Genomic DNA, 57,671 nt, shown 5'->3' with positions numbered 1-57,671 from the left:
GGCAGGGTCTGGATGGCGCCCAGCGGATTGATCCCCGGCAGCAGCTTCTGCATTTCCGTCGCGCCCAGCGTCACGGCCGAACGCGTGGTCTTGGTCATGGTGACCACCAGGCCTTCGACGGCCATGCTGTCGCCGTCGGCCGGCGCGGCGGCGGCGTCGACGCCGGGGGCGGGTTCGGCGGGCGTCGCGAAGGCCGGCGCGGCGATCGTCAAGGCGGCGAACGCGCAGGCCGCCAGAAGCGCCTGGCGATGAGATTTGATGGACATGCGATTTCCCCTGGGCGCAGCCCAAGCGGGCTCTCGGTTTCGGCGTCGTAGGGCAAGCCTGCGACGCTTCGGCGAGGGTTCCGCGAAGGGTTTGTGACGCCTCGGCGGCCTTTACGGACAAGGCCGCAGCGGCTTTGATCCGGTCGGGCGAAACGCGGGCCTACGGAGGGACGGGATGGTCGGCGCCGAGGACTTCAGCGACCCCCTGGTCGCCCGCATCGTGGCCTTCCTGCGCGGCGTCGGCTTCACGGTCGAGCCGGCCGTCCTGGATCAGGCGACCCTTCTGCCCGGGGTGACGGTGGCGGGCGGTGTGCTGCAGGTCGACGCGGCGCGCCTGGCCTGGCCGGGCGACCTGCTGCACGAGGCGGGTCACCTGGCCCTCGGCGAGCCCGGCGCGGACGGGGTCTCCGACGATCCCGGCGAGGAGATGGGCGCGATCGCCTGGTCGTTCGCCGCCGCTCTGGCCATGGACCTGGATGCGGCCGTGCTGTTCCACGCCGGCGGCTACAAGGGCGAGGCGCGGGCCCTGATCGAGAACTTCACCCAAGGCGGCTATGTTGGCGCGCCGATCCTGGCCTGGCGCGGCCTGACCCACGAACCCGGCCGCGCTCCGCCGGACGGCCCCCCGGCCTATCCGCACATGCTGGCGTGGCGGCGGGTTTAAACGGGGTCCCTCGCCATATCCCAAACCCCGTCTCCCCGGCGTAGGCCGGGGTCCAGGTGAAACCCACGAGTCGCTCAGAATGAATCTGGACCCCGGCCTTCGCCGGGGAGACGGAGGAAGGAAAGCACAGCTCTTTGTTCAACTCACGGAAATTCGTCGCGCAGCCTGTTGACCATGGCGAGCGTGACCGGGCGGGTGTCCGATCGGCGTGGAAGTCGAGGCACGCCATTCCGTGTGGCGACGGACGGCGGCGAGGCCTCAAGGGCCTGGCGCACCAGATCTGAAAGCGCGCGACCGATCGTGACGCCGCGCTCGGCGGCGATGGCCTTGGCGGCTGCCAAGACATCGTCGTCAAGGGTCAAGGTCGTGCGCATGGCAAGAGCGTCAGACCCTAATCGTGCCGCGTCAAGCTGCCGCTTCACCCCGCCCCTACGCCGCCGCGAAGTCGCGCAGGGCCGGCAGACTCTGGCGGACGGGGAGGATGAAGCTGACGGTGGTGCCGTCGCCGGGGGTGCTGGACATCTCCAGGGCGCCGTCGTGCATCTCGACCAGCGACTTGGTCAGGGCCAGGCCCAGGCCCGTGCCCTGGGTGGTCTTGGCGTGCTGGCTCTCGACCTGTTCGAACGGCCGGGCCAGGCGGGCCAGGTCCTCGGCGGCGATGCCGATGCCGGTGTCGGTGACCGAGACCCGCACCCGTTCGCCCAGCGGGTCGCGGCGGGTCTCGGCCCGCACGGTGACGCGGCCGGCCCGGGGGGTGAACTTGATGGCGTTGGACAGCAGGTTCAGCAGCACCTGCTTGACGGCGCGATAGTCGGCCTCGACCTCCGGCAGGACCGGGAAATCGATCTCCAGCTTCAGGCCGGCGGCCTCGGCCCGGTTGCGCACCAGGCGCACGGCGTCCTCGGTGACGTCCTGCAGGTTCAGCGGCTCGAACTTCAGGTTCATCTTGCCGGCCTCGATCTTCGACATGTCGAGGATGTCGTTGATCAAAGCCAGCAAGTGCTGACCAGAGTTGTGGATGTCCAGGCAATAGCCCTTGTAGCGCTGGTCGCCGAGCGGGCCGAACATCTCGTTCATCATGATCTCGGAGAAGCCGTTGATGGCGTTCAGCGGCGTGCGCAGCTCGTGCGACATGTTGGCCAGGAACTCGCTCTTGGCCTTGTTGGCGCCCTCGGCCTTGACCTTCTCCATCTCGTACTTGCGGGCCAGCTCGGCCAGCTGTTCCTGGCTGCGCTCCAGGCCGGCGACGGCGTGCTGCAGCTGTTCCTCGTTGAGGCGGCGGGCCTCTTCCTGGTTCTTGATGGCGGTGATGTCGGCGGCGGTCATCACCAGCCCGCCCTCGGCGGTGCGGCGCTCGCTGATCTGGATCCAGCGGCCGTCGTTCAGCTCGGCCTCGCGCACGCCCTTGGCGCCGTCGGGGGCCGGCTGGTCGTGCTTGATCGCCAGGGCCGCGAAGCGGTTGACCTCGGCCCGCGGGGCGCCGGGCTTGAGCAGCTTGGGCTCGAGATTGAAGACGTTGCGGTAGTTGCGGTTGCACATCAGCAGCCGGCCCTGGCGGTCCCACAGCACGAAGGCCTCGGACACGCTCTCGATGGCGTCGCGCAGGCGGTTCTCGGCGGCCTGGGCGCGGGCCTGGGCCAGGCGCTCCTCGGTGACGTCCAGGGCCACGCCGATGATCCGGGAATAGCCGTCCTCGCCCGGCTTGCCGAAGCCCTGGCCGCGGGCGTCGATCCAGATCGAGCGGCCGCCGTCGCGCCCCGGCACCCGGAACGAGACGTCGAAGGCCCCGTACATGGCGGCGTTGGCCAGGGCCTGGCGGACCTTGTCGCGATGGTCGACCGAGACCCGCTCCAGCAGCTCCTGGCCGCCGACCACGCCGCCGCCGCCCCACCCGAACATCGCCCCGGTGACGTCGGACATGAACACCTGGTCGACGCCCAGCTCCCATTCCCAGATGCCGCAGCGGGCGGCCTCGACGGCCAGGCGGAAGCGCTGCTCGCTGTCGACGAATTCGCGCTGGGCGGTCTCGACGCCGCGGCTCTGCAGCAGCAGCATCAGGGCCAGGGCCATGCCGACGGCCAGCGGGGCCAGCAGCGAGAAGGCCCCCTCCATCACCTGGCGATCGATGTTGGCCACGGTGTGAGACGGCGCGGCGGCGGCGGTCAGCAGGGCGCCCTGGGCGACCGGCTGGAGGGCGACGTCGAGGATGCGGCCGTCGGCGGCCTGGCCGCGCAGGGCGGTCGCCCCGTCGCCGACGTCGCCGACCGACAGGGAGAAGGCCTCGCGCAGGCTGGTCGCGCCCTGGATAGGATGGCCGGCCGAAGCCAGCATCTGGCCGTCGGCCAGCATCAGGGCTCCGGCCGCGCCCTTGGCGGGTTCGGCGACCAGGCGGGAGGGATCGCTGGCGGCGATGACGAAGTCGCGGGTCCCGCCGGCCGGAGCGGCCATGGCGACATAGAGCCGGCCGGTCTCGCCGACTGCGCCGATCCAGACGCTTCGGCCCGAGGCGGCGGCGGCGCGGGCGGCGGCCTTCCAGTCGGCGGCGGTGTCGCGGCCGGCCACGGCCAGGACGTCGGACGGGCCGACCACGGCGACGGCCATGGCCTCGCCGCCGGCGGCGCGCAGGGCGGTCTCGGCGGCGTCGATCGGGGCGCCGGGATCGCGCTGCAGCAGGTCGGCGGCGGCCGACAGCCCGGCCCGCTGGGCGGCCAGGTTGGTCTCGACCCCCCCGGCCATGATCCGCGCCTGGGCGCTCAGCGGCGCGCCGCCGGGCGGGGCGTCGGCCTCGTGCTTGAGGCGGTTGACGGCGAAGGCGGTGTAGACGGCCAGCAGCAGCAGGGCGGCCAGGATGGCCACGCGCACATAGGCCTGGGAAGGCGACCGCGCGGCGCGCGCGCGGGCTGCGCCCGCCGCCGAAAGGCCAGCGTCAGCCAGCCTCCCGGTCCTCGCCCCGCCACGCTCCAACGCCAGATGCTCCCGAGATTCCTGGCGAGTCACTTCGCCGACATGGTGAATCTACCGCAGGCGGCGCCGGCGCGTCACCGCAGAACGAAGACTTTCATCCCAGATGGGCCCTTTAGTCGCAACCCAGGCGCCGACGAATCGCCGCAAACTGGCGTCCAAGCGCGGCTGTACGGCGATCAGTCCAGGGCCCGCGACACCAGCTCCAGCACGTTCTTCGACAGGCCGGCGTGACCGGCGATGCGCTGCAGCTGCTCGCGCATCCGCTCGCCAAGCGCCGGGATATAGCGCCGCCAGCCCCCCAGCGGCTCGACCAGCCGGGCCGCGGTCATCGGGTTGAAGCCGTCGACGGCCAGGATCTGGTCGGCCAGGAAACGGTAGCCGGCCCCGCTCTCGTCGTGGAACTGGGCCGGATTGCCGCTGGAAAAGCCCTGGACCAGGGCCCGCAGGCGGTTGGGATTGCCGGCGTCGAAATCGGGATGGGCGGTCAGGGCCAGGATACGGCCGATCGCCCCTTCGCCCGGGTCGCGGGCCTGGACCGCGAACCACTTGTCCAGCACCAGCGGCTCCTCGCGCCAGCGGGCGTGGAAGGCGGCCAGGGCCTCTTCGGCCGGCGGGCCGCCGATCTGCACCAGGGCCGACAGCCCGCCCATGGCGTCGGTCATGTTGGCCGCGCTCTGGAAGTGGCCGACGACGCGGTCGACGTTTACGGCGTGAGGGTCGGCCGCCAGCAGGTCGCAGCAGCCGTTGCGCAGGGCCCGCCTGCCGGCCGCCCGGGCGTCGGGCGAGAATTCGCCGTCGCCCTGCAGGTCGCCGTGCAGGCGGCGCAGCAGGTCGCCCAGGTGGACGGCGATCCGGGCTTTCAGGTGGTCGCGGGCCGCGTGGATCGCGGCCGGATCGACCGGATCGACGGCCAGGCTGAGGTCGCCCTCGCTGGGCAGGGGCAGCAGCAGGGCCTTGAACGCGGGGTCGGAGGCGTCGTCGACCAGGGCCCGACCCAGGGCGTCGGCGTAGCGCTCCTCGCCGACCTCGTCGGGAACGCCGGCGGTGCGGCCGAGGATCAGGGCCCGGGCCAGGGTCTGGCCGGCTTCCCAGCGGTTGAACAGGTCGGCGTCGGCGGCGAACTGGATGTAGCGGTCGGCCGGCCGGGCGTCGGTGCTCAGATTGACCGGGGCCGAGAAGCCGCGCAGGGCCGAGATCACCGGCGTCTTGGCCACGCCGTCCCAGCGCACGGTCTTGCTCGGGCCGTCCAGCAGCACGACCTCACTGTCGCGCAGGGCCTGGCCCTCGACGTCGAGCAGGCCGATGGTCACCGGGATCGGCAGGGCCTGCTTGTTGGACTGGCCGGGGGTCGGGGCGGTCGACTGGGCCAGGGTGATCTCCAGCGCCTGGGCGGCCTCGTCATAGGCGTGGGCCAGCGACACCGTCGGCGTGCCGGCCTGTTCGTACCAGGTGAAGAAATCGCCCATGTCGCGGCCCGAGGCGTCGGCGAAACAGGCGATGAAGGCCTCGACCGTGGTCGCCTCGCCGTCGTGGCGCGCGAAATAGAGGTCCAGGCTCTGGCGGAAGATCTCGGCGCCCAGGAGGGTCTTGAGCATCCGGATCAGCTCGGCGCCCTTCTCGTAGATCGTCGCGGTGTAGAAGTTGTCGATCTTCAGATAGCTCGACGGCCGCACCGGGTGGGCCAGGGGGCCGGCGTCCTCGGCGAACTGGCGGGCGCGCAGGGCCTTGACGTCCTTGATCCGCTGCACCGCCTCGCCGCGCATGTCTGCGGAAAAGCTCTGGTCGCGGAACACCGTCAGGCCTTCCTTCAGGCACAGCTGGAACCAGTCGCGGCAGGTGATGCGGTTGCCGGTCCAGTTGTGGAAATATTCGTGGGCGACGACGCTCTCGATGCGCTCGTAGTCCTGGTCGGTGGCGGTTTCGGGCGCGGCCAGCAGCAGGGAGCTGTTGAAGATGTTCAGCCCCTTGTTCTCCATGGCCCCGAAGTTGAAGTCGCGCACGGCGACGATCATGAACAGGTCCAGGTCGTATTCGCGGCCGAACGCCTCCTCGTCCCACTTCATCGCCCGCTTGAGGCTGTCCAGGGCGTAGGCGGCGCGCGGGGCTTGGCCGGGATCGACGAACACCTTCAGCGCCACCTCGCGGCCGCTCATCGTCGTGAAGCGGTCCTCCAGTACGTCCAGCTCGCCGGCGACCAGGGCGAACAGATAGGCGGGCTTGGGGAAGGGGTCGTTCCACACCGCGAAGTGACGGCCGTCGTCGAGTTCGCCGGACTCTACCAGGTTGCCGTTGCTGAGCAGGTGGGCGAACCGCTGGTCGGCCTCGATCCGCACCGTGTAGCGGCTCAGCACGTCGGGGCGGTCGGGGAAGAAGGTGATGGTGCGGAAGCCCTCGGCCTCGCACTGGGTGCAGAACCGGCCGCCGGAAATGTACAGGCCCATCAGCGCCTTGTTGGCCGACGGGTCGATCTCGACCTCGGTGGTCAGGGTGAAGGCGTCGGGAACCTGGTGGATCGTCAGGCCTTCGCCGTCCAGGCTGTACTGGTTGGCGCCGAGGACCTCGCCGTCGATCGCCGCCGAGATCAGCTTCAGCCGCTCGCCGTGCAGGAACAGCGGCTCGGCGGCCGCGCCGCTGCGCCGGATGGCCAGGGTCGCCCGGACCCGCGTCGCCGCGGGCTCCAGCTGGAACGCCAGGGCGGTGGTCTCGATCTGGAACGGGAACGGGCGGTAGTCCGAAAGCCGGACCGGCTGGGGCGTGTCTGTGCGCATCCGGGCAATGTAGGCAAGGCGGCGCGGCAGGGCGAGGGCGCACTTGACCCGATCGGCGTTTTGTCTGCGACTGCCGCCATCGATCTGGGGACGGTTCATGGCCGGACGGGAATGCGGCGCGTGCGGCCAGTGCTGCAAGCTGATCGGCGTGCGCGAACTGGAGAAGGCGCCGCACGTCTGGTGCCGCTATTTCAAGCGCGACAGGGGCTGCGGGGTCTACGAGGCCCGGCCCCGCGGCTGCGCCGACTTCGCCTGCGACTGGCTGCTGGACGCGCGCCTGGACGAGACCTGGCGTCCCGATCGCAGCGGCTTCGTGCTGCACGCCAGCGACGGCGGCCGGGTGATCAATGTCGAGCTCGATCCGACCCAGCCCGCCGCCTGGCGCAGGCCCCCGTTCGAGGCCACCCTGCGGGGCTGGGCCGCGGCTGGGGCAGCCGACGGGCTGGAGGTGCGGATCTGGGTGGGGCGGCGCTGCTGGCGCCTGGCCCCGAGCGGCGGCGAGATCGACCTGGGCGTCGTGCGGCCGGCGGTGGCCTTCGCCGCCCACGGCCGTCTGCGGCGTCCAGGTTCGGGCCGGGACTGGCCGCCTGGCGCGACGTCTGTCTGAACAGTTCGTCACTTGAACCCCGGCCTGATCCCGCCAAAGGTCGCCTTCAGTTTCATGGGACCTGAGTGATGTCGCTTACGCGTGTTTCGTCGCCGGCCGTCGGCCTTGATGTCGGTTCGCGGCGGTTCCTGCATCCAGGACCGCTGCGGTGGCTGCGCGCCCTGGGCTGGGCGGTGGCGTTGTTCCTGGTGTTCGGCCTGGCGATCGCCGTCGTGCAGCTCTGGCCGGGGATGCTGTTCAGGGGCGAGGGACCGGCGCAGGCCGTCGTCACCCTGGCGCTCTGCACGGCCGCCTACGGCCTCTATGCCGGCCTGACGCGGCTGGCCGAGGGGCGGTGGCCGTCGGAACTGGCCCTGCGCCCCGCGGCGGCCGAACTGCTGGGCGGCCTGGCGATCGGGGCGGTGATGCTGAGCGTCGTGGTCGGGCTTCTGGTGGTTCTCGGCCTCTACCAGGTCAGCGGCCCGCGCGCCGCCTCGCCCTGGGGCATGATCACGGTCGGCGTCTCCTCGGGCTTGATGGAGGAGCTGGTGGTGCGGGCCATCGTCCTGCGGCTGCTGATGCGGGCCTTCGGCGCCTGGCCGGCCCTGGCTCTATCGGCGGCGCTGTTCGGGGCCCTGCACCTGACCAATCCGCACGCCACCCCGGTCGCGGCCGTCGCCATCGCCGTCGAGGCCGGGCTGATGCTGGCGGCCTTCTACCTGCTGACCGGCCGGATCTGGATGTCGGTGGGCGTCCATGCGGCCTGGAACTTCACCCAGGGCTGGGTCTGGGGCGCGCGGGTCTCGGGCTTTCCGGTCCGGGACAGTTTCTATCTCAGCGTCCCCAGGCCCGGCGCCCCCGACTGGCTGAGCGGCGGCGCCTTCGGCCCCGAGGCCTCGGTCCCGGCCATGGCGGTCGGTACGGCGACGGCGATCGTGGTGCTGGCCTGGGCGTGGCGGAAGGGGAACTTCCGGGCGCGGGCGGACGCGGCTTGAAGCCAGCAAGGATTTTCCTTACCTTGACCCCATGATCACCAGCCGACTGACCACCAAGGCCCAGACCACGATCCCGCAGCCCGTGCGCGCCGCCCTGGGCCTGCGCGCCGGCGACGAGGTGCTCTACGAGATCGACGGCGCGCGGGTGGTGCTGACCAAGGTTCGGGTCTCGTCGCCGGGCTTGGCGATCGACGATCCCTTCGCGACCTTCGAGGAATGGAATTCCGAGGCCGACCGGCGCGCCTATGGCGAGCTTTGAAGCCGGCGACCTGATCAAGGTCCCATTCCCCTACACCGACCGTTCCACGCGCCAGCGACGGCCGGCCCTGGTCGTGGCCGCCGACGCCCTGGCGCGGGACCATGGGTTGCTGTGGGTGCTGATGGTCACCAGCGCGGAAAACCGCGTCTGGCCCGGCGACGTCGTGGTCGACGATCACCTCGCCTGCGGCCTGCCCGCCGCCTCGGTGGTGCGCACCGCCAAGATCGCCACCATCGACCTGCGCGACGCCGAGGCGCTGGGCAAGGTCACGCCCGAGGTGCTGGCGGCCGTACGGGACCGCGTCGGCGAGCGCCTGAACGGCGGCTAGGATCTGCGGACAGTTGACGATCTTGGGCCGAATTCCTCGTCCTTCGACAGGCTCAGGATGAGGCTACTGAACCGCCCTATGAAGTAGCCCTCATCCTGAGCCTGTCGAAGGACGAGGGCGGCCCACCGCCGCCAAACGCCTAACTGTCAACAGCGCCTAGAGCAGCTGAATCGCTATTTTCCTCCGTCTCCCCGGCGAAGGCCGGGGCCCAGATTCAGCCGTCGCATTGGACGACGATCCGAAACACCCCGCTCTATGATCTGGATCCCGGCCTTCGCCGGGAAAACGGATCAGGGGATGGGCGCATCAGTCCAGGATCCTCGGGCTCTAGCCCGCCTCGACGATGCTGACGCCCTGTTCGGCGGCGGGGACCTCGTGCAGGGCCCGCTCGATGGCGGCGGCGCGCTGGGCCAGGGCGACCACGGCCGGCGGGGCGTCGTCGGGACTGTCGGCGGCCAGCTCGACCAGCTGCCGGGCCAAGGCGTGCAGCTGCGGGGCGGCGGCGATCAGCCGGGCCTGGAACTCGATCTTGCGCGGGTCGCGGTCGTATTCGGCCCCCGGCGTGCGCCAGCCGCCCCAGTCGTTGGGATCGGTGACCACCACCGGATAGGTGCCCGGATAGGGATGGTGCAGGCAGTCGCTTTCCTGCTGCCACTTGTTGCGGGCCCGCAGGATGCGCCAGTGGGCGACCGCGACGCCGCCGTCGTCGGCGATGCGGTCCTCGGCCTTCAGCTCATGGGCCAGGAACTCGCGGCCGAGGCCCACGTCGTAAGTGACCCGCACCGGCTCGTCGAAGCCTTTGGCCCAGATCGGCACGATGCGCTCGATCGTCGCCCAGGCGCCGACGCTCTCGACCCAAACCTTCTGGTTCCGCTGGAAGACGGTCTTGGCCACGCATGCGCTCTCATGGTTCTCGAAGCCGCCATAAGACCCTGAAAACCTTGACGGCAGGTCAATCCCAGGGCGCGCCGGCGACCCAGATCTTGTCAAACAAGGTTCATCGAACCGTGACTCGTCTCCAAGCTGCGAAAGGCGCATGCTCGCGCTTCACAGGGGCGAGCGGGGGCAAGGTCATGCGGGCGAGAGCTTCGAAGGACGGTCTGACGGTGCGGGTGATCGCCGGGACGCACGCGACGCTGCTGGCCTTCGACCTGGCCGAGGGCCGGCGGCAGGACTGCCTGGGCTTCTCGATCGAGCGCACCGATGTCGAGACCGGCGACCGCCGCTGGCTGCCTAATTCCCTGCGCTTCAAGACGGATCCCGACGCCCAATGGGTGACCACCGCCCGGGCCCCGCTGCAGAAGTTCCGCTGGGGCGACTACACCACCGAGCCGGGCCGGCTGTACCGCTATCGGGTGGTCGCCCGCTACGGAACGCCGGCGCAGGTGCTGGCGACCGGCAAGGACGCCGAGCGGCCGGGAGCCTTCGACCTGATCGGCGGCGGGGTGACCCTGGAGATCCGCACCGAGGACAACCGCCGCCCCGACACCCAGGTGTTCTTCAACCGCGGCGCGGCGGCCAGCCAGGCCTATGTCCGCAAGTTCGGCGACAACGATCCCGAAGCCATCCCCGAGGCCCTGACCTGGCTGTCGCGTGGCCTGGAGGAGGCGCTGGTCGCCTTCATCGCCCGGGCCGACGGCCCCGGCTTCGCCCTGCACGGCTGCGTCTACGAGTTCGAGAAGAAGACGCCGATCCGGGCCCTGGTCCAGGCCCAGGCGCGCGGGGCGGAGGTCGAGATCGTCTATCACGCCCGCCCCCTGGGCAATACGCGGGCCGACAACGAGAAGGCCATCGCCGACAACGGCGTCGACTTCGCCAGCCCGCGGGCCGGCAAGCCCGACGGCGCGATCATGCACAACAAGTACCTGGTGCTGCTGCGCAAGACCGCCGCCGGCCTTGAGCCGGTGGCGGTGTGGACCGGGGGGACCAACTGGACGGACGGCGGGGTCTACGGCCAGCTCAATGTCGGCCACGCGGTGTTCGATCCGCAGGTCGCCCTGCGCTACGAGGCCGGCTTCCAGCTGCTCAAGACCGATCCCGACGCCGCGACCAGTCGGGCCCGCAACGCCCAGATCACCCCCGTGCCGCAACCGCCGCAGCGGGCCTCGCTGCAGCACGGGATCACGCCGCTGTTCTCGCCGCAGGCGGGCGACGACATGCTGGAGCTCTATGCCGACATCTGCGCCTCGGCCAAGGTGCTGATGGTCAGCGCGCCATTCTCGCTGCACAAGCGCATCCGCGACGTGCTGGTCAGCCCCACCAATGACGCCATGCGCTTCCTGCTGGCCGACAAGGCCGGCAGCTTCGGCGGCGAGATCGACGTCATCAACGCCGACCCCGGCAACGCCGCAGCCGTGGCGGTCGTGTTCAAGAACAGCAAGCTCAACGCCTTCCAGGAGCGCAAGCTGGCCCGCGACCGCGGCCTGGCCGACGAGTCGTTCCACCACGCCGGCATCCACATCCATTCCAAGATCATCCTGGCCGATCCGTTCGGAGCCGACCCGGTGCTGGTCACCGGCTCGGCCAACTTCTCCAGCAACTCGACCAACACCAACGACTCCAACGTCCTGGTCTTCCGCGGCGACACCGCGGTGGCCGACATCTACGCCGCCGACTTCATGCGGATGTTCGAGCACTACTGGTTCCGCTCCAAGGAGGCGGCCAAGACCAAGGAGGCCGACGCCAAGGGCGTGGCCCTGGACCAGGTCTTCGCCCTGGCCGACACCGACGCCTGGTCAGCCCGCTATTTCGTGGCCGGCAGCCGCGAGGAACGCGACCGGCTGTCGTTCCTGGGCTTGCAGGCTTAGGGCGCCACGGTCGGCAGGAACTTCGGTTCGAATCGCCGCATCGTCGCCTGTTCGTAGGCGTAGCCCAGGCTCAGCAGCCGCGCCTCGCTCCAGGCCGGGCCGATGAAGCTCAGCCCGACCGGCAGGCCGTGGACCGCGCCCATCGGTACGGTCAGGTGCGGATAGCCGGCCACGGCGGGCAGGGTGGTCGCCGAACCGCCGTAATGGTCGCCGTTCAGCGGGTCGATGGTCCAGGCCGGGCCGGTGGTCGGGGCGACGATGGCGACCGCGCCGGCGTCCTTGAGGATCTTGTCGATGCCTTCGGGACCGGCCAGGCGCTTGGCGTCGGCGGCGGCCTTGATATAGGCTGGGTCATCATAGCCCTTGGTCGCTTCCGCCTTCTCGAAGCTGTCCTGGCCGAACCATGCCAGTTCCTGGGGCGAGGCCTTGTTGAAGGCGATCAGGTCGGCCAGGGTGCGGGTCTTGACCTGCTTGGGGTCGGTCGAGGCCAGGTAGGCGTTCAGGTCGACCTTCAGCTCGGTATAGAGCACCACCCCCTCGGCCTTGCCGATCGGCTCTTCATTGAACGCCTTGACCTCGACCAGGGTCGCGCCCTGGGCCTTGAGGTCGTTCAGCGCCTGTTCGAACACCGCGTCCGTCCCCGGCGAAGAACCGGTGTAGAACCGGGCCACGGCCAGGGTCGCGCCCTTCAGGGCGTCCTTGCTCAGGCCCTTGGCGTAGTCGGCCTTGTGGGCGTCGGCGTCCTTGGTGGCCGGATCGGCGGGATCTGATCCGGCGATGACGGTCAGGATCTGGGCCGCGTCGGTGACCGTGCGGGTCATCGGGCCGGCGGTGTCCTGGCTGTGGCTGATCGGCACGATGTGGGTGCGCGACACCAGGCCGACCGTGGGCTTGAGGCCGACCAGGCCGTTGATCGCCGCCGGGCAGGTGATCGAGCCGTCGGTCTCGGTGCCGATCGCCGCCGGGGCTAGACCCGCCGCCACCGCCGCCCCCGAACCGGCGGACGAGCCGCAGGCGCTGCGGTCCAACACATAGGGATTGCGCACCGTGCCGCCGACCGCGCTCCAGCCGCTGATCGAGTGGTTGGAGCGAATATTGGCCCATTCCGACAGGTTGGCCTTGCCGAGGATCACCATGCCGGCGTCGGTCAGGCGCTTAACCAGCGGGGCGTCGCGGCCGGTGACGTTGTCCTTCAGGGCCAGGGAGCCGGCGGTGGTGGCGGTGTCGTCGGCGCTCTCGATATTGTCCTTCAGCAGGATCGGCACGCCGTGCAGCGGCCCGCGGACCTTGCCGGCCCGGCGTTCGGCGTCCAGGGCCCGGGCGTCGGCCAGGGCGTGGGGATTGAGGGCGATGACGGCGTGGAGCTGGTCGTTGCGGGCCTTGACGGCGGCCAGCGAAGCCTCGGTCGCGGCGACCGCGGACGGCGGGGCGGCCTCCCGGGCGGCGGCGGTCGTCGCCAGCGCCGCGACGAACGCGCCGCCGACCAGCAAGGTTTTGTGGATCACGCGCTCGCCCCCGAATGCCGCGTCGACGATCCGACGGCTTCCGGCTCGAGCCTATCCTTGAGCGCGCCCTGAAACCAAGCGCGATAACGCGCTAACCGCCGATCAGCACGGTGGGCAGGCCCACCACGATCGAGCCGCCGTGGACGGTCAGGTCGCCGACGCGGGCGGCCGGCAGCTTGCAGACGAACACCGTCATCGAGCCCTTGGCGATCATGTCCGGCGGGCCGACGCAGGTGCAGGTGTCGGTGGCGCGCGACTGCGGCATCTTGCCGGTCAGCACCGTCGGGGCGCCCAGGATGATCGGGCCGCCGACATGCGGGATCGGCGGCACCCCGGGGGTGACCATAGGGCAGACATGCATGTCGCCGATACGGGCGGCGGGCGTTCCCATCAGGGTCTCCTCGCGCGGTTCATCGGGGGCGCTTCATCTGGGCCGAGGCCTGTTCATAGGCTTCCTTGAAGGCCTTGGCGAACACATCCATGAACGCCTCGTCGCTGCCGCGGGCCACGCCTTCGAATTCGCGTTCATAGGCCTGCCACAGGGCCGCGTCTCGGGCTCCCGGCAGGATGCGGGCCAGCAGGCCGCGGGTCTCGGCCCGTTCGCGGATGGCGGTGGGGGAGAAGCGGTCGAGCGTCGAGCGCAGCGCGCCCTGCATCGCCGCCAGGGTGGCCATCTGGTGGGCCTGCAGGTCCTGCAGGGCGTCCTCGACGGCGCGGTCGGCGTCCATGAAGCCGCGCTCGGGCGCGTTCAGCAGCTGGGCCAGGACCTTGTCGGCCGAGCGGGCGAACTTCAGCGGATTGTTGCCGTCGAAGTTCAGAGCCGTCGACTGGGCGCCCAGCTGGGCCTTGGCCCGGGCGCGGGCGTCCAGCATCAGCACCAGTCCGGCCACCAGCCGCTTGACTAGGCCGCCCGAGGCGGCGGCGGCGGTGGCGGGAGATACCTTGATGTCGGCCGGGTTCAGGCCGGCGGCCGCCAGGAACGCCGTCCAGGTTTCCTGGCCGCCGGCCTGCGCGGGGTAGGTGGGGGCGGTCGCGGCCGCCGCGACGGGGATGGGCGCGGGGGCGGGCGGAGCCGCGAAGGTCTCGGTTCCCCAGTCGACGGTGTTGACCGAGACGAACTTGCCCCAGACGTCGTCGGCCGCGGGGGTCTCAGCTATCGGCGCAGGTGGAGGCGGCGGAGGCGATTGCAACTGCGGCGCGGCCCAGCTGTGGGCCATGGCCCCGCGTCCCGACATGGCGCTGGCCGACTCGGCCGGCGGCGGGGCGGGGGCCGTTTCGCCGGGCGTCGGCAGCGAGCCCCAGGCGTCGACCACCGACCGCTCGCTGGGCGTGGGCGGACCCCAGGCCGGCGGCGGGCCGGAACCGGAGGACGGCGCGGGCGCCGGCGGCGGGGCGGCGGCCCACGGATCGGCGGCCGCGGGCGGCGGCGTGGCGGGCGCCCAGGCGGCGGACGGGGCGGCCGGCGCCGGCGCCCATCCGCCGGCGCTCGCTGCGGGGGCGGGGACGGGGGCGGGGCGCACGGGCGGCGCGCCGAGACTGGGCGCGGCCGGCGGCGGCGTGTCCCACCCCGGCGAGGCCGGGGGCGAGCCCGAAGCGGCGGGCGCCTCCCAGCCCCAGCCTTCGGCCGGGGCCTTGTTGACGGTCGAGGCCGGGGCGGCGACGCCGCTGACCTCGGCGACGACGCGGTAGTGGCCGATCGTGATCTCGTCCTGGGTCGTCAGCGGATGCGGCGCGGTCAGCCGTTCCGTCGAGCCGTTGACGAAGGTGCCGTTGGTGCTCTTGTCGATCAGCAGATAGGCGCCGTCGCGAAAATCGATCTCGCAATGGGTCGAGGAGATGTAGCTCTTCGGATCGGGCAGGCTCCAGTCGGCGTGCGGCGAGCGCCCGATCACCGCGCCGTGGCGGTCGAGCACCAGCCGGGTCGGCTCGCCGTTGTCCAGTTGCGCGACGTTCTTGATGGTCAGGATCAAGGTCACGCGGCCGCGCCTCGCAGGCCCTGGACGGCCAGGGTCGCGCCCTCGACCAGGCAGTTGCGCAGCGCGCTCGCCCCCTGGGCCCCGCCGCCGGCCGCGACCAGGATCGCGCCGGCGGCGAAGCGCCCGGCCGCGTCCCGCGGCGCCACCACCGGCTGGCAGTCGGGCGGGGCGATGCTGCCGCCCGAGAAGAACGCCGCCATCGCCGCCAGCCGCTCGCCGCTGTTGTCGCCGCAGAGCTCCGCCGCCGCGAACGCCTTGCGCCGGCGCGGCTCGGACGGGTCCTGGACCCACAGCAGGGCCGCCTTCAGGGCGTCGGCGTTCTCCACCGCCCGCGCCGAGGCCGAAGAGCCCGCCTGGCCCCTCAAGCTGTTCACCGACCGGGCCGCCCAGGCGACCGCCTCATGGCGCGGCAGGGCCTGGGCCAGGAACTGCACCGCCTCATGCAGGCGGCCGGCCTCGACCAGGGTGTCGAAATAGGCCTTGGGCGGCGCGCCGACGTCGTCGCCCGGCTCGCCCTCGTGTCCCAGCACGGTCAGCACCTGTTGGGCCTGGGACCATTTCACGCGTGACCACTCGGCCATTGTTTCGGACTCCAGCCGCTAGTTGATCATCACCACGCCGCCGGTGATCGTCGTCATGGCGCTGCCCTTGACGTCGGTCTTCAGGCTTTCGGCGCTGAGCATGGTCTCGCCCTTGATCTTGACCGTCATGCCCTTGATCTCGATCCCCTCTGGGCTGATCTTCACGGTGCTGGTCCCGACCTTCAGCAGGATCTCCAGCGCCGCCTCGATCTTGACCTTGCCGGCCGAGACGTCGACCGAATAGTTGCCGGTGCTGACCGTGGTCGCCGAATTGCCGGTCTCGATCGTGGCGGTTTCGTCGACATGGATGACGGTGGTGCGCGAGCCCTTCTTGACCGTGTGCTTTTCGTCGCCTTCCTCGATCGTCGTGGTCTCGTGGCGCTTGATGTCGGTCTTGCGGTCCAGGCCGATCCGCGCGGTGAGATTACGGCCGGTCTTGTGCTTCTCGTCGCGCCGGATATTGCCCTCGAAGTCGCGCTGGCCGTGAAGATAGATGTGCTCGCTGCCGCCCTTGTCCTCGAAGCGCAGTTCGTTGGAACCGCGTTCGCCCGACTTGGGCGGGTTTTCGGTGTCGCTGTAGTCCTGGCCGACATCGCCGACCGTGCGGCTCTTCCAGGTGGAGCGGGTCTTCTCGGCGACCGGCGGCATCGGCGCCTTGGTGTCGGGATTGTAGACCCGGCCGGTGATGATCGGCCGGTCCGGATCGCCGTCCAGGAAGTCGACGATCACCTCCTGGCCGATGCGCGGGTGCATGACCACGCCCAGCTCGTCGCCCGCCCAGGCCTGCGAGACCCGGATCCAGCAGGAATAGAGGTCGGGATTGTCGCCGGTGGTCTCGCGGTCCCAGTGGAAGCGGACGCGGACGCGGCCGTGGTCGTCCACATAGATCGTCTCGCCCTTGGGCCCGACGATCAGCCCGGTCTGCGGGCCGTGGGCGCGGGGCTTGGGCGTATGCCGCTGCACCGCCCAGCGCAGGGTCGAGGGGACGCCCTCGATCGACACCTGGAAGTGCGCCTCGCCGTCGACGATGGAATATTGGTGCGCGGCGCCGGTGACCAGGAAGGTGTTGGTCTCCTTGCGAGGCGGGTCGGAGCCGGGGATCTCGTTGGTGATCTTCAGCACGGTTCCGGTGGCGACGGCGAAGATCGTGCCCGAGCCCGTCCACAGCTCGCGCTCGGCCTGGTGCTCGGCCAGCCGGGTCTCGGCGTACGGGGTTCCGCTGGCCAGCGGCGGCTTGTCCAGCAAGGCGCCGTGGCCGGCGAACAGCTGGTAGGTCTCGCGTGCGGCCATCTTCGAGGCCCCCGCGGTGGTGGCCGCCTCGGCCGCCATCGGGTTCTTCGGCGCGGTGAAATGGTTGTCGCGCAGCGAGACCTTGTTGACCGCCGGGCGGACGCGCCGGCTCCAGCTCTGCAGCTCGGCCCCGGCGACATTGACCGAGGCCGAGGCGCGCACCACCGCCTCCTTCAGATTGGCCCCGGGGGTGTGGTGGCCGGGATTGTCGCAGATCACCAGCTTGTGGCCGCCGGCCGTGTGCTGATGATAATAGTAGAGGCCTTCCTCCTCCATCAGCCGCGAGATGAAGTCGAAGTCGGACTCGTCGTACTGCACGCAGTAGTTCCGGACCGTCTTGCCGCCCTTCTGGTTGGCCAGGGTGTAGTCGTTGACGCCGCCGAGCTTCAGGATCTCCTTGATGATGTCGATCGCGCTCTTGTCCTGGAAGAAGCGCGTCGCGCCCCCCAGGTCCAGCACCGCTAGGCGCGGCCGCGCTTGCAGCACATAGGTGACGCCGCGGTCCATGACGCTGGTCCCGGCGAGCGTGGCTTCGAAAAGCACGCCATGGAATTCGCGGCTGATGCCCGGCTCCTGCTCCATGGTGATCGACACGTCGCTGCCCAGCAGCCCGGCGAACTCGACCGCGTCGTCGGCCAGCACCATGATTTCGATCAGGAACGGCGCGCCGAGACGCTCGTGCGCACTCAACGATAGGACGTCCAGCGGCGGCGCGCCGGCAACCTTGATGTGAACCGGAACCTTCTCGCCCTGTCCTGCCATGCCCCTCGAACCCCAATGCGCCGCGGTCGACCTTAGCATCACTGCCGCTTGGCGTCATAGGCGCCTGGACCGCAATCTAACGTCCAGCAAAAGTGTCGCCCAGCTTGCATTTTATTGCTGAAGGTTTAACGTAGAACAACGGTATCAGGCTGGTAGGGGAAGTTTTTATGTTCGCGCAACGCTTGGCGCTGTGCGCCTTGTTGACGTTGGGCGCCAGTGGCGGAATCGCCATGGCCCAGCAGGCCAAGCCGCAATACAGCGCCGACGACATCGTCGGCAGCTTTGCGAAACCCAAGGCGGATCAATGCGTTAGCCGCGGCATGGTGGCCGGTGACGACGGCGTCTGCGAGCCCGCCAAGGATGCGCGCGGCTTCAGCCTGCCGACCCGCGCCACGTCCACGCCTTCGGCCTCAACCCCGGGTCGCTCGACCCAGGCGCGCGCCGCTCGCCAGATGGCCAGCATTTCGCAACCGGCCGCCGCGCCGGCGCCGCATCGCGACCTGCTGATCACCTTCAAGCTGGGTTCGGCCGAGCTGACGCCGCAGGCCAAGGCCAACGCCCAGGTCTTCGCCCAGGCGCTCAACAATCCCAAGCTCGCCGGCATGAACTTCGAGATCGACGGCCATACCGACGCGACCGGCGCCCCCGACAAGAACCGGGTGCTGTCGCAGCAGCGGGCCGAGGCGGTGAAGTCGTTCCTGGTCGCCCAAGGCGTGTCGCCGGCGCGCCTGGACGCCAAGGGCTATGGCGAGGACCGGCTGGCGGTGCCGTCGCAACCCTATTCCGCCGAGAACCGTCGGGTCGAGGCGCGACGGTCCGAATAAGCGGCTGCTTGAGGGAGCGGCCGGGGCGCTTTAGGGGGCGTCACGCGACATAACGGTCAGGAACGGGACGGCTTCGCGGGACGCGGGCAGAGCGGGGGATGCCGGAAATGCCTGTTACGGACGCCCACGGGCGATCCCTGAATTCCGCGCGTGCGGGAGCGGCCCGTCGCTGGGGCGTGGCCGCTTCGGCCCTGCTGGCCGCCGCGGCCCTGGCCGCCCCCGCCGCCCGCGCGCAGCAGACCACGCCGCCGCCGGGGGCCGTGCCCAGCGCCCAGGAATTGGATCCGGCTAGGCTCGCGGCCCAGCGCAAGGCCGCTCGTGCCCGCCCGGACGACCTCTTCAGCCGGCCGTCGGCGGGCGCTTGTCCGCTGCGCGACAGCCCGCTGACCTTCACGCTGAAGTCGGTGACCTTCGACGGCGCCACGGCCCTGTCGCCGGCCGACATGGCCGGCCTCTATAGCGCCCAGGTCGGCCAGACCGTCCGGGTCGGCGTCATCTGCGACATCCGCGACCGGGCGGCGGCCCTGCTGTTCAGCCGCGGCATCCTGGCCCGCGTGGAAATTCCCGAACAGCGGATCGCCGGCGGCGAGGTCCGCCTGAGCGTGATCGAGGCCCGCATCGCCTCGGTGCATGTCAGCGGCGACGCCGGCCCGGCCCAGGCCCAGGTGGAAGCCTATCTGGAACGCCTGCGCGGCATGGCCCCGTTCGACCTGAACCAGGCCCAGCGCTACCTGCTGCTGGCCGCCGACATTCCGGGCGTCCGCATCAGCTCGGCCCTGCGGCCGTCGGCTGACGGCCGCGGCGCGGTCGACCTGGAGGTCATGGTCTCGCGCGATCCCGTCGACGTCCTGTTCAACGCCCAGGACTTCGGCTCCAAGGCCATCGGCCGGGGCGGGGCCCTGGTGCGCGGCGACTTCAACGGCTTCACCCCCTGGGGCGAGCGCACCTCGATCGTGGTCTATTCGACCTTCGACAAGAAGGAGCAGCAGCTCGTCCAGCTGTCCGAGGAAGGCCGTATCGGCGACCGCGGCCTGCTGGCCCGCGGGTCTCTGGCCTACGCCGTCAGCCATCCGGGCGACACCCTCAAGCCGCTGGACCTCAAGGGCGAGTCGGTGGTCGGCGCGCTGGAGCTGGCCTATCCGATCATCCGCAAGCGCCGCAGCTCGCTCAACGTCGCCGGCGGCCTCGACTATGTCGACCAGAAGACCGACTTCGGCGGCGGCGGCCTGCTGGTCGACGACCACCTGCGCATCGCCTATGCGCGGGTCGAGGCCGGGGCGCGCCAGGTCTTCGGCCTGCCGGTCGAGGTGTCGAGCGGCCTGGAGGTTCGGCGCGGCCTGAACATCTTCGGCGCCTCCTCGAAAGGCGAGACGGCGCTGTCGCGCTCCGAGGGCGACCCCGAGGCGTGGGTGTACCGGGCCGACGCCCAGCTCGACGTGCAGCCGCTGTCCTGGATCGGCGCCCACTTCGTCGCCCAGGGACAATATAGCGACAAGGTGCTGCTGAGCTACGAGCAGCTGTCGCTGGGCAACCTGACCATCGGCCGCGGCTATGACCCGTCCTCGGCCTCCGGCGACCGCGGCGTCGCCGGTTCGGCGGAACTGCGGGTGGGGCCGTTCTCGCCGTTCTCATGGCTGCAGGTCTCGACCTACGGCTTCTATGACGCCGGCTACCTGCAGGACCTGACGGTCGGCGGCGAGAACCGGACGATCACCTCGGCCGGCGGCGGTTTCCGTTTCCGCTTCGCCAACCGCGTCAGCCTCGACGTCGCCTACGCCAAGCCGTTCGACAAGCCGTTCGAGGGGGCGATCCACCGCCCGCCCGCGCGCCTGCTGCTCAATCTCACCGCCACGCTCTACTGATCGCCTGGGATTAGAACCATGGTCGCCCCAAGATCTTCCCGCACCCGGCGCCGCCAGAACGAACTGCTGCTGCAGACGGCGCTCACCGGCGCCGTGGCCGGGGCGCTGCTGGCCGCGGCGACGCCGGCGGCGGCGCAGTTCACGGGCCCCACGGGCCTGCAGCCCGGAACGGTCACGGCGGTCACGGGAAGCGAAGGCAATTCCACCACCCTCGCGGACGCCGCCACCACCTCCAAAGTCACCCTGACCAATTCGCGCACGCTGATCGATTGGAACAGCTTCAATCTCCCCCACAACAAGACGCTGGAGTTCATCTTTGCGAACAAAAGCGACATCGTTCTGAACCGAACCACGGCCGCCGCGGCCACGGTGGACGGGATCCTGACCTCACGGCTGGGGGCTGCTGGCGCAGCGGGAACCGGCGGGGCGGTCTGGATCTATTCGCCCCAGGGCGTGGTGTTCGGCAACAATGCGGTGGTCAATGTCGCCGGCCTGCTGGCCACGACCGGCGCGATCGCCGACGCCGACTTCCTGACCGCGACCGTGGGGACCACGCCGGTCAGCTATGACTTCGCCGCCTCGGTCGGGACGTCGAAGGTCCAGGTGGTCAACGGCGCGTCGATCACCGTCACCGGCAAGACCCTGGCGCTGCTGGCGCCGATCGTGGAGGTCCAGACCGGAACCACCCTCCAGGGGGCGGAGGGCACCACGGCGGTGTTCGGCGCCGCCAAGAATTTCCGTCTCCGGCTGCAACCTTCGGCGACAGACGATTTCGAACTGCTCGACTTCATCGTGCCCGACAGCGCCGTCGACGGCACCGACTCCCTCGCCCCGATCACCATCGCCGGTTCGGTCGACTCCGGGCGGATCTTCATCGCCGCCATCAACAAGCCGAGCATCGCCGGGGCCCTGATATCGCTGGGCGGCGACATCTCGGCGACCCAGGCGGCGGTCGGCGCCGACGGCGAAATCGTCCTCAGCGGCGACGGCGGCGGGATCGTCGACCAGGCGGTCGGCGCGGCCCCGGCCACCCTGTCCCAGACCGCGGTGCTGGGGACCGGCACCTCGCTGTTGACCGACGGCGACCTGAGCATCACGGCCGGCGGCCTGGTGACGCTCGCCAAGACCAACGCCGACGGGCTGCACCTGCGCACGCCCGGCGCGGTCATCCAGACCGGCAAGATCACCGCCAACCTGGTCGACGGTTCGGCCGATTCCCTCACCCTGCTCAACGTCACCAACGCCATCGGGGGCCTGGGGACCTTCGACGCCGCGGGCGCCGTGACGCTGGCGACGGCCTCGGCCTTTTCCCTGACCGGAAATTTGACGGCGGGCGCCGCGTCGTCGCTGACCAGCACCGCGGCCCTGACCGTTACCTCGACCGGCGGCGCCGACGTCTCCGGCCTGCTGGCCCTGAAGGGTTCCAGCCTGTCGCTGAGCGGCGGCGGCCTGACCACCGCCGCGGCCGGATCGGCGATCAAGTTCGACGGCCCCGTGACCCTGGCCGCCGACACCGCCGTCAGCGTGGCGGGGACCGTGAACTTCGTTTCGACCGTGAACGGCGGCCATACCCTGACGGCGGCCGGATCGACGTTGGCGTTCGGCGGCGCCGTCGGCGGTACCGCGGCCCTGACCGGCCTGGGCCTGGACGCCGGGTCGGTGACGTTCGCCTCGACCAACAACCGGGTCGGGACCCTGGCGGCGAACCTGACGGATCCGGGCTTTGACCTTGAGTTCACCAATGTCGCCGGGCTGACGATCGGCTCGATCGGCGGCGTCGACGGCGTGACCACCTCGGCCGGCGACCTGACGCTGCATGTCACCGGCGCCCTGGGCGTCACCAAGACCGTCAACCTCGGTGCGGGCCTGACCGTGTTCGACGCCAGCGGGGCGATCAGCCAGTCGGCGAGCGGGGCGGGGATCACCGCCGGCTCGCTGACCGCCAACGCTGCGGGCGGGCTGGCGGTCGATGGGGCCGGCAACCAGATCAGCACCTTCGGGACCCTGACCAACACCGGGGCCGGCGGCGTGCAGGCCCGGTCCGACGCGGCCGGAACCGTCGCCTTCGGGGCGGTCTCGGGCGGGACCGGGGCGATCAGCCTGGACGCCCACCAGGGGGGCCTGAGCCTGACCGGGGCGGTGGCGACCACCGGTGGGGTCACCCTGCTGGCCAATACGTCCATCGCCCAGACGGCGGCGGGCACGATCGACGCCGCCTCGGTGGGCGGCTCGGCGACCACCGGCGTCGACCTGACCCTGGCGGCCAACCATGTTGCGGCCCTGCAGGCCTTCACCAACACCACCAGCGGAACCCTGGCCTTCACCAACGCCCAGGCGTTGGACGTCACCGGCGCGGTGGTCAACGGAACCGGGGTCAATCCCGGCGGCGACGTCTTCCTGAAGACCACGGCCGGGGCCCTGAACGTCAAGGCCGACGTCAGCGCCGGGACCAGCGGCGGGCCGGCCTTCTCGATCGACCTGGACAGCGCCAGCGGCGGCCTGGGCCTGGGCCCGACCACCCTGACGGCGACCGGCACGGTGGTCGCCCACCAGCCGATCACCCTGCTGGCCGACGCCAGCATCCTGGCCGGCGGGGCGCTGAGCCTCAGCGGCGCGATCGACGGCGGCCACGCCCTGACCCTGAGCGGCTCGTCGGTGACCCTGGACGGCGCGGTCGGCGGCGGGACGGCCCTGGCCAGCCTGGACGTCACCGGCCCGACCGCCCTGAACGGCGGCGTGGTCAAGACCACCGGCGCCCAGACCTATCATGACGCCGTGACCCTCGGCGCCGACACCGCCTTGACCAGCAGCGGCGGGGCGCTGGACTTCGCCGGGACGATCGACGGTGTCCACGCCCTGACCCTGAGCGGTTCGTCGGTGATGCTGGGCGGCGCGGTCGGCGGGGGTCTCAACCTGAACAGCCTGGACGTGACCGGGACGACGGCCCTGAACGGCGGCGCGGTGACCACGACCGGCGCCCAGACCTATCACAGCGCCGCGACGCTCGGCGCCGACACCACCCTGATCGGCGGGGCCCTGAGCCTGGCGGCGGTGGACGGCGGCAAGATCCTGATTCTCAACGGTTCGTCGGTGAACCTGAACGGCGTCGTCGGCGGCGCGACGGCCCTGGCCAGCCTGGACGTCACCGGCGCGACCACGCTGGGCGGCAATGTCACCACCGCCGGCGGCCAGACCTATAACAACGCCGTAACCCTTGGCGCCGACGTCGTCGCCCGCTCGACAGGGGCGGGGGTCCTGGACTTTGTTTCCACGGTCGACTCCAACAGCGGTGGCCATTCCCTGACGGCGGCCACCGCCAGCATCGTGACCTTCGGTGACGCAATCGGCGCCGGCACGGCCCTGACCGGCCTGGGCCTGGACGCCGGGTCGGTGACGTTCGCCTCGACCAACAACCGGGTCGGGACCCTGGCGGCGAACCTGACGGATCCGGGCTTTGACCTTGAGTTCACCAATGTCGCCGGGCTGACGATCGGCTCGATCGGCGGCGTCGACGGCGTGACCACCTCGGCCGGCGACCTGACGCTGCATGTCACCGGCGCCCTGGGCGTCACCAAGACCGTCAACCTCGGTGCGGGCCTGACCGTGTTCGACGCCAGCGGGGCGATCAGCCAGTCGGCGAGCGGGGCGGGGATCACCGCCGGCTCGCTGACCGCCAACGCTGCGGGCGGGCTGGCGGTCGATGGGGCCGGCAACCAGATCAGCACCTTCGGGACCCTGACCAACACCGGGGCCGGCGGCGTGCAGGCCCGGTCCGACGCGGCCGGAACCGTCGCCTTCGGGGCGGTCTCGGGCGGGACCGGGGCGATCAGCCTGGACGCCCACCAGGGGGGCCTGAGCCTGACCGGGGCGGTGGCGACCACCGGTGGGGTCACCCTGCTGGCCAATACGTCCATCGCCCAGACGGCGGCGGGCACGATCGACGCCGCCTCGGTGGGCGGCTCGGCGACCACCGGCGTCGACCTGACCCTGGCGGCCAACCATGTTGCGGCCCTGCAGGCCTTCACCAACACCACCAGCGGAACCCTGGCCTTCACCAACGCCCAGGCGTTGGACGTCACCGGCGCGGTGGTCAACGGAACCGGGGTCAATCCCGGCGGCGACGTCTTCCTGAAGACCACGGCCGGGGCCCTGAACGTCAAGGCCGACGTCAGCGCCGGGACCAGCGGCGGGCCGGCCTTCTCGATCGACCTGGACAGCGCCAGCGGCGGCCTGGGCCTGGGCCCGACCACCCTGACGGCGACCGGCACGGTGGTCGCCCACCAGCCGATCACCCTGCTGGCCGACGCCAGCATCCTGGCCGGCGGGGCGCTGAGCCTGGCCGGCGCGATCGACGGCGGCCACGCCCTGACCCTGAGCGGCTCGTCGGTGACCCTGGACGGGATCATCGGCGGCGGCGTGGCCCTGGCCAGCCTGGACGTCACCGGCGCGACCGCCCTGAACGGCGGCGCGGTGACCACCTCCGGCGCCCAGACCTATCATGGCGCCGTGACGCTGGGGGCCGACACCGCCCTGACCAGCGGCGCCCTGAGCCTGGCGGCCGTGAACGGCGCCCATGACCTGACGCTGTCGGGAAGTTCGGTGGCCTTGAGCGGCGTGGTCGGCGGCTCGACCGCCCTGACCCGCCTGGACGTGACCGGCGCGACGACGCTGGGCGCCAATGTCACCACGACGATCGGCCAGACCTACCACAGCGCCGTGACCCTGGGCGCCAATGCGGCCCTGGCCGGCGGGGCGCTGGACTTCGCCAGCACGATCGACGGCGGCCACGGGCTGACTCTGAACGGCGCTTCGGTGGCCCTGAACGGCGCGGTCGGCGGCGCGACCGCCCTGGCCAGCCTGGACGTGACCGGCGCCACCGCCCTGGACGGCGGCGCGGTGACCACGACCGGCGCCCAGGCCTACCACGGCGCCGTGACCCTCGGCGCCGACACCGCCCTGACCGGCGGCGGCGCCCTGAGCCTGACGGCGGTGGACGGCGCCCACGCCCTGACGCTGTCGGGCGGCGCGGTGACGCTCGGCGGCGTCGTTGGGGGTTCGACGGCCCTGGCCAGCCTGGACGTGAGCGGGCTGACCACCCTGAGCGGCGGCGCGGTGACCACCACCGGCGCCCAGACCTATCATGGGGCCATGACGCTGGGGGCCAACGCCGCCCTGACCAGCGGGGCCCTGAGCCTGGCGGCCGTGAACGGCGCCAGGACGCTGACCCTGAACGGCTCGTCGGTGGCCTTGAACGGCGCGATCGGCGGCGGGACCGCCCTGACCAGCCTGGACGTCACCGGCGCGACGACGCTGGGCGCCAATGTCACCACCACCACCGGCCAGACCTACCACAGCGCCGTGACCCTGGGGGCCGACGTGGCCCTGGCCGGCGGGGCGCTGGGCTTCGTCAGCACGATCGACGGCGGCCACGGCCTGACCCTGAGCGGATCGTCGGTGACCCTCGGCGGCGCGGTCGGCGGTTCGACCGCCCTGGCCAGCCTCGACCTCACCGGGCCGACGGCCCTGGACGGCGGCGCGGTGACCACCACCGGCGCCCAGACCTATCACGGCCCTGTCGTCCTCGGCGCCGACACCGTGGCGCGCTCGACCGCCGGCGGGACCCTGCACTTCGCCTCGACCGTCGATTCCGGCCCCGCCGCCCATTCCCTGACCGCGATCACCAGCGGCGCGGCGACCTTCGACGGCGCGCTCGGCGCCGGGACGGCGCTGTCGGGCCTGGGCGTCGGCGCCGGCTCGGCGACCTTCGGCGCGACGACCAACCGGGTCGGAACCCTGGCGGTCGCCCTGGCCGGCGCCGGGGCCGACCTCGACTTCACCGACGCGGCCAATCTCGCCGTCGGCGCGGTCGGCGGCGTCGTCGGGATCACCACTCAGGGCGGCGACCTGCACCTGGCCAGCGCCGGAACCCTGGGCCTGACCAAGGCCATCGGCCTCGGCGCGGGCGCGGCGACCCTGCACTCGGGCGGCGCGACCACCCAGGCGGCGACCGGCGCGGGGATCACCGCCGCCAGCCTGGCGGCGACCGCCGTCGGCGGCCTGTCCGTCAATGGCGCGGGCAACCAGATCACCACCTTCGGCGCTCTGGCCAACACCAGCGCCGGCGGGGTCGCGGCAAGGTCCGACGCCGCCGCGCCTGTGACCTTCGCGGCGGTGTCGGGCGGCGCGGGCCCGGTCTCGCTGACCGCCAGCCAGGGGGCCCTGGCCCTGACCGGCGCCGTCGTCACCAGCGGCGCGGCGAGCCTCGCCGCCAACGGCGTCATCACCCAGACCGCGGCGGGCGCGATCGACGCGGCTTCGTTGTCGGCGCAATCGGTCGGCGGCCTGACCCTGGACGCCGCCAACCATGTCGCGCAACTGACCAGCCTCACCAACACCGCGGCCGGCGATATCACGGTGCGCGACAGCGCGACCGGGGTGATCAATGTCGGGACTGTGTCGGTGCAGACGGGCGGCCTCACCCTGACCGCCGACGCCGGGTCCCTGAACCTGCTGAGCAACATTTCCGTACCGGGCGCGGTGGTCCTGACCGCCGCCGACGGGGTGACCGGCCTGGGCGTCGGCTCGACCGCCGGTTCGACGACGATTAGCGCGACCGGCGACGTCGGCCTGACCGGCGCTGTGACCGCCGCCGGGAACGTCACCGTGTCCGGCGCCGCCGTGACCCTGGGCTCGACCGCCGCCGGCGGCGACCTGGCCCTCAGCGGTTCGCAACTGACCGTCGGCGCGGCGAGCGCGGCAGGCGACGCTGTTCTGACGGCGACCGGAGACATCCAGCTCGCTAGCCTGACGACGGGCGGCGACCTGGCCCTCAGCGGTTCGCAATTGACCGTCGGCACGGCGAGCGCCGTGGGCGATGCGGCTCTGACGGCGACCGGGGGCATCCAGCTCACCAGCCTGACCACCGGCGGCGACCTGACTCTCAGCGGTTCGCAACTGACCGTCGGCACGGCGAGCGCGACGGGCGACGCGGTTCTGACGGCGACCGGCGGCGACATCCAGCTCGCTAGCCTGACGACCGGCGGCGCCGCGCAACTGACCGCCGCCGGCGGACTGGCCGTCACGACCGGGGTGAGCGTCGGCGGCGACTACGACATCGCGGCCGATCATTTCAACACCGTGGCCCTGACGCCGACCTTCAGCGGCGCGAGCGGCGACTTCAACGTCCACGCCACCAGCGCGGGCGGCTTCACCTTCGCCTCGCTGCAGGCGACCAAGGGCGACCTGACGGTCGTGGCCGCGGGGCCCCTGACCGGCGGCGACGCCGGCGGAACCCAGGTCAGCCTGACCTCGGGCGGCGCCATCAGCCTGGGCGGGACCGTGGTCGCCGCCCAGGACCTGACCGTGTCGGCGGCCGGCGCCATCACCCAGACCGGCGGCGGGCTCAGCGCCGCGCGCCTGTTCACCACCTCGACCGGCGGGACCAGCCTGACGGGGGCCAACAACATCGCCGCCCTGTCGTCGATGACCAATGTCGGGGCCGGCGGCCTGGCGGTGAACGACATCCGCGCCGGCGTGGTGACGGTGGGCGCCCTGGCGGCTGGAACCGGCGGCGTATCGCTGACCGTGCCCAACGGCTCGCTGCTGTTGACTCAGGACCTCAACGCGCCGGGCGACATCAGCCTCAGCGCCGCCCAGGGCATATCGGGCCTGAACCTAGTCTCGTCGGGCGGGGCGATCCTGCTGGCGACCGACGCCGAGGTCGGGATCACCTCGCTGGTCGGCGCCAACGACGTCTCGCTGCAGGCCAAGACGATCAACCTGGCGACGGTCGACGCCGGCCGCGACGTCCATCTGGCCGCCACCGGCGGGACCCTGGACGTGGCGACCATGACGGTGGGACGCGATCTTTCGGCGACGGCCACGGGCGCGGCGACCGTCGGCTCGGTGACCGCGACGGGGGCAGGGGCCCATCTGGCGATCTCCGGCGACAGCGTCACCCTCGGCGCGGCGGCCGGCGTGACCCCGACCGCCGCCAACCGCCTGGTCCTGGACGCCGTGGCCCCGGCCACGGTCGACCTGACGGCGGTCCATGACGTGGCCGTCAACCTGGACGGCGCCGCGCGACTGGGCGCCGTCGTCGCCGGCGGCGACTTCACGATGACCACCCAGGGCGGTGACGCCGTCGTCGCCAGCGCCAAGGCCGGGCAGGCGATCGACGTCACCGCCAACGACGGCTCGGTCCGCCTGGCCGCGGCGACCCTGACCGGCGGCGGCACCACGCCGGCCGAACTGATCCTGGTCGCGACCGGAACGACCGGCGACGTGTTGCTGGGAACTGATCCGGCTTCGGCCGGGACCACGGCCCTGACCGCGCCGGCCGACGCCCTGGTCCACATCACCGCCCAGCGCGACGCGGCCGTCAATCTCGACAGCGGCTTCAACCTGACCTCGGTCGTGGCCGGCCGCAATGTCCAGCTGGCCAGCGCCAGCGGCGACATCAAGGTCGGCCAGGCCTCGGCGGGCGGTGAAGCGCGGATGTCCGCGGCCAACGGCGCGATCAGCCTTGGCGACGTGGCCGCCAGCGGCGGGGCGGGGTCTTCCATCGCCCTGACCGCCAAGAGCGTCACGGTCGCCACGGCCGAGGCCGGCGACTCCGTCTCGGTGCATGCGACCAGCGGCGCGGCCCAGGTCGACAGCGTGACGGCCGGGGGCGATGTGGCGATCGTCGCCGACCAAGGCGCGGCCTCGCTGCGGATCGCCAATCTCAGCGGCGCCGCGCCGGGTAACCACACCCTGCTGGTCAGCGCCGGCTCCAACGTCACCCTGGGCCGGACCAGCGCCGGCGCCGGCTCGGTGACGGTCGGCGACCCGGCGCGCACCGCGGTGATCGTCCGGGCGACCGGCGCGACGGCGGGCGACGCCGTCGTCGACGTGGGCGGCGGACTGACCGTGGCCGAGGTTTCGGCCGCGGCGGGCGACGCCGTGCTGAAGACCACGGGCGACCTGACCGTCGCCAGCGGCGGCAAGATCAGCGCCAGCCGCGACGTCGCCGTCACGGCGGGAGGCGAGGCGCGACTGTTCAACGTCTCGGCCGGCCGCGACGCCACCCTGGCCGCGGCCGTCCTGAACGCCGATCTGGTCACCGCCGCCGGCACGGTGAAGGCGGACGCGACCGGTGCGGCCGTCCTATCGCGGCTGAGCGCCACGGGGACCACGGGCAAGATCGCCGTGACCGGCGCCTCGGTCGATCTGACGACCGCGGAGGCCGCGACCGATGTGGCCGTCACCGCCAGCGCAGGCGCCCTGAACAGCCATGGCGTGGTCAAGGCCGGCGGCGACCTGACGCTGTCGACCCTGGCCGGCGACCTGTCGGCCGAGACGCTCACCGCCGGCAAGACCCTGGCGGTCAACACCAGCGGCCGCGCCACGCTCGGGACCGCGACGGCGGACATCACCCATATCGCCGCCAGCGACCTGACCCTCGGTTCGTCGCTGAAGAGCCGCCTGGCCGTCGTCGAAAGCCTGGGCGGCCGCCTGGTGGTCGGCGATGCGCCGTCCGGCGTGACCTTCGCCGGCTCCGGCGGGATGACGATCGACGCCGCGGAAATGGGCCGGATCACCGCCGACTCCGTCGAACTCTATGCCGGCGGCAAGGCCAATACGGTGCGGGGCGACGCCTTCGTCGGCGACTTCACCCTGGACGGCGCCAAGCTGGCCTCGCTGGCGATCCTGGCCGGTCCCGACGCCACGGTGTCCGTGGCCGGCGCGGTCAAGGCCGGGACCGCGGGCAAAGGCGAATTCATCGTCGGCAAGGCCGACGCCGCAAGCGGCTGGACGCCCAAGACCATCTACCTGACCGGCTCCCTGGGCTCCTCGACGGTGTCGGGGGCGGCGGCCTTCACCAATGTGGCGGGCCTGGGCCGGGTCGAACTCAACGCCAGCAAGGCCGTGCTGATCGGCTCGTCGACCTTCATCGACGCCGTCGAGGACGCGCCGGTCGACTCCATCAGCATCACCCAGAACCGTCCCGGCGGGGTGATCGCGCGCGGGTCGGAGTTCAACAAGATCTTCGTCACCACCGCGTCCCTGGCCATCCGCTCGGACGGCCGCGTCGTCCAGCAAAGCACCGGCGGCCTCTCCGGGCGACCCGTGGGCATGCTGATCACCCCGTCGACCGGCGCCGACGCCGGCGTGCTGCTGGGCCGGACGGGCGCCGCCGTCGCCGGGGGGCCCCGCGCGCCGGAGCTGATCGACCTGTCGCTCAGCGCCTTTTCCGCGTCCGGCACGCTGCTGACCGGCCAGATCGTCGCCAGCTCCCAGAGCGTCGTCCTCGAGCCCGCCCTGATCCGCAACAGCAACTACCGCGTGAACGGCTGCACCATCGGCGAGGCGGGGTCCTGCACGCCGATCGTCAGCACGGTGGTCGACGTCCACATCGACAAGCTGGTGGAGGGTATCCTGCTGCAGGCGCCGGAGGCGGCGCTGGAAAGCGATCCGACGATCACCGGCGCGGGCAACGAGGAAATCTGGCGGCCCCGAGACTGCAATGCCGACAACGCCGAAGGGTGCCCGAAATGATCCCGCTGAAAGGTCTGGTTGCGACCTTGGTCGCCGTCCTGGCGACGACGACGGCGTCGATGGCCCAGGCCGGGGCCATGCGGCTCGACAACTTCCCCCTCGGGCAGAGCGGCATGAGCGGCGCGGTGTGCGAAGCCGTACGGGATGAGAACGATCCGGCCGTGCAGATGCGCGGCGCGCGCGCCTGGACCATCCGCTGCCGCGGCTGGGACGTGCCGCTGGGCCACCTCTACGCCTATGAATATCGCGGCGACCAGGCCATGGCCGCCGACGGCCCCTATCTGAAGACCCTGGCGACGCGGGCCCGCTGCGAACCGGCCGCCGCCAAGCCGCTCGACGGCCTGACCGACGCCACGGCGGCGCCTTGCATCCTCGGCGCCGGCCAGACGGCCTATGCGTCCTATTCTGCGCGTCGGCGCGGGGTGAGGGTGGCCGCCCAGGGCTTCCCGCAGATCGCCGACGTGCTGGAGGCCGGACTCAGGATCGCCGCCAAGGCCGCGCCGCCGCCCAAGGACGTGACCCAGCGGCTGGGCGGCGTCTCCGACATCGCGCCGCTGCACCTGGCCGCGCTGGGACAGGCCGCCGACCAGTCGGCCGCCCTGGACAGCCTGCGCGAGCGCGCCTATCGGCGAAACCTCGAATGGCGGTTCGACGCCGCCGGCGCCGACTTCCGGGAAATCGCCCAGGACGAGAAACTGCCCACCCGGACCCGGGCCGAGGCCTATCTGAACTGGGCGCTGAACGTCTCCAACACCGGACGGTTCGCGCGCGCCGACGCGCTGTTCGACGAGGCCGACAAGATGGCCGCCCGGATCGAGGATCCCGGCCTGACCGCCATCACCCTCAGCTATCGCGCCCTGCATCTTCGCAACCAAAAGCAGTTCAAGGAGTCGGCCGAGACCGCCGTTCAGGCCCGCACCAAGCTGGAAGCCCTGCTCACCGCGGCCAACCAGACCGCGGGCGGCCAGTTCACCCAGGACGCCGGCGGCCTGATCATCAGCGCCGACCTCGCCGCCGCGCTCAATCGTTCGAACCGGGCGATCAATCTGCGGGTCAGCCAGCTGGACGCCGGCGCGCGCGTGCGCATCCAGATCGCCCAGGTCCTGCTGACCGAGGCGACCTCGGAACTGGCGCTGGGCGAGGGCGCCCAGGCCACCGCCAGCCTGCAACGAGCGCGCACCCTGCTGGCCGATCCGGTCCTGGCCGCCACCGCGCCCTGGCTGGTGGCTCAGGTCGAGACCGAGCTGGCCCATATCGATCTGGCGGCCAAACGGCCTGGTCCGGCCCGGGAGCGGCTCAGCCTGGCCCTGGCCGCCATTCGCGGCCAGCAGGCCGGCACCCCGGTCGAGGGCTATCTGCTGCTGGAACTTGGCCGCGCCGACGCCGAGGCCAATGACACCGATGCGGCGCTGCGCGATTACGCCGAAGGCTTCAAGGTGTTCCGCGGCACCCGCGGCTCGCTGGGGGCCTCGGCCGACTCCGCCTCCGCCTATTTCGACCTGCTGCTGCGCCTCTACGCCAGCGACCCCGCCCACAAGGACGCCTATGCGGCGACGTTCTTCACGGCCGCATCCAGCGTCTCGCGCCAGGGGGTGGCCGACACCATCGCCAGGCTGTCGGCGCGGCTGAGCGAGGGCGACAGCGAATCGGCCGGCCTGGCCCGGGCGCTGGAGGACACCCGCCGGCGCCTGCAACTGGCGACCAGCCAGTTGGCCGGCCTCGACGCCGATGCGCCGGCGGCCAAGCGGACGGCGGCCCAGACGGAGGTCCACGACCTGTCGGCCGAGGCCGGGGCCCTGGAGCAGCAGCTGGTCGCGGCTAATCCGCGCTACGGCCAGCTGGTCGTCTCCGAGGTCGACCTGGCCAAGCTGCAGGCGACCCTGCGTCCGGGCGAGCTCTATCTGCAGTCCGTGCTGCTGGCCGACCGCGGCTATGCGATGGCGATCTCCCATGACGAGGTGACGCCCTATCGCATCAATATCGGCGCCGCCGAGGCCGCCCGAAGAGTGGCGAGCCTGCGCGAGCCGTTCGAGGCCGTGGGGCGCCTGCCGCGCTACGACGTGGCGGCGGCCGAGCAGCTCTACGAGGACCTGTTCGGTCCCGTGCGCGCGCGGGTCGAGGCGGCCCGGCACCTGATCTACGAACCTGACGCCGCCGTGCTCAGCCTGCCCCTGGCGGCCCTGGTCACCGACAAGGCCAGCGTCGCGCTGATCGACCAGCGGCGCGAGGCGATCCGGACGGCGGGCGCGGGCGTGCTGGCCTATAACGGCGTGGCCTGGCTGGGCGCCAAGGCCGCCACCTCCCTGACGGTGTCGGCCTCCAGCTTCGTGCAGTCGCGGGACTTCTCGCCGTCCAAGGCCAAGCGCCCGATCCTCGGCTTCGGCGACTCCGCGCCGCCGCCGGCGACCGATCCGCGGGCGTTCGGCGGCCTGAAGGCGATGGTCGGCCAGGGCCTGGCCGACGCCGACATCTGTGACGCCACCCAGGCGCGGCTGCTGGCGCTGCCGGCCCTGCCGGACACCCGCACCGAACTGGCCGCGGTGGGACGCGCGCTGAAGAGCGACGACGGCAGCCTGGTGGAGGGCGGCGCGTTCAGCGACGATCGGGTCCGGGCCCGCACGGACCTGGCCGACTATCGCGTCCTCTACTTCGCCACCCACGGCCTGCTGCCGCGGCCGGGGGGCTGCCTGCCGCAGCCGGCCCTGGTGACCTCGCTGGGCGGCGGCGACAGCGACGCCTTGCTGGACGCCACCGAGATCCTCGACCTGAAGCTGGACGCCGACCTGGTGGTGCTTTCGGCCTGCGACACCGGCGGCGGCGGCGCTTTCGACCAAGCCAGCGTGGCCGATGTGGGCGGCTCCCTGGGCGGCCTGACCCGGGCGTTCATCTATGCGGGAGCCCGCGGGCTGGTGGTGTCGCACTGGCAGGTGGACAGCCAGGCGACCACGCGCCTGATGGTGGGCATGTTCGGCTCGCCAAACGCCAGCCAGGCCGAGGCGCTGCGCACCTCGGAGCTGAGCTTGATGAACAGCCAGGATCAGTATTCTCATCCCTACTACTGGGCCGCGTTCACGGTGGTCGGCGACGGCGCCCGCCCGATGCCGGCGGCCGCCAACTAGCTCGAACCCATTTCCTTCGACATAGGACCGATCATGGCTTTGACCGCCGAGACCCTGCTGGAACCGGTCTCCGAGGATTCGCCCGCCGGCGAGGACCTCAGCTACGACAATGATCGCTCCGAACTGGAGCAGGTGTTCGAGACCCCCGAGAACGCCGATGACGATCAGGCCGCCGAGGTCGACTGGCGCCGCGTGGTCCAGCTGATCGAGGGGCTGTTCCGGCGCTCCAAGGATGTCTGGCTGGCGGCCTATCTGTGCCGGGCCGGCGCCAAGAGCGGCAATCTGGATCTGGTCGAGGTCGGGGCCGAAACCCTGGCCGGCCTGTTCGAGCAGTATTGGGAGACCGTTCATCCGACCCTGGACGAGCTGGGCCTTCCCGGCCGCAAGGCGCCCTGCGACGCCCTGGCCAACCGCGGCGCCTTCCTGCTGCCGTTCGAGAACGTGATCCTGATCGCCCACCCGCGGCTGGGCCGCTATTCCGGCGCCGATTTCGAGCGTTTCCGGGCCGGCGGCGCGGCCGAGGACGGTTATGGCCTGTTCCGCGCCGCCCTTGAGGAGCTGCCGCCCGAGACCCTGGTCGAGGCCGTCGAGCGCCTGAAGCGGATCGAAGCGTCGTTTCGGCGCGCGGACGTGATCTTCACCCGCGAAGCCGCCGGCGACGTTTCGACAAATTTTTCGCCGACCTACGAACTGCTCGCCAAGCTGCAGCGCGCGGTGGGGGAATTTATCCCGGGCGCGGAACCTGAAGACGCTCAATCTTCGGATGAAATCTCATCGGATGGCGCGGTTAGCAAGAGCGGTTCCGGGCCTAGTCTCTCCGGGCGCGTCAACAGCAGAGACGATGTCATTCGCGCGCTCGATGCGGCGATAGACTATTACGCCCGCAGTGAACCGGGCAGCCCCATCCCGCTTTTACTGACTCGCGCCAAGGCCTGGGTGCCGCTGGATTTCTTGACCATCCTGCGCGATGTGGCCCCTGAGGGGATAGATCAGGCGATCCGTGTACTGAATCTGCGACCCGCGGACGACGATTAACCGTCTTTTGCTGGGGACCGCGAGAGTAAGTCCGTTGAACGCGATCAACGTTTGGTCTAACGTCGGTCGACAAAATGCGGCGCGGAGCGCGACGTAGATTTATAGGGGGCGAGGATGTCGAAAACCGGTCAGCGTTTCATCAAGGAAAATCGCGCGCCGCGAGTTCATATCGAATATGAAGTCGAGACCTACGGTTCGCGCCAGAAGGTCGAACTGCCCTTCGTCATGGGCGTGATGTCCGACCTTTCGGGCAAGTCGCTGGTCGAGAAAAAGCAGCTCGACAAGCGCGACTTCTCCGAGTTCGACATGGACAATTTCGAGCAGCGGATGGAAGCGATCGCGCCGCGCGCGGCCTTCCAGGTCAGCAACACCCTGACCGAAGAAGGCGGCAAGCTCGGCGTCGATCTGACGTTCAAGTCGATGGACGACTTCACCCCCGGCGCGGTGGCCAAGCAGGTTCCGGCTCTGGCCAAGCTGCTGGAAGCGCGCCAGGAACTGTCCGACCTGATGGCCTACATGGACGGCAAGGACGGCGCCCAGGACCTGCTGGACAAGGTCCTGAAGGATCCCGAGCTGATGAAGTCCCTGGCCGCCGCCAAGGCGCCGCCCGCCGACACCGGCTCCGACCAGGCCTGACACGCCTAAGGATGGTCGATCGCCTCGGTCCGGACGAGGCGCGATCGACCGCAACCGCACGACTTTCAGGGGCGAGATAACGCTATGTTGAACGAAGGTGAACTCCAGGGCGGGGCAGTCCAGACGGAAACGTCGGACGATTTCGCAGCCCTGCTCCACAAGGAATTCAAGCCGAACACCGACGCCAAGAAGTCGCGGATCGAGCAGGCCGTGCAGACCCTGGCGCAGCAGGCGCTCGGCGACGCAGCGGTGATCAGCGACGACATCTACATCACCATCGAAGGCATGATCGCGGCGCTCGACCGCACGCTTTCGACCCAGGTCAACGAGATCATGCACCACCCCGATTTCCAGCAGCTGGAATCGGCCTGGCGGGGCCTGAACTACCTGGTGATGAACAGCGCCACCGGCAAGGATCTGAAGATCCGCGTCCTGAACATCTCCAAGGACGAGACGCGCAAGATGCTGCGTCAGTACAAGGATGCGGCCTGGGACCAGAGCCCGCTGTTCAAGAAGATCTACGAGGCCGAGTTCGGGCAACTGGGCGGCCAGCCGTTCGGCGCCTTCACCTGCGACTACTATTTCGACCACACCGGGCCCGACGTCGAGATCATGAAGGGCCTGTGCAAGATCGCCTCGGCGGCGCACGCGCCGTTCATCGCCGGCACCTCGCCCAACATGCTGGGCATGCAGAGCTGGCAGGAACTGGCCAACCCGCGTGACCTGGGCAAGCAGTTCGAAGCCATCGACTACATGGCCTGGCGCTCGTTCCGCGACATGTCCGACAGCCGCTACATGGCCCTGACCATGCCGCGCTTCCTGGGCCGGCCGCTGTATGGCGCCAAGACCAATCCCGTCGACGAGTTCGCCTTCGAGGAAGAGTCGAGCGGCGCCCACGACAACCACCTGTGGGTCAACGCCTCCTACGCCCTGGCGGCGCGCATCACCGACGCCCACAAGACCTATGGCTGGACCACCCGCATCCGCGGCGTCGAGTCCGGCGGCACCGTCGAGGGCCTGCCCACGGCGACCTTCCCGACCGACGAGGGCGGCGTCGACGCCAAGTGCCCCACCGAGATCGCGATCAGCGACCGCCGGGAAGGCGAGCTGTCCAAGGCCGGCTTCATGGCCCTGATCCACCGCAAGAACACCGACCAGGCGACCTTCATCGGCGCCCAGACGGTCCATTCGCCGAAGGCCTATGAAGACGCCGCGGCGACGGCCAACGCCAATTTGGCCGCGCGCCTGCCCTACCTGTTCGCCAGCTGCCGTTTCGCGCACTACCTCAAGTGCATGGTTCGCGACTGGGTGGGCTCGAACCGCGAGGCGCCGCAGCTGCAGGCCGATCTCAATTCGTGGATCGGACAGTACATCGATGGTTCCCCAGATACTTCGAGTGAAGAAGTAAAGGCTCGTCGTCCGTTGAAGGACGCCGACATCCAGATCCTGCCTGACGAGGAAAATCCCGGTCAATATCGGGGCGTGTTCCGGTTTGTGCCTCACTATCAGTTCGAAGGTATGGATGTTTCGCTTGGGATGGTGTCTCGCCTCCCCGGCGCCAAGTAGTTCAGTTCCCAGTCAAACCTAAATAACTTTGGAGGGGCCCATGGCTTCCGATATGTTCGTCGTCTTCGGTACGGGCGGCAAAGGCGTAAAGGTCGAAGGCGAAACGCTCGACAAGACGTTCTCCGCGAAAAAGGGCATCGAGATCAGCTCGTTCAGCTGGGGTGTCTCCAACCCGACCATCGTCGGCACCGGCGGCGGTCTCGGCGCCGGCAAGGCCAGCTTCAGCAGCGTCAACTTCATGAAGTACGCCGACGCGGCGACCGCCGCCCTGCTGACCGCGGTCGCGTCGGGCGAACACTTCGACACGGTCTCCCTGCACTGCCGCCGCGCCGGCGGCGACGCCCAGGAATATCTGGTCATCACCCTCGAGGAAGTGCTGGTGGAATCGGTGCAGCACAGCGCCAGCGACGGCGGCGGCATCGCCAGCGAGTCTGTCTCCCTGGCCTTCGGCAAGGTGAAGACCGAATACTACGCCCAGTCGCAAAAGGGCGAAAAGGCCGCCGCGGCCAAGACGTTCACCTGGGACATCACCCTGAACGCCAAGGGCTAAGGACATAGGATGGACGGGCGCGCCTGGCGCGCCCGTCCATCTGCTCCGCGATGGAAACCGCTGACCTTCAATTGAAGTCGGGCGATCTGGATGGCGCGCGCGCCGCCTTGGTCGCCACCGTCAAGAAGTCGCCGGCCGATCAGGCCGCCCGGCTCTTCCTGTTTCAACTCCTCGCCGTTATGGGCGACTGGGACAAGGCTTCCTCGCAGCTCCGCGCCCTGGCCTCGCTCTCGGCCGAGGCCCAGATGCTGGCCACGGTCTATGACCAGGCGATGACCGCCGAGCGCAAGCGCCTGGACGCCTGGGCCGGACGCCAGCCCTTCGACGTCCTGGTCCCGTCTTCGCCGTGGGTCGGCGAACTGGCGGAGGCCCTGGGCCATTTCGCCGCCGGCCGCCAGGCCGAGGGCGAGCAATTGCGCAACCAGGCCTTCGACCAGGCTGGCGACACCCCCGGCCAGCTCGGCGACGACGAGCGCTTCAGCTGGATCTCCGACGTCGATCCGCGCCTGGGCCCGTGCTTCGAGGCCATCGTCTCGGGTCGCTGGGGCCTGGTGCCGTTCGAGGCGGTGGAGACCATCAAGAGCGAGGGCCCGCGGGACCTGCGCGACGTCATCTGGTATCCGGTCGAGATGCGGCTGCGCTCCGGCCAATCGGCCGCGGCCCTGCTGCCCGCCCGCTACGCCGGCAGCGAGCTTTCCGACGATTCGGCGGTTCGCCTGGGCCGCGCCATGGCCTGGGTCGAAGACGCCGGCGGCGAGCGGCCGGTCGGCCAGCGCCTGTGGACGACCAACGCCGGCGACGATTTCGGCCTGCTGTCTCTGCGCCGCCTAGACTTCGCATGAACGGGCGCGAGCCATGAACGAGCGTCGGACCACCGGGCCCAAGCTGAATCCCACCCTGTTCGACAAGCTGGTGGTCGACAGCCGCGCCCTGGACCTGCTCGAACCTGGCCGCGCCGAGATCGTCTCGCTGGACCCCGCCGCCACCCAGCTGACCCTGGGGGCCTCGTCGACCATCGAACGCTTCAACGAAAAGGCGCTGCGCGGCACCATTCGGCGCGAGCTGAACTGGCTGCTCAACACCGTCCAGATGGACGCCGCCCAGAGCCTGGACGACTATCCCGAGGTGAAGTCCTCGGTGCTGAACTACGGCGTGCCCGACCTGACGGGGCGGGCCTCGATCCTGGCCGCGGTCCAGACCCGCAGCGACCAGATCCACGAGGCGGTCCGGCTGTTCGAGCCGCGCATCGACCCGGCCACCCTGACCGTCGAGATCGGGTCATCGTCGCGCGAATACGCCGTCAGCTTCGTGATCCGCGGCGACGTGGTCTCGGCGGTCAAGGCCATGCCGGTGCAGTACGTGGCCGACCTGGAAGTCGAAACGGGCGCAGCCCGGGTGCGGGAATAGGCGCGGGTCATGGATCCCCGCCTGCTTCAAATCTATAACGAGGAACTGGTCTATCTGCGCGAAGGGGCGCGGGAGTTCGGCGAGGAGCACGACGTCGTCGCCGGCTATCTGGGCCTGAAGTCGCCCAACGACCCCGATCCCTATGTCGAGCGCCTGCTGGAGGGCGTGGCCTTCCTGAACGCCCGCGTCCAGCTGAAGATCCGCGACCAGTTTCCCGAGTTCACCCACCATCTGCTGCAGGCGATCCAGCCGAACTACCTGTCGCCCACGCCGTCGATGTGCATCGTGGCCCTGGAACCGGACGAGAGCGACGAGGGCCTGGTCAAGGCCGAGCCCGTCCCCCGCCTGACGGAACTGACCGCGACGGCGCCGGGCCACGACACCGCCTGCACCTTCCGCACCGGCCAGGCGGTCGACCTGCTGCCGCTGCGCATCGAGGAGGCCGAATACCTGCCGTCGCGGGCCTCGGTGGCGACCTTCGCGGCAGCGGCGGGCGTGCGGGCCGAGGCCGGGCTGCGCATCCGCTTCCGCAGCACCGCCGGCCCGCTGTCGGCGATGAAGCCGGCCTCCCTGCCGATCTATTTCGCCGGTTCCGAGGCTGTGCCCGGCGAACTGCATCGCCAGGTGCTGGGCGATGCGGTCGGGGTGGTCTCGCGGGCCGACCCGACCGCCAGCCCCGTCGGGGCCACTTGGCGGCGGCTGCCCTTGCCCGAGCCGTTCGGTTTCGCCGACGAATGCGCCCTGCTGCCGCACGAGGGCCGCTCGTTCCGCGGCTATCGCCTGCTGGCCGAGTATTTCGCCTGCCCGGAACGGTTCCTGTTCGCCGACCTGAAGGGCTTGGACAAGGCCTTCGCCGCCTGCCAGGAGACCTGCGAGGTCGTGCTGCTGTTCTCGCGCGGCTCCACGGCGCTGATCGACACGGTCACGCCGGACAATCTGCGCCTGTTCTGCACCCCGGCCATCAACCTGTTCGAGATGAACCTCGGCCGGATCCCCACCGATCGCCACGACCATGAGCATCTGGTGGTGCCCGACCGGACCAAGCCGCTGGACTACGAAATCTTCCGCCTGCTCGACGTGACGACCTTCAGCCGCGGCGGCGAGGCCCGGCCGGCGCCGCCGCTCTATGCGACCGGGGCCTTGCTCTATGACTGGCGCGACGCGGTGTTCCACGTCACCCGCCTGCGGCCCCGCCGGCTGTCGACCCGCGAGCAGCGGATCAAGCGCCGGACCGACTATGTCGGCACCGACGCCTGGATCAGCCTGGTGGCCCCGGAATCGCCCGAGCGGCTGGACGAGGTCTACGAGATCGGGGTCCGCGCCCTGGTGACCAACCGCGAGCTGCCGGAACTGATCCGGTTCGCCGGCCGCGCTCCGGAGTTCGGCGTCGCCGCGACCGGCGTCAAGCGGGCCCAGGTGCTGCGCGCCCCGACCCGGCCGCGGCCGCCGCTGGGCCTGAACGACGCCGCCTGGCGGGTCATCGGCCACCTGACGCCCAACTATGCGTCGCTGCTGGGCGAGGACGAGGCCCAGGGTTCGCTGCTGCGCGACCACCTGGTGCTCTATGGCCGCCAGGACGATCCGGTGATGCGCCGCCAGATCGACGGCATCCAGCAGGTCCGCTCCGAGGCCGTGACCCGGCGGGTCAGCAATGTCGACCGCCTGGCCTTCGGTCGCGGCACCCGCGTCCATATCAAGCTGGAAGACGCCAGCTTCGAGAACGGACGGATGTTTCTCTTCGCCACGATCATCGACCGGTTCCTGGCGGAGTTCGCCTCGATCAATTCGTTCGTGGAAACGGTCTTCGAAAGCTCAGAACAGGGGGAACTGGTCCATTGGCCAGCACGGACGGGCCAGCGCCCGACCATCTAGCTTTCCTGCGGCGGGTCGGCGCCGACCCCAAGCGCTTCGGCTTCCTGGCCGTGCTGCGCGATGCGGAGGCGCGCGCCCGAAGCCAGCCCCGCGTCGGGCGCTCGCGCCTGCCGACCCAGAACGTCGTCGACCTGGCCCATGCGCCGACCCTGGAATTTCCGGCGGCGACGCTGGACGGGGTGGAGACCGGGGCCACAGGCCGGCTGCGGCTGCGCAGCCTGTTCCTCGGCCTGACCGGCCCGATGGGGCCGCTGCCGCTGCACCTGACGGAATACGCCTTCTACGAGCGCCGTAACACCCGCCGCCAGCCGTTCGGCCGGTTCATGGACCTGCTCACCGACCGGTCCCTGCAGCTGTTCTTCCGCGCCTGGGGCGACACCCAGCCGACCGTGCAGGCCTCGCGCCCGCGCGACGACCAGTTCGCGGCCTATCTGGCCCTGCTGAGCGGGGCGGGGGAGGGCGCAGGGGTCGACTCCGTGCTCAAGGCCGGGGCGCGGCTGCACTATGCGGGCGCCTTCGCCTCGCGCCGCAGCGCCGCGACGATCCAGGACGGCCTCAGCCACCTGCTGGCCACCCCGGTCAAGGTGAGCGAATTCGTCGTCCGCTGGCGCGACGTCGAGCCCAACGACCGCACCCGGTTGGGCGCGCCGGAGCGGGGCGGACGACACAACGGCCTGGGCCGCGGGGCGGTGCTGGGCGGGCGCGTCCGGGTGGCCGACGACACGTTCCGGGTCACGATCCGCACCGCCTCGATGGAGGCCTATCAGCGCTTCATGCCGGGCCAGTCCAGCCACGCCAAGGCCCAGGAGGCGCTCGACGCCCTGGCCCCCAGCCACCTGGACTGGGAACTGCAATTGGAAATCGACGAGCGCCAGGCTCCGCCCTGCCGTCTCGACGCCGCATCACGCCTGGGCCTGACCGGCTGGCTGGCCCCGCCGGGCCGGCCGATCGCACGCTCCGACGCCAGACTTCGCAAGACCATGCATCACAAGGCGGCCTGAGGGCCAAAACAGCAAAAGGGGGAACATCATGGCCGAGATCAGCCGCGCCGCGCTCTTCGGGCGCCTGAACGCCACCGGGCTTAAGGCGATCGAAACCGCCACCAGCTTCTGCAAGATGCGCGGCAATCCGTACGTCGAGCTGGTCCACTGGCTGCACGTGCTGTTGCAGGACTCCCGCAACGACGTGGCGGCGATCCGCACCCGCTTCCAGCTCGACGACGCCAAGCTGGCCCGCGACGTCGTGGCCGCCCTGGACGCCTTGCCGCGCGGGGCGACGGCGGTGTCGGACTTCTCGCCGCTGGTCGAGGAAGCCACCCAGAACGGCTGGCTCTACGCCTCGCTGCAGTTCAGCGCCGGCAAGGTCCGCACCGGCCACCTGCTGTTCGGCATGCTCAAGACCCAAGGCCTGAAGAACGCCCTGTTCAACATCTCGCCCGAGTGGCGGAAGATCCAGATCGACAAGCTGGGCGACGAGTTCGAGAAGATCACCGCCGGCTCGAGCGAGGTCGGGACCGCCAGCGCCGCCCCGTCCTCGGAATATGCGGCCCCGGGCGATGCGCCGATGAGCGGCGACGGCGAGGCCCTGGCCAAGTTCTCGATCGACCTGACCGAAAAGGCCCGCAAGGGCGAGATCGACAAGATCGTCGGCCGCGACGCCGAGATCCGCCAGGTGGTCGACATCCTGCTGCGCCGCCGCCAGAACAACCCGATCCTGACCGGCGAGGCCGGGGTGGGCAAGACCGCGGTGGTCGAGGGCTTCGCGCGGCGGATCGCCGACGGCGACGTGCCGCCGTCCCTGCGCGACGTCACCCTGCGCTCGCTCGACATCGGCCTGCTGCAGGCCGGCGCCAGCATGAAGGGCGAGTTCGAAAAGCGCCTGCGCCAGGTGATCGACGAGGTCGAGTCCAGCCCCAAGCCGATCATCCTGTTCATCGATGAGGCCCACACCCTGATCGGGGCCGGCGGCCAGGCCGGCACCGGCGACGCCGCCAACCTGCTCAAGCCCGCCCTGGCCCGCGGCCGCCTGCGCACCATCGCGGCCACCACCTGGGCCGAGTACCGGCAGTATTTCGAGAAGGACCCGGCCCTGACCCGGCGGTTCCAGACCGTCAATGTCGGCGAGCCCGAAACCGACAAGGCGATCGCCATGATCCGCTCGGTCGCGCCGATGATGGAAAAGCACCACGGGGTGATCGTGCTGGACGAGGCGGTCGAGGCGGCCGTCAAGCTGTCGCAGCGCTATGTCCCCGCCCGCCAGCTGCCCGACAAGGGCGTGTCGCTGCTCGACACCGCCTGCGCGCGGGTCGCGGTCAGCCAGCACGCCACCCCGGCCCAGGTCGAGGACCGCAAGCGCAAGGTCGAGTTGCTGGAGGTCGAGATCGAGATCGCCCAACGCGAGGTCGAGGGCCGCTACGGCCCCGCCAGCCGGGTTGAGAAGCTGAAGGAAGTCCTGGAGCTGGCCCGGGCCGACGCCGCCGAGGTCGTCGCCAAGTGGGAGCGCGAAAAGACCGCGCTGGAGAAGGCCCGCGCCGCCCGCGCCGCCTTCCAGGTCGTCCGGTCGGAGGGCTCCTCGCCCGAGGCCGCCGCCGCCCTGCCGGCCGAGGATGCGCCGACCTTGGGCAGCGAAGGGGCGGTCCTGGAGCCGATCATCGTCGCCGCGCCGGCCGATATGGCCTCAGCTCTGACCGCGCTGGACGAGGCCCTGGCGGCGATGCGCGAGGCCCAGGGCGACCAGCCCATGGTCTTCGCCGAGGTCGACGCCGACGCCGTGGCCGCCGTGGTCGGCGACTGGACCGGCATCCCGATCGGCCGGATGGTCAAGAACGAGATCGCCCAGGTCCTGACCATCGCCGACCAGCTGAAAAAGCGCGTCGTCGGCCAGGACCACGCCATGGACGCGGTGGCCAAGCGCATCCAGACCAGCCGCGCCAAGCTGGACAATCCCAACAAGCCGGTCGGGGTGTTCATGCTGGTCGGCCCCTCGGGCGTGGGCAAGACCGAGACCGCCCACGTGCTGAGCGAGCTGCTGTTCTCCGGCGACGACAGCCTGATCGTCATCAATATGAGCGAGTTCCAGGAAGCCCATACGGTCAGCACCCTGAAGGGCGCGCCGGCCGGCTATGTCGGCTATGGCCAGGGCGGGGTGCTGACCGAGGCCGTCCGCCGGCGGCCCTACAGCGTCGTGCTGCTCGACGAGGTGGAGAAGGCCCACCCCGACGTCCACGAGATGTTCTTCCAGGTGTTCGACAAGGGCTACATGGCCGACAGCGAAGGCCGGCACATCGACTTCAAGAACACCCTGATCCTGCTGACCAGCAATGTCGGCACCGACCTGATCACCAACCTGTCGGAAGACGAGGAGATGAAGCCCGACAGCGAGGCCCTGGCCCTGGCCCTGCGTCCCGACCTGCTGAAGGTGTTCCCGCCGGCGCTGCTGGGCCGCCTGATCGTGCTGCCCTACTATCCGCTGTCGCCGGAGATGCTGCAGGGCATCGTTCGCCTGCAGCTGAACCGCGTCAAGAAGCGGGTCGAGGAGAACCACGGCATCACCTTCGTCTATTCGCCCGCCGTGGTCGAACTGATCGTGTCGCGCTGCACCGAGGTCGCCTCCGGCGGCCGGATGATCGACGCCATCCTGACCAACACCATGCTGCCGGAAATGTCGGTGGCGCTGCTGCACAAGCAGATGGACGGCGAGGTGGTGACCGGGGTGACGATCGACGTCGACAATTCCGAGTTCACCTACCGCTATGAGACCGAAGCTGACGCCCAGCCGGCCGAGGCCTTGGACGTGGCCTAGCGGCGTTTGCCTTGCGTCCTTCGCGGCCCTCCTGCGGAGGGCGCCTCAGGATGAGGAATTCAGCAGAGATCCTCATCCTGAGGTGCGAGCTCCGGCCCTGAGCCGGGGCAAAGCCTCGAAGGACGCGCGGCGCCGCCCGTCGCCTGAATATTCGCAGAACCTTCCAAGGGCCCGGCGCGGTCGGGTCCCTTTTCATTCCTGATTTCAAGGTCCGGGGGGACTTTCCATGCCTTTCCTCAGAATGCCGACGCTCGAACAGTGGAAAGACGGCACCAGCGTCACGGGCCGCATCCGCAGCACCGAGCTGAAGGCCATCGACACGGCCATCCAGAACTTCAACGCCCAGTCCAACGACCAGAACCTGCGGCGCATCGCCGTGGCGCTGGACGTCTGGATCCTGTCCAAGCAGAAGGCGGCGGGCGAGGGGCCGGCCGGGACGGGGTGGAAGCGCAACGAGCGCAACACCAAGCGGCTGTTCATGGAAAGCCTCTACGACTTCCTGCACCCCCGGCCGGAGACCTTCCTTGACGCCGCCGACGAGGCTGCACGCAAGGCGGTGCGGGAAGGGATCGCCAATGCAGCCAAGGCGATGTTCGCCGGCGCCTCGGTCGGCTTCAAGATCTTCAGCGACAAGCAATATGCCCGCATAACCCCGGCCGAGAAGCTGCAGCAGGCCAACGCCAAGCTCGGCCTGGCCACCAAGCTCAAGGACCAGGCGATCAAGTCGGGCGTGCCGGCGGCCAAGGGCGTCCATACGCAGTACAAAGGCGCCGCCGAGGTCAATTCGGCGGTCAAGGCCGCGTCGGGCGGCAAGAAGGTGGTCAGCCAGCTCGACTTCGCCGCCCAGACCCGCGACTTCATCTTCGGCATCACCCATTCGGGCGCGGCCGTGGAGGCGGTGATGCAGATCGCCGGCCTGCAGTCGGTGGCGACCTTCGCGGCCAATTGCACGCCGCTGCTGGGGGTGCTGGGCTCGGCGGCCAAGGCGACCAAGGCCGCCTATGACATGATCTCGGCCAGCCTGGCCCAGGAAGATCTGGCCTCGCGCCGCCAGGTGATCCGGCCCGGCGACCCGCGCGCCGCCCTGGACGCGCTGAACACCCTGATGGACCGCGAGGTGGCCCGCGCCGAGGAGAGCCTGGCGATCAACGGCGCCGCCACCATAGCCAAGGCCGGGGCGCTGCTGCTGGACGGCGGCGCGGTCTCCGGGCCGGTTCTCGGCGCGGCCCAGAGCCTGGCCGAGCTGATGATCCTAATCGGCGAGATCGCCTACGAGTACCGCGAGGCCGGCGAGGCCAACACGATCCTGCTGGAGATGTCGAAGAACGCCAAGCCGTTCGACATCGAGCTGTTCCGCAAATGCCCGATCGTCGCCTGCTACTATCTGATGATCGCCGACACCTCGACGATCCTGTTCTTCCTGACGTCAGACTATGGCCAGGCCGGCTGGCAGCTGAAGGTCGAGGAGATGAAGCGGATCGCCGACCCGATCTGGGACAAGGCCGCCCAGTTCATCGAGCGCTCGCGCCTGGAGGTGCGGCCGCTGTCGGCCCATCGCCTGGCGTTCAAGAAGTCGATCGCCAAGCGGGTGGGCGAGGACGCCTCCAGCGTCTGGGCCAAGATGGCCAATCTGGTCACCGCCGGCCGGGCCTATCCCAGGACCATGCAGGCCATCGGCTTCAGCGGCATCGGCCTGCCGACCGACGTCACCACCACCAACACCCAGGCGACGATCTCGCTGGCCGACGCCCAGCGGCGGTTCGGCGGGCGGGGTTAGGCCCATCCAACACCGTCATCCCGGGCCCTGTGCCCGGGACCCATGGTTCAGCTGACGGGGCGTTGCCTTGGCGCGCCGGCGCGCCACACCTCTGCCCTTGCGGCGGACAGATGGGTCCCGGGCACGAGGCCCGGGATGACGGGGAAGAGTTCAATCATCACCCGCTAGAACGCGGCGACATCCAGCAGGCGGATCGCATTCCGGGTCAGGACGGCGTTCACGGTGCCGATGCCGTGCTCGGTCAGGGGATTGGCCGAGGTCCCGGGAATGCGGGCGATGTCGCCGTAGTGGACGCCGATCTTGCTGACGATGTCGTTCTGCAGGCAGACGTTCAGGCCGCGCACCTGGTTGAAGGTGGCCCTGACGTCGCTGATCGCCTGGAAGGGGTGGCGGAAGGCGCTGAGCACCATACCGGCCGTGCGGATGGCGGTCATCGGCAGCGAGGCGTCGGTGATGTTGCGCGAGGCCAGCACCGCCACGCCCGGCGCATTGAAGGTCGCGAACTTGAAGCCGCCGCGGTTGGCGGCGACCTGGGCGATGGCTCCCCCGAGAGAATGGCCGCAGACATAGACGTTGGGCGTGTTGCGATAGGCGAAGGCGTAGTTGTCGGCCGCGGCGAAATAGGTCGAGTTCATGCCCGTGCCGAGCTTCAGGTCGGCGACGACGTCCATCGCCTGGGCCGTGCCGCGGAAGGCCAGCACCGTCTCGCCGGCCCGGGTGAAGGTCGCCGCCTGGAAGCCGTCGAGCGACCCCGTCGCCGCCTGGCTGTTGATGCGAAGCCAGCCTGGCGCGGTCGCCACGCCGTCATAGACGGCTTCCGCCAGCAGACCGAGATCCTGAATTGTCGGCATGCGCTCTTCCTCCCCGTGGGCCTTCTTCGAAGGGACCTTGGCTCACTCACGGCAAGGTAGACTATCGTACGACCATGACAGGCCGGCAACCGTTTCGGCGACTGGAGGCCGCCGTTCAGCACCCCAGGCCCTTCTCCGCCCAGCGGGCGCGCTCGGCCTCCAGCGCCTTCAGCCAGCGCGAGCGCAGAACGCCGGCCCGCTGGCCGTGCTTCTCGTCGAGGAACTCGGCCCCCTCGATGCGGTCGGTGCGGAAATTGCGGAAGTCGTTGCGCAGCTCGCACCAGGCGATCAGCAGGCGGACGGTGTCGAGATAGCCGACTGTCACCGGCCAGACCACCCGCTGGCTGACCGCGCCCTTCTCGTCGCGATAGTCGAGCCGGATCTTGCGGCCGGCATGGATCCAGGCCCGGGTCTGGGCGATGTCGATGCCGTCGGGCAGGGGCCGCCAGTTGGTTCCCGTGCCGGTGGCCGGGGTCAGCACATAGGGGCGCAGCTCGTCGGGCACGGCGGCGGCGATCTTGGCGATCAGGTCGCGGGCCGCAGTGGCCAGGACCGGGTCGCCGCGCCCGGCGACCCACTGGGCCCCCAGCACGGCGGCCTCGATCTCGTCGGGTGTCAGCATCAGGGGCGGCATGTCGTATCCAGCCTCCAGCACATAGCCGACGCCCGCCTCGCCGCGGATGGGCGCCCGTTGGCCGATCAGGGCGGCGATGTCGCGATAAACGCTGCGTTTGGAGGTCTCCAGCTCGGCCGCCATGGCGTCGGCCGTCACCGGCTGGCGGCTGCGGCGGAGGATCTGGATGATCTGGAAAAGGCGTTCGGCGCGTCTCATGAAATCACTCTGCGGGATCGATGCTGACAGCATGCTGGCAGCAGCATGGCGGTAGCGTCCGAATGTCGCAACACAGCGCCGCCGGCCCCGCGGACGGGCGCAGCAGGGAGAGACCACCATGATCACGCTCTACGCCGCCGGACCCGCCTTCGGCCTGCCCGAGGGCAGCCCCTATGTGACCAAGACCGAGATCCACCTGAAGATGGCCGGCCTGTGGTACCAGAAGGTCCCCGCCCATCCCGAGACCTCGCCCAAGGGCCAGCTGCCCTGGATCGACGACGACGGGGTCAAGGTCGCCGACTCCACCTTCATCCGCGCCTATATCGAGCGCAGCTACGGCGTGGACCTGGACGCCGGCCTCTCCAAGGCCCAGCGGGCCCACGCCTGGGCGATCGAGCGGATGGTCGAGAACCACCTGGGCTGGGCCAGCTGCCATTTCCGGTTCTTCGACGACGCCAACTTCGCCAAGGGCCCGGCCCGCTGGTTCGACGGCCTGCCCGGCGAGGCGCGGGCCGAGGCGATCGACGGCCTGCTGGCGACGGTGCAGGGCACGCTCAAAGCCGTCGGCATGGGCCGCCATTCGCCCGACGAGATCGTCGAGCTGGCGGCCTGGTCGCTGACCGCCCTGTCGGAGACCCTGGGCAACAAGTCGTTCATGATGGGCCACCGCCCGACCAGCGTCGACGCCATCGTCTTCGCCATGCTGGCCCAGATCCTGACGCCGTTCTTCGACTCGCCCATCCGCCGCCGGGCCGAAAGCCTGCCCAACCTGGTGGCCTATGCCGAGCGGATGATGGCCGGCTACTATCCCGAGTTCGCCCCGGAGATCAGCCAGGCGGCCTGAGGCCAGGGCCTTTGATCTCAAGGTCGCAAAACGCAGAACTAGAGCATCGCGCGGAAAAGTGGCTGCCGGTTTTCCGTAAAAGCGATGCGAAACCAAAGGGCTAGAGCAAGTCTGGCGATTCCAACATCGCGCGGCTTGCTCTAGCGCGCGCGGGGATAAATCGGCTTTGCCGCGGGCTGGGATGCCGCAACGTGAGGCGCCGGCTCTCCGACAGCGGCCAACTCGATCTCGTCAAAGAAGGGCATGCTCATGGTTCGCTCGCTCGCGCCAGCCTGCAGCCCCGCCATGCCCGACCGAAAAAGCGTGTCGGAGGCCTTCACGACCGGCCTGCCGTCGACGAACCCGGTCAAGTCGCTCCCTTGCATTTGCAGCTTCAGCCGATGCCAGCCACCGGACCCCATCCCGTCAAGCCGCGCGGTTGCGAGGGTCTTTTCGCCGCCCTCGCCGGTATCCGCGCCGCTTTTGATGATCGCCTGCTGCACGGCGTCGCCCACAAGCGCCTTCTTGTCGACCTTACCGCGAACGACCACGATGCTGACCTCGCCGGCTGACGATAACCGCAAGACATAGCCCTTCGGGATGAAGCCGTAGCCGCTTCCGACATTGTTGATCCGGCCCATCACGCCGCCGGCTTCGCCGGGTTTCAGATAGATGTCGGCGCTGACGGCATAGTCCCGCCACTGGTCGTCCCCGAGGATGGTGTAGGGGAGCCAGCCGGGAGCCCAGGATATGGGAGGCGTTGGCGCCGCCTGGCGAAGGCAAACACCCTTGCGCTGCGGACAGCGCGCCAATTCGAACGCCCCGTAAATGTCGGCGAAATAGCGGGGCAGATAGCCCCAGCGCGCGGGCTGGTCATATTCGTCGAACGTCTCGCGGTACGGAAAAGGAAAGGGTTTCGCCTCGGGCGCCGCGTCGAAATGCCCCTTCTGCTGTCCGCGCGTCGTGGTGAAGGAGTAGACCGCTCCAGGCTCGAGCCGGAGGGTTGCGACACCCTTGGACAACGCGACGTCGGGCTGGCGCACGAACTGGTCGGCTGCGGTGCTTCGCCATACGGCCAGCGGCCCTGAAGCGAGATTGAGGGCGTCGAGCCGGACGAACTGGGCTTCTTTCGCGTCGGCGGTTTCCATGACGATGCTGTAGTCGTCGCCGGGCGATTTCAGTGCAACGAAGGTTCCGCCGCCTTTGAGCGCGCCGCTTCCACCTGCCAGATAGGTCCAGCCAATCTCCGTGAACTGACCATAATGGGCATAGGCCCAGAGCTTCGGGTTGACGACATACCGGCCGCTCCAGGGCCAGTTCGCCCGGACAAGCGCTTCTTTCTCCCCCGAATAGGGCTCCATCGTGTACAGCCCCGCGATACCGTACCAGTCGGTGATCCTGGTGAAGCCGTCGGTGATATAGCCTTCGTTGAACGACTTGACGGTATTGAGGAGCCCTTCATAGCCAGCCTGATAGACGTGCTGCTCGGTGTTCCAGAGCGGCTTGCCGATCTGTGCGGCCAATAGCCTAACCTCGGGCGAGACCTTCGTCCCTTCCACCGGGCTGACATGCGCGCTCGCGATGTCGAGCGCCGCGCGCAAGGACTCATCGCGGGCCATATCCTTGACGAAGTCGAATCGGTCGTCCTGCCAATTGTCGAAGCCGTGAAGTCGGACGGCGGCGAAGCCATTGGCGTCGAGCGCCTGCCGCATGGCCTTGGCGAAATCGTAGCTGACGCCCTTCTCGTTACGAAGGCCCATCGCGTCGAGAGTCAGGCCGTGCACGTCGCGCAGGCCCTTGAGCCAGGAAATGTAATAGTCGACCCCGTCTTTCGAGAAGAACGGCTCGTCGGCACGGCCATAGCGGTCGCCGCGGTCGCCCACCCAGCCAGGGGCGCTCCAGGCCGCTCCGTCGAGCGAAAGCCGGGGATTGCGCCGGCGGGCCTCGGTCATGACCCACCAGATATAGCCGCGACCATAGTTGAGATCGTCCCGGCTGTGCATGTGGCTTGGCATTGAGCCCTGCGTCGAGTTGCCGTCGCCGGGGATTTCGACATAGAGCGCGCTGACCGACGCGCCGAACTTCGGCTTGTACACCAGATCGAGAATTTGCTGCCGCTGCGGCTCCGGATAGTCCTTCAGAAGGACCGAAGTCGCGCCGCCGCCGTCGACCACCCCAATGCCCTCGAACGTCGCCCCGGTCGCCTTGCCGTCGAGATGCAAAGGGGTGACGGCCGTGTCCGCGGCCGTGGCCGGTTGAGCCGCCACAAGAAGGGCTGCACCGAGCGCCGCGATCGCTCCGTAAAAGCCGTTCATCGGTTCATCCCCATCCCCTACTTCCAGGCCACCGAGACCCAGAGCTTCGGCGCCGAACGGCGGCCCAAGGAACCGATCGCAAGCTGGTCCACGCCCGAGGCGGCCGGGCGCCCCCTACGTTTTCGCAGGACCGGTCAGGCGCAGCATCAGCACGCTGTGCGGCGCCAGCCGTGCTTGCAGCGTGGTGCTGGTGTCGCCGGTCTTCTTGCTCCACAGGTCGGACCAGCCGTAGACATTCTGCTTGAAATCGACCGACCGCTTGCTCAGGTCATCGGTCAGGACTTGCTTCTTCCAGTCATGGCGGACGTCGACAGCCTGGTTGGAGCGGTTCAGGAACATCAGCGCCCATTGGCCGCCGTCGAGCGGCTTGGCGTAGATCTCCACCGGACCGTCGACCAGGACGCGCAGCGCCTCCACACCCAGCTTGTCCTGGCTCACCGCGATCACGCCGGGATTGGTCAGGATGCGGCGGGTCGACTCCGACATCGAACGCAGGTCGTTGCCCAGGATGAGGGGCGAGGCCATCATCGCCCAGATCGACAGGTGGGCGCGGTCTTCATCCTCGGTCATGCCGTTGCCCACTTCGAGCATGTCCATATCGTTCCAGTGGCCGGGCCCTGCGAACTTGCGCAGGCCCGCCTGCCTGTCGAGGATGCGCAGCACGCCCAGACCGGTCGAGAAGCCGGGGCTGAATTCGCAGTCGAAGCAATTGTAGATATCGGGCGTGGTGCGCCACGAATGGCCAACCGAGCCGGCCCACTCCCACGGCCTGTTGATGCCCCATTCGCATAGGCTGAACAGCATCGGACGGCCCGACTTGGCGATCGCGTCGCGCATCGTGGTGTAGGCCGCTTCGGCGTTCAGACTCTGGGCGTCGCACCAGTCGTACTTGACGTAATCGATGCCCCAACGCGCATAGGTCCGCGCATCCTGATACTCGTGGCCGCGGCTGCCGGGATGGCCGCCGCAGGTGGTCGCGCCGGCGTCCGAGTAGATGCCCAGCTTGAGTCCCTTGCCGTGCACATAGTCCGCCAGCGCCTTGATGCCGGACGGGAAGCGCTTGGGGTCGGGCTGGATGTCGCCGTTGGCGTCGCGCTCGCCGTGCCAGCAATCGTCAATGTTCACATATTGGAAGCCGGCGTCCTTCAAGCCCGTCGCGACCATGGCGTCGGCGGTCTCGCGGATCAGGCGCTCGTCGATGTTGCAGGCGAATTTGTTCCAGCTGTTCCAGCCCATTTGCGGGGTGCTGGCCAGGCCTTCAGCCTTTTGAGCCCAGCTGTTGCCGCACGCGGCGGCGGCCAGGACGACGCCCATCACGAGCTGCACTATGCGTTTGGTGTTCATCTCGAATTCCTGAGCCTGGTCATGTCGTCCCGGCGCTGCGCCATATTGAGGTGGCGATCTTAAATGCGACTTTGTTGTCTTCAGCAAGCGCCATTCCCACTTTCTAGGAGGCGCCGATAGTCTTTCAAGCAATTCGCGCCGTAACCTTGACTGCATGATCTATGATAATTTCAGTATATGGCTTTACGGTCATAGTCACGATTCATAAGAATCAGTCGCAACTCTGCGGTCTTGTCTGACGAATCCGACGCAATCAGCCGCGAGACGTTCCACGCTGCCTTGCGCCAACTAGACGGCGTCGAAGCGTCGGCAGCTGGCGCGGCCAGCGGGGGCCCCGCGAAGGGGCCGCCCCGCCTCGGCCCGGCGGCCGCTACTTCTTGTCGGTGGTCAGGCGGAAGACCATGACGTTGCGATAGGTCTGGCCCGGGTCCAGCCGGACCGACGCGAAGGCGGGCTTGTTGGGGGCGTCGGGGAAGTGCTGGGGCTCCAGGGCCACGCCGTCGCCCTGGCGGTAGATCTTGTTGCTCTTGCCGACCATGGTGCCGTCGATGAAGTTGCCGGTGTAGAACTGGATGCCCGGCTGGTCGCTGAGGATCTCCAGGGTGCGGCCGCTCTTGGGATCGGTCAGCCGCGCGGCCAGCCGGGGCGCGCCGCCGGCCTTGCCGGTCAGCACCATGTTGTGGTCGTAGCCGCGGCCGATCACCATCTGCGGGTCGCGGGCGTCGCGGACCCGCGTGCCGATCACGTGCGGCGTGCGGAAGTCGAAGGGCGTGCCGGCCACCGGGGTGATGACGCCGGTCGGGATCAGCTCGGCGTCGACCGGGGTGTAGCCGTTCGAGGCCAGGGTCAGGACATTGCCCATCGCCCCTTCGGCCGAGCCTTCGCCGGCCAGGTTGAACAGGGCGTGGTTGGTCAGGTTGACGATGGTCGGCTTGTCGGTGGTGGCGCCGTAGGTGATCGTCAGCTGGTTCTTCTCGTCGAGGGCGTAGGTCGCCGTGGCGGTCAGGGTACCGGGATAGCCCTGGTCGCCGTCCGGGCTGACATGGCTGAAGGTCACCGAGGCGACCGGGCCGCGTTTGACCTCGACCACCTTCCAGACGACCTTGTCATAGCCCTTGACCCCGCCGTGCAGGGCCGCGACGCCGTTGTTGTTGAGCGCCAGCTGGTAGGACTTGCCGTCCAGCGTGAACTTGCCCTTGCCGATGCGGTTGGCGAAGCGGCCGACCGAGGCTCCGAAATAGCTGGCGTTGCGGGCGTAGGCGTCGGCGTCCTTGAAGCCCAGGGCGATGTCGGCCTTGATCCCGGCGCGGTCGGGCGCGACCAGCGACTGCAGGGTGGCGCCATAGGTGATCACCGTGGCGCTGACGCCATGGCTATTGCTCAGGGTTATGGCCTCGACCGCCTCGCCGTCGGGAGTCTTGCCGAACGCGCCGCGCGCATAGTCCGCCGCCAGCGCGCCGGAGGGCAGGGCGGCGGCCGCGATCAGGACGGCGCCGATCAGGCTGTTGGCTTGGGTCTTCATGCGGTTTCCCTCTCCATGGACGCAGCGGCTCTGGTCGGCGCTGACGGTAGCTTGAGCCCCATATAGTCCGACAAATAAGGGGCGCGCAATCGACTCGGATTCTCCCGATTGGCCGGCGGCGACGCCTATTGCCCCTTCAGCTTGCGGTCGAAGAACTCCAGGTGGGTGTCGAGCACGTGCAGGCCCTTGGTCTTGCTGCTGCCGGCGCTGTGGCGTTCGCCCGGATAGAGCATCATCTCGAACGGCGTGGCGTTCTTCTGCAGGGCGGCGATCAGGCGGGTGCTGTTCTCGAAGATCACGTTGTCGTCGGCCATGCCGTGCAGCAGCAGCAGGCTGCCGGGCTTGAGAGTCTTCAGGCGGTTGAGGACGTCGGAGCGGGCGTAGCCGTCCTTGTTCTCGTCCGGCTTGCCCATGAACTGCTCGGTATAGTGAGTGTCGTAGAGGCCCCAGGCGGTGGGCGGGGCGCCGGCCGCGCCGGCCTTGAACGGGGTGTTCTCGGCGGTCATCAGCATCAGGGTCATGAACCCGCCGTAGGACCAGCCCATCACGCCCAGGCGCTCGGGATCGACATAGGGCAGGGTCTTGAGGAAATAGGCCCCGACCAGTTGGTCCTCGACCTCGACCGTGCCCATGCGCCGGTCCAGGGCCCGCTTGAACTTGGCCGAGCGGTTGGTGCTGCCGCGGTTGTCGAGCTTGAAGAGCACATAGCCGTCTTCCAGGAACGGCCGCTCGCGTACACTCTGCCAGCTCTTGCTGACTGTCTGGGCGTGCGGGCCGCCATAGACCGAGACGATGGCCGGGTACTTCTTGTTCGGATCGAAGCCGGCCGGCTTGAGGATCTCATAGTGCAGCACCTCGCCGTCGGCGGCCTTCAGGGTTCCATATTCGGGAACGCTCAGGGTGGCGGCGTAGGGCCAGTAGGGGTGGCCCTCGGCCAGGCGGTTCTCCTCGATCCAGCGCACCCGCTTGCCGGCGGCGTCGTAGAGCGCGGTCTGGGGCGGGGTCTTCGGATCGCTGTAGCTGCCGGCGAAGGCCCCGCCGGTCTCGGCGACCTTGGCCGTCCACCAGCCGCCGGCCGGGGTCAGGGCCTTGGGCTTGCCGGGCTTGGCGTAGGACACTTCATAGATGCGGCGCTCCAGCGGGGTGTCGATCGAGGCGGCGAAGATCGCCACCTGCCGCGCCTCGTCGACGCCCTCCAGGTCGCCGAACGGCCAGTCGCCCTGGGTGACCTGGGCCAGCAGCTTGCCGGTGGCGGCGTAGCGATAGAGGTGCTTGTAGCCCGACTTCTCCGACGACCACAGGAACGAGCCGTCCTTGAGCGGCGTGAAGTCGTCGTTCAGCTCGATCCAGTGGGCGTCGGTCTCGGTCAGGACGGTCCTGCCCTGGCCGGTGGCCGGATCATAGGCGATCAGCTCCAGGGTCTTCTGGTCGCGGGTCTGGCGCTGGACATAGAGGGTCTTGCCGTCGACCGACCAGTCGACGCGGGCGACATAGATGTCCTTGTCGGGACCCAGGTCGATGTGGACGGTCTTGCCGCTGGCCAGGTCCTGGACCAGCAGGTCGACGACGGCGTTGGGCCGGCCAGCGCGGGGATAGCGCTGCTCGACCACGGTGGCCCCGCCGGGGCCGATGTCGGCGCGGGGAACGATGTCGACGCCGCTCTCGTCGACGCGGGTATAGGCGATGCGGGTCTCGTCGGGGGCCCACCAGTAGCCGGTGAAGCGGTCCATCTCCTCCTGGGCGATGAACTCGGCCACGCCGAACGACAGCGCCTCCTTGCCCTCCGTGGTCAGGGCCCGCTCGGCCCCGCCGGTCAGCGGCTTGATGTAGAGGTTCTGGTCGCGGACATAGGAGACGAAGCCGCCCTTGGGTGAGACCTTGGCGTCGACCTCGTCGCCCGGAGTCTCGGTCAGCCGGCTGACCTTGCCGTCGGCGACACTGTCCAGATAGAGGTCGCCGTCCAGCGGCACGAGGATGAAGCGGCCCTGCTTGTCCCAGCTGTATTCGACCACCCCGCGGGCCGAGGTGCGGGTGCGCTCGCGCCGGGCCTTCTCGGCCTCGGACAGCTCCTTGGTCCCCGGCGACAGGGCCGCCGCGTCGATCAGGCGGTAGGGTTCGCCGCCCTTGACGTCGGCCGCCCACAGGTCCTGGACATTGGCCGCCTCGGGCTTGGCCTTCAGATAGGTCACCCGCTTGCCGTCCGGCGACAGGGCCACGCCCTTGGCGGCGGGCCCCGAAAGATTCGGATCGGCGAAGACGCGTTCGGGGGTCAGCTTTTCCGCCAGGACCGGCGACGACAGGGCGAGGCAGGCCGTGATGGCCAGGAGCGAGGGTCTGATCATGGCGCGGGACGCTAGAGACGAGCGTGGCCGTTGTCAGCAGGGAAAGTGGGCGGCTACTCTGCTCCCGAAACCGTGATGCCGGTTTGATCGCCCGATGATTGTGTTGCGCCGCAGCATTCATATCTGAAGCGTGGCCGTTCTTTCATGGGGCGATGATCGCTCTTCAGGCGGCCGTACGGGGCTTATTCGATGTTAAACTCATGGGCGTTTGGACCGCTGGTCGGTTCAGCGCTTTTCGTCGTGCTCGCCGCCGCGTTCGTCGCGGTCTCGGGCATGGTCCGCTACATCGGCAACAACCGCGTCGCCGTGGTCGAGAAGCTGTGGAGTCGCCGCGGCTCGATCGCCGGCGGCCTGATCGCGCTGAAGGAGGAGGCCGGCTTCCAGCCCGCCGTCCTGCGCGGCGGCCTGCACTTCTTCTTTCCGTTCCAGTACCGCCTGCATGTCCAGTCGCTGGTGACCATTCCCCAGGGCCGGATCGGCTATGTCTTCGCCCGCGACGGCGCGCCGCTGGAGGCCGACCAGACCCTGGCGACCCATCCCGACGGCGTAGACTTCCAGGACGCCCGCGCCTTCCTGGCGGCCGGCGGCCAGAAGGGCCCGCAGCGCAAGATCCTGCGCGAGGGCGCCTACGCCATCAACCTGGCCCAGTTCGTGGTGGTCACCAAGGACCGCACCTTCGCGCTGAGCCTCGACCGCAGCGAGGCCGACCTGCTGGAGCAGATGGCCGAGATCATCGAGGAACGCGGCGGCTTCGAGCCGGTGGTGATCAAGGACGCCGACGACCAGATCGGGGTGATCACCGTGCATGACGGTCCTGGACTGGCCTCGGGCGAGCTGATCGCGCCGCTAGTCGGCATCGACCCGCAGGACCACGCGACCTATCACAACAGCTTCCAGGAGGCC

General features: G+C 69.8%; 38 protein-coding genes (2 of these 38 running past the window's edge). 22 read left to right on the top strand and 16 right to left on the bottom strand.

Annotation, left to right across the window (positions count from 1 at the left end):
• Positions 1 to 266 carry the start of a TonB-dependent receptor gene (locus ACIPQB_RS12255; protein WP_446485510.1) on the bottom strand. It extends 2,200 nt beyond the left edge of the window, so 266 of the gene's 2,466 nt are visible here — the first part of the coding sequence; it begins with the start codon at positions 264 to 266; its stop codon lies beyond the left edge, outside the window.
• 175 nt (positions 267 to 441) lie between these two features.
• On the opposite strand from ACIPQB_RS12255, the gene ACIPQB_RS12250 reads away from it, so the two are divergent.
• On the top strand, positions 442 to 930 hold the full coding sequence (locus ACIPQB_RS12250; RefSeq protein WP_446485509.1) for a hypothetical protein: 489 nt from the start codon (positions 442 to 444) through the stop codon (positions 928 to 930).
• Between the two features lie 143 nt (positions 931 to 1,073).
• Here ACIPQB_RS12250 and ACIPQB_RS12245 read toward each other — a convergent pair whose 3' ends face one another.
• From ACIPQB_RS12245 to pepN, 3 genes are all read right to left on the bottom strand, one after another.
• A complete protein-coding gene (locus tag ACIPQB_RS12245) occupies positions 1,074 to 1,304 on the bottom strand; it encodes a CopG family transcriptional regulator (protein ID WP_446485508.1) in 231 nt (76 codons plus the stop codon).
• Positions 1,305 to 1,359: 55 nt separating this feature from the next.
• Entirely contained in the window at positions 1,360 to 3,894 is a 2,535-nt protein-coding gene (gene pleC / locus ACIPQB_RS12240; RefSeq protein ID WP_446485507.1) for a cell cycle histidine kinase PleC, read from the bottom strand.
• Between the two features lie 176 nt (positions 3,895 to 4,070).
• Positions 4,071 to 6,662: an aminopeptidase N gene (gene pepN, locus ACIPQB_RS12235; RefSeq protein ID WP_446485506.1), complete on the bottom strand. Its 2,592-nt coding sequence runs from the start codon at positions 6,660 to 6,662 to the stop codon at positions 4,071 to 4,073.
• 97 nt (positions 6,663 to 6,759) lie between these two features.
• Between pepN and ACIPQB_RS12230 the strand changes: the two genes are divergently transcribed.
• The 4 genes from ACIPQB_RS12230 to ACIPQB_RS12215 all read left to right on the top strand — a co-directional run bounded on the left by ACIPQB_RS12230 (position 6,760) and on the right by ACIPQB_RS12215 (position 8,830).
• Positions 6,760 to 7,269, top strand: a complete 510-nt coding sequence (locus ACIPQB_RS12230; RefSeq protein WP_446485505.1) for a YkgJ family cysteine cluster protein — start codon at positions 6,760 to 6,762, stop codon at positions 7,267 to 7,269.
• 68 nt (positions 7,270 to 7,337) lie between these two features.
• On the top strand, positions 7,338 to 8,243 hold the full coding sequence (locus ACIPQB_RS12225) for a CPBP family intramembrane glutamic endopeptidase (RefSeq protein ID WP_446485504.1): 906 nt from the start codon (positions 7,338 to 7,340) through the stop codon (positions 8,241 to 8,243).
• Positions 8,244 to 8,274: 31 nt separating this feature from the next.
• On the top strand, positions 8,275 to 8,502 hold the full coding sequence (locus tag ACIPQB_RS12220) for an AbrB/MazE/SpoVT family DNA-binding domain-containing protein (RefSeq protein WP_446485503.1): 228 nt from the start codon (positions 8,275 to 8,277) through the stop codon (positions 8,500 to 8,502).
• Positions 8,489 to 8,830, top strand: a complete 342-nt coding sequence (locus ACIPQB_RS12215) for a type II toxin-antitoxin system PemK/MazF family toxin (protein ID WP_446485502.1) — start codon at positions 8,489 to 8,491, stop codon at positions 8,828 to 8,830. Before ACIPQB_RS12220 ends, ACIPQB_RS12215 begins: the two co-directional genes overlap by 14 nt.
• 327 nt (positions 8,831 to 9,157) lie before the next feature.
• On the opposite strand, the gene ACIPQB_RS12210 is transcribed toward ACIPQB_RS12215, so the two are convergent.
• On the bottom strand, positions 9,158 to 9,724 hold the full coding sequence (locus tag ACIPQB_RS12210; RefSeq protein ID WP_446485501.1) for a hypothetical protein: 567 nt from the start codon (positions 9,722 to 9,724) through the stop codon (positions 9,158 to 9,160).
• A 179-nt stretch (positions 9,725 to 9,903) separates the two neighbouring features.
• Here ACIPQB_RS12210 and ACIPQB_RS12205 point away from each other — a divergent pair, with 179 nt between their 5' ends.
• On the top strand, positions 9,904 to 11,637 hold the full coding sequence (locus tag ACIPQB_RS12205; protein ID WP_446485500.1) for a phospholipase D-like domain-containing protein: 1,734 nt from the start codon (positions 9,904 to 9,906) through the stop codon (positions 11,635 to 11,637).
• On the opposite strand, the gene ACIPQB_RS12200 is transcribed toward ACIPQB_RS12205, so the two are convergent.
• From ACIPQB_RS12200 to ACIPQB_RS12180, 5 genes are all read right to left on the bottom strand, one after another.
• Positions 11,634 to 13,172, bottom strand: coding sequence for an amidase (locus ACIPQB_RS12200; protein WP_446485586.1), 1,539 nt, complete (start codon positions 13,170 to 13,172; stop codon positions 11,634 to 11,636). The two genes, ACIPQB_RS12205 and ACIPQB_RS12200, sit on opposite strands and share 4 nt — an antisense overlap.
• Before the next feature lie 61 nt (positions 13,173 to 13,233).
• Positions 13,234 to 13,533, bottom strand: a complete 300-nt coding sequence (locus tag ACIPQB_RS12195) for a PAAR domain-containing protein (RefSeq protein ID WP_446485499.1) — start codon at positions 13,531 to 13,533, stop codon at positions 13,234 to 13,236.
• A gap of 19 nt (positions 13,534 to 13,552) precedes the next feature.
• Positions 13,553 to 15,118 (bottom strand): type VI secretion system-associated FHA domain protein TagH, encoded by a 1,566-nt coding sequence (gene tagH, locus ACIPQB_RS12190; protein WP_446485498.1) that lies wholly within the window; start codon positions 15,116 to 15,118, stop codon positions 13,553 to 13,555.
• A complete protein-coding gene (locus ACIPQB_RS12185) occupies positions 15,115 to 15,699 on the bottom strand; it encodes a DUF6931 family protein (RefSeq protein WP_446485497.1) in 585 nt (194 codons plus the stop codon). Before ACIPQB_RS12185 ends, tagH begins: the two co-directional genes overlap by 4 nt.
• An 18-nt stretch (positions 15,700 to 15,717) precedes the next feature.
• Positions 15,718 to 17,751 (bottom strand): type VI secretion system Vgr family protein, encoded by a 2,034-nt coding sequence (locus ACIPQB_RS12180; RefSeq protein ID WP_446485496.1) that lies wholly within the window; start codon positions 17,749 to 17,751, stop codon positions 15,718 to 15,720.
• Positions 17,752 to 17,918: 167 nt separating this feature from the next.
• On the opposite strand from ACIPQB_RS12180, the gene ACIPQB_RS12175 reads away from it, so the two are divergent.
• The 14 genes from ACIPQB_RS12175 to ACIPQB_RS12110 all read left to right on the top strand — a co-directional run bounded on the left by ACIPQB_RS12175 (position 17,919) and on the right by ACIPQB_RS12110 (position 46,739).
• Positions 17,919 to 18,575, top strand: a complete 657-nt coding sequence (locus ACIPQB_RS12175) for an OmpA family protein (protein ID WP_446485495.1) — start codon at positions 17,919 to 17,921, stop codon at positions 18,573 to 18,575.
• A gap of 107 nt (positions 18,576 to 18,682) precedes the next feature.
• Positions 18,683 to 20,437, top strand: a complete 1,755-nt coding sequence (locus tag ACIPQB_RS12170; protein ID WP_446485494.1) for a ShlB/FhaC/HecB family hemolysin secretion/activation protein — start codon at positions 18,683 to 18,685, stop codon at positions 20,435 to 20,437.
• A gap of 18 nt (positions 20,438 to 20,455) precedes the next feature.
• Positions 20,456 to 30,976 (top strand): beta strand repeat-containing protein, encoded by a 10,521-nt coding sequence (locus ACIPQB_RS12165; protein WP_446485493.1) that lies wholly within the window; start codon positions 20,456 to 20,458, stop codon positions 30,974 to 30,976.
• On the top strand, positions 30,973 to 34,095 hold the full coding sequence (locus ACIPQB_RS12160) for a CHAT domain-containing protein (RefSeq protein ID WP_446485492.1): 3,123 nt from the start codon (positions 30,973 to 30,975) through the stop codon (positions 34,093 to 34,095). Before ACIPQB_RS12165 ends, ACIPQB_RS12160 begins: the two co-directional genes overlap by 4 nt.
• 33 nt (positions 34,096 to 34,128) lie before the next feature.
• The gene (gene tssA / locus ACIPQB_RS12155) at positions 34,129 to 35,130 is read left to right on the top strand and encodes a type VI secretion system protein TssA (protein WP_446485491.1); all 1,002 of its coding nucleotides are present in this window, start codon (positions 34,129 to 34,131) and stop codon (positions 35,128 to 35,130) included.
• A 114-nt stretch (positions 35,131 to 35,244) separates the two neighbouring features.
• On the top strand, positions 35,245 to 35,766 hold the full coding sequence (gene tssB, locus ACIPQB_RS12150) for a type VI secretion system contractile sheath small subunit (RefSeq protein ID WP_446485490.1): 522 nt from the start codon (positions 35,245 to 35,247) through the stop codon (positions 35,764 to 35,766).
• An 84-nt stretch (positions 35,767 to 35,850) separates the two neighbouring features.
• Positions 35,851 to 37,332, top strand: a complete 1,482-nt coding sequence (gene tssC, locus ACIPQB_RS12145; protein ID WP_446485489.1) for a type VI secretion system contractile sheath large subunit — start codon at positions 35,851 to 35,853, stop codon at positions 37,330 to 37,332.
• Positions 37,333 to 37,372: 40 nt separating this feature from the next.
• Positions 37,373 to 37,882 carry an Hcp family type VI secretion system effector gene (locus ACIPQB_RS12140; RefSeq protein ID WP_446485488.1) on the top strand — a complete coding sequence of 170 codons (510 nt, stop codon included), beginning with the start codon at positions 37,373 to 37,375 and terminating at the stop codon, positions 37,880 to 37,882.
• Between the two features lie 71 nt (positions 37,883 to 37,953).
• On the top strand, positions 37,954 to 38,724 hold the full coding sequence (locus tag ACIPQB_RS12135; RefSeq protein WP_446485487.1) for a type VI secretion system accessory protein TagJ: 771 nt from the start codon (positions 37,954 to 37,956) through the stop codon (positions 38,722 to 38,724).
• 13 nt (positions 38,725 to 38,737) lie between these two features.
• Complete coding sequence (tssE, locus tag ACIPQB_RS12130) at positions 38,738 to 39,289, top strand: type VI secretion system baseplate subunit TssE (RefSeq protein WP_446485486.1); 552 nt, start codon at positions 38,738 to 38,740, stop codon at positions 39,287 to 39,289.
• Between the two features lie 9 nt (positions 39,290 to 39,298).
• Entirely contained in the window at positions 39,299 to 41,161 is a 1,863-nt protein-coding gene (tssF, locus tag ACIPQB_RS12125; RefSeq protein WP_446485485.1) for a type VI secretion system baseplate subunit TssF, read from the top strand.
• Entirely contained in the window at positions 41,125 to 42,162 is a 1,038-nt protein-coding gene (tssG, locus tag ACIPQB_RS12120) for a type VI secretion system baseplate subunit TssG (protein ID WP_446485484.1), read from the top strand. The genes tssF and tssG overlap by 37 nt, the downstream gene beginning before the upstream one ends.
• 28 nt (positions 42,163 to 42,190) lie before the next feature.
• Positions 42,191 to 44,962 (top strand): type VI secretion system ATPase TssH, encoded by a 2,772-nt coding sequence (gene tssH, locus ACIPQB_RS12115; RefSeq protein ID WP_446485483.1) that lies wholly within the window; start codon positions 42,191 to 42,193, stop codon positions 44,960 to 44,962.
• Between the two features lie 226 nt (positions 44,963 to 45,188).
• Positions 45,189 to 46,739, top strand: a complete 1,551-nt coding sequence (locus ACIPQB_RS12110; protein ID WP_446485482.1) for a hypothetical protein — start codon at positions 45,189 to 45,191, stop codon at positions 46,737 to 46,739.
• A 164-nt stretch (positions 46,740 to 46,903) separates the two neighbouring features.
• Here ACIPQB_RS12110 and ACIPQB_RS12105 read toward each other — a convergent pair whose 3' ends face one another.
• Together ACIPQB_RS12105 and ACIPQB_RS12100 are read right to left on the bottom strand one after the other, a co-directional pair.
• Positions 46,904 to 47,590 (bottom strand): hypothetical protein, encoded by a 687-nt coding sequence (locus ACIPQB_RS12105; protein ID WP_446485481.1) that lies wholly within the window; start codon positions 47,588 to 47,590, stop codon positions 46,904 to 46,906.
• Positions 47,591 to 47,705: 115 nt separating this feature from the next.
• Entirely contained in the window at positions 47,706 to 48,422 is a 717-nt protein-coding gene (locus ACIPQB_RS12100) for a helix-turn-helix transcriptional regulator (RefSeq protein ID WP_446485480.1), read from the bottom strand.
• A 118-nt stretch (positions 48,423 to 48,540) separates the two neighbouring features.
• On the opposite strand from ACIPQB_RS12100, the gene ACIPQB_RS12095 reads away from it, so the two are divergent.
• Complete coding sequence (locus tag ACIPQB_RS12095; RefSeq protein ID WP_446485479.1) at positions 48,541 to 49,266, top strand: glutathione S-transferase family protein; 726 nt, start codon at positions 48,541 to 48,543, stop codon at positions 49,264 to 49,266.
• Between the two features lie 140 nt (positions 49,267 to 49,406).
• Here ACIPQB_RS12095 and ACIPQB_RS12090 read toward each other — a convergent pair whose 3' ends face one another.
• From ACIPQB_RS12090 to ACIPQB_RS12075, 4 genes are all read right to left on the bottom strand, one after another.
• A complete protein-coding gene (locus tag ACIPQB_RS12090) occupies positions 49,407 to 51,560 on the bottom strand; it encodes a hypothetical protein (protein WP_446485478.1) in 2,154 nt (717 codons plus the stop codon).
• A gap of 114 nt (positions 51,561 to 51,674) precedes the next feature.
• On the bottom strand, positions 51,675 to 52,904 hold the full coding sequence (locus ACIPQB_RS12085; protein WP_446485477.1) for a glycoside hydrolase family 27 protein: 1,230 nt from the start codon (positions 52,902 to 52,904) through the stop codon (positions 51,675 to 51,677).
• Between the two features lie 370 nt (positions 52,905 to 53,274).
• Positions 53,275 to 54,426: an aldose epimerase family protein gene (locus ACIPQB_RS12080; RefSeq protein ID WP_446485476.1), complete on the bottom strand. Its 1,152-nt coding sequence runs from the start codon at positions 54,424 to 54,426 to the stop codon at positions 53,275 to 53,277.
• A gap of 125 nt (positions 54,427 to 54,551) precedes the next feature.
• On the bottom strand, positions 54,552 to 56,768 hold the full coding sequence (locus ACIPQB_RS12075) for a S9 family peptidase (protein ID WP_446485475.1): 2,217 nt from the start codon (positions 56,766 to 56,768) through the stop codon (positions 54,552 to 54,554).
• 240 nt (positions 56,769 to 57,008) lie between these two features.
• On the opposite strand from ACIPQB_RS12075, the gene ACIPQB_RS12070 reads away from it, so the two are divergent.
• On the top strand, positions 57,009 to 57,671 hold the 5' portion of the coding sequence (locus ACIPQB_RS12070) for an SPFH domain-containing protein (protein WP_446485474.1). The gene runs 1,299 nt beyond the window's last position; the window shows 663 of its 1,962 coding nt (coding positions 1-663); the start codon lies at positions 57,009 to 57,011; its stop codon lies off the right edge, out of view.

The organism is Caulobacter sp. LARHSG274 (genome assembly GCF_052871235.1).
The sequence above is the reverse complement of the archived record's forward strand: the minus strand, read 5'-3'. Positions and strand labels throughout refer to the sequence as shown.

Excerpts from the sequence above, each read along its gene's own strand:
- tssE (WP_446485486.1), top strand. The coding sequence starts at position 38,738 with ATGAACGAGCGTCGGACCACCGGGCCCAAGCTGAATCCCACCCTGTTC.
- ACIPQB_RS12185 (WP_446485497.1), bottom strand. The coding sequence starts at position 15,699 with ATGGCCGAGTGGTCACGCGTGAAATGGTCCCAGGCCCAACAGGTGCTG.
- ACIPQB_RS12225 (WP_446485504.1), top strand. The coding sequence starts at position 7,338 with ATGTCGCTTACGCGTGTTTCGTCGCCGGCCGTCGGCCTTGATGTCGGT.
- ACIPQB_RS12085 (WP_446485477.1), bottom strand. The coding sequence starts at position 52,904 with ATGAACACCAAACGCATAGTGCAGCTCGTGATGGGCGTCGTCCTGGCC.
- ACIPQB_RS12220 (WP_446485503.1), top strand. The coding sequence starts at position 8,275 with ATGATCACCAGCCGACTGACCACCAAGGCCCAGACCACGATCCCGCAG.
- ACIPQB_RS12090 (WP_446485478.1), bottom strand. The coding sequence starts at position 51,560 with ATGAACGGCTTTTACGGAGCGATCGCGGCGCTCGGTGCAGCCCTTCTT.
- ACIPQB_RS12110 (WP_446485482.1), top strand. The coding sequence starts at position 45,189 with ATGCCTTTCCTCAGAATGCCGACGCTCGAACAGTGGAAAGACGGCACC.
- ACIPQB_RS12205 (WP_446485500.1), top strand. The coding sequence starts at position 9,904 with ATGCGGGCGAGAGCTTCGAAGGACGGTCTGACGGTGCGGGTGATCGCC.
- ACIPQB_RS12195 (WP_446485499.1), bottom strand. The coding sequence starts at position 13,533 with ATGGGAACGCCCGCCGCCCGTATCGGCGACATGCATGTCTGCCCTATG.
- ACIPQB_RS12230 (WP_446485505.1), top strand. The coding sequence starts at position 6,760 with ATGGCCGGACGGGAATGCGGCGCGTGCGGCCAGTGCTGCAAGCTGATC.
- ACIPQB_RS12095 (WP_446485479.1), top strand. The coding sequence starts at position 48,541 with ATGATCACGCTCTACGCCGCCGGACCCGCCTTCGGCCTGCCCGAGGGC.
- tssA (WP_446485491.1), top strand. The coding sequence starts at position 34,129 with ATGGCTTTGACCGCCGAGACCCTGCTGGAACCGGTCTCCGAGGATTCG.
- ACIPQB_RS12160 (WP_446485492.1), top strand. The coding sequence starts at position 30,973 with ATGATCCCGCTGAAAGGTCTGGTTGCGACCTTGGTCGCCGTCCTGGCG.
- ACIPQB_RS12165 (WP_446485493.1), top strand. The coding sequence starts at position 20,456 with ATGGTCGCCCCAAGATCTTCCCGCACCCGGCGCCGCCAGAACGAACTG.
- pepN (WP_446485506.1), bottom strand. The coding sequence starts at position 6,662 with ATGCGCACAGACACGCCCCAGCCGGTCCGGCTTTCGGACTACCGCCCG.
- tssF (WP_446485485.1), top strand. The coding sequence starts at position 39,299 with ATGGATCCCCGCCTGCTTCAAATCTATAACGAGGAACTGGTCTATCTG.
- ACIPQB_RS12100 (WP_446485480.1), bottom strand. The coding sequence starts at position 48,422 with ATGAGACGCGCCGAACGCCTTTTCCAGATCATCCAGATCCTCCGCCGC.
- ACIPQB_RS12080 (WP_446485476.1), bottom strand. The coding sequence starts at position 54,426 with ATGAAGACCCAAGCCAACAGCCTGATCGGCGCCGTCCTGATCGCGGCC.
- tssH (WP_446485483.1), top strand. The coding sequence starts at position 42,191 with ATGGCCGAGATCAGCCGCGCCGCGCTCTTCGGGCGCCTGAACGCCACC.
- tssB (WP_446485490.1), top strand. The coding sequence starts at position 35,245 with ATGTCGAAAACCGGTCAGCGTTTCATCAAGGAAAATCGCGCGCCGCGA.
- ACIPQB_RS12215 (WP_446485502.1), top strand. The coding sequence starts at position 8,489 with ATGGCGAGCTTTGAAGCCGGCGACCTGATCAAGGTCCCATTCCCCTAC.
- tssC (WP_446485489.1), top strand. The coding sequence starts at position 35,851 with ATGTTGAACGAAGGTGAACTCCAGGGCGGGGCAGTCCAGACGGAAACG.
- ACIPQB_RS12180 (WP_446485496.1), bottom strand. The coding sequence starts at position 17,751 with ATGGCAGGACAGGGCGAGAAGGTTCCGGTTCACATCAAGGTTGCCGGC.
- ACIPQB_RS12250 (WP_446485509.1), top strand. The coding sequence starts at position 442 with ATGGTCGGCGCCGAGGACTTCAGCGACCCCCTGGTCGCCCGCATCGTG.
- ACIPQB_RS12170 (WP_446485494.1), top strand. The coding sequence starts at position 18,683 with ATGCCTGTTACGGACGCCCACGGGCGATCCCTGAATTCCGCGCGTGCG.
- ACIPQB_RS12140 (WP_446485488.1), top strand. The coding sequence starts at position 37,373 with ATGGCTTCCGATATGTTCGTCGTCTTCGGTACGGGCGGCAAAGGCGTA.
- ACIPQB_RS12075 (WP_446485475.1), bottom strand. The coding sequence starts at position 56,768 with ATGATCAGACCCTCGCTCCTGGCCATCACGGCCTGCCTCGCCCTGTCG.
- ACIPQB_RS12175 (WP_446485495.1), top strand. The coding sequence starts at position 17,919 with ATGTTCGCGCAACGCTTGGCGCTGTGCGCCTTGTTGACGTTGGGCGCC.
- ACIPQB_RS12105 (WP_446485481.1), bottom strand. The coding sequence starts at position 47,590 with ATGCCGACAATTCAGGATCTCGGTCTGCTGGCGGAAGCCGTCTATGAC.
- ACIPQB_RS12245 (WP_446485508.1), bottom strand. The coding sequence starts at position 1,304 with ATGCGCACGACCTTGACCCTTGACGACGATGTCTTGGCAGCCGCCAAG.